At 62.6% G+C, this 57,124-nt stretch carries 57 protein-coding genes and 1 tRNA gene (2 of these 58 cut by a window edge); 41 read left to right on the forward strand and 17 right to left on the reverse strand.

Annotation, left to right across the window (positions count from 1 at the left end; genetic code table 11):
- The 28 genes from QRN04_RS01320 to QRN04_RS01455 all read left to right on the forward strand — a co-directional run.
- A protein-coding gene (locus tag QRN04_RS01320; protein ID WP_284974342.1) for a MarR family winged helix-turn-helix transcriptional regulator crosses the window boundary here: on the forward strand, window positions 1-199 show its 3' portion. Its footprint begins 236 nt before the window's first position; only the last 199 of its 435 coding nucleotides appear in the window; the start codon falls outside the window, past its left edge; the stop codon is at window positions 197-199.
- Between the two features lie 55 nt (window positions 200-254).
- Entirely contained in the window at window positions 255-686 is a 432-nt protein-coding gene (locus QRN04_RS01325; RefSeq protein ID WP_284974343.1) for an organic hydroperoxide resistance protein, read from the forward strand.
- Window positions 683-1,699: an NADP-dependent oxidoreductase gene (locus QRN04_RS01330; RefSeq protein WP_284974344.1), complete on the forward strand. Its 1,017-nt coding sequence runs from the start codon at window positions 683-685 to the stop codon at window positions 1,697-1,699. Before QRN04_RS01325 ends, QRN04_RS01330 begins: the two co-directional genes overlap by 4 nt.
- 233 nt (window positions 1,700-1,932) lie before the next feature.
- Window positions 1,933-3,039, forward strand: coding sequence for a BMP family lipoprotein (locus tag QRN04_RS01335; protein WP_284974345.1), 1,107 nt, complete (start codon window positions 1,933-1,935; stop codon window positions 3,037-3,039).
- A gap of 127 nt (window positions 3,040-3,166) precedes the next feature.
- Window positions 3,167-4,687: an ABC transporter ATP-binding protein gene (locus QRN04_RS01340; protein WP_284974346.1), complete on the forward strand. Its 1,521-nt coding sequence runs from the start codon at window positions 3,167-3,169 to the stop codon at window positions 4,685-4,687.
- Entirely contained in the window at window positions 4,677-6,014 is a 1,338-nt protein-coding gene (locus QRN04_RS01345; protein ID WP_284974347.1) for an ABC transporter permease, read from the forward strand. The genes QRN04_RS01340 and QRN04_RS01345 overlap by 11 nt, the downstream gene beginning before the upstream one ends.
- Entirely contained in the window at window positions 6,011-7,300 is a 1,290-nt protein-coding gene (locus tag QRN04_RS01350) for an ABC transporter permease (protein WP_284974348.1), read from the forward strand. Before QRN04_RS01345 ends, QRN04_RS01350 begins: the two co-directional genes overlap by 4 nt.
- Before the next feature lie 2 nt (window positions 7,301-7,302).
- Window positions 7,303-7,716 (forward strand): cytidine deaminase, encoded by a 414-nt coding sequence (locus QRN04_RS01355; RefSeq protein ID WP_284974349.1) that lies wholly within the window; start codon window positions 7,303-7,305, stop codon window positions 7,714-7,716.
- Window positions 7,713-9,023, forward strand: a complete 1,311-nt coding sequence (locus QRN04_RS01360) for a thymidine phosphorylase (RefSeq protein WP_284974350.1) — start codon at window positions 7,713-7,715, stop codon at window positions 9,021-9,023. Before QRN04_RS01355 ends, QRN04_RS01360 begins: the two co-directional genes overlap by 4 nt.
- An 11-nt stretch (window positions 9,024-9,034) precedes the next feature.
- Window positions 9,035-9,685 (forward strand): DedA family protein, encoded by a 651-nt coding sequence (locus tag QRN04_RS01365; protein WP_284974351.1) that lies wholly within the window; start codon window positions 9,035-9,037, stop codon window positions 9,683-9,685.
- 183 nt (window positions 9,686-9,868) lie between these two features.
- Window positions 9,869-10,627, forward strand: coding sequence for a DedA family protein (locus QRN04_RS01370; RefSeq protein ID WP_284974352.1), 759 nt, complete (start codon window positions 9,869-9,871; stop codon window positions 10,625-10,627).
- Between the two features lie 135 nt (window positions 10,628-10,762).
- Window positions 10,763-11,098 (forward strand): hypothetical protein, encoded by a 336-nt coding sequence (locus QRN04_RS01375; RefSeq protein WP_284974353.1) that lies wholly within the window; start codon window positions 10,763-10,765, stop codon window positions 11,096-11,098.
- Entirely contained in the window at window positions 11,095-11,907 is an 813-nt protein-coding gene (locus tag QRN04_RS01380; protein WP_284974354.1) for an RES domain-containing protein, read from the forward strand. Before QRN04_RS01375 ends, QRN04_RS01380 begins: the two co-directional genes overlap by 4 nt.
- Window positions 11,908-11,978: 71 nt before the next feature.
- Window positions 11,979-13,121: an adenosine deaminase gene (locus tag QRN04_RS01385; RefSeq protein WP_284974355.1), complete on the forward strand. Its 1,143-nt coding sequence runs from the start codon at window positions 11,979-11,981 to the stop codon at window positions 13,119-13,121.
- Window positions 13,099-13,794, forward strand: coding sequence for a MazG nucleotide pyrophosphohydrolase domain-containing protein (locus QRN04_RS01390; protein ID WP_284974356.1), 696 nt, complete (start codon window positions 13,099-13,101; stop codon window positions 13,792-13,794). Before QRN04_RS01385 ends, QRN04_RS01390 begins: the two co-directional genes overlap by 23 nt.
- A gap of 116 nt (window positions 13,795-13,910) precedes the next feature.
- Window positions 13,911-15,191, forward strand: coding sequence for a phosphopyruvate hydratase (gene eno / locus QRN04_RS01395; RefSeq protein WP_284974357.1), 1,281 nt, complete (start codon window positions 13,911-13,913; stop codon window positions 15,189-15,191).
- A gap of 180 nt (window positions 15,192-15,371) precedes the next feature.
- Window positions 15,372-16,079, forward strand: a complete 708-nt coding sequence (locus QRN04_RS18200) for an FtsB family cell division protein (RefSeq protein WP_284974358.1) — start codon at window positions 15,372-15,374, stop codon at window positions 16,077-16,079.
- Window positions 16,080-16,147: 68 nt separating this feature from the next.
- Window positions 16,148-16,831: a DUF501 domain-containing protein gene (locus tag QRN04_RS01405; RefSeq protein WP_284974359.1), complete on the forward strand. Its 684-nt coding sequence runs from the start codon at window positions 16,148-16,150 to the stop codon at window positions 16,829-16,831.
- Complete coding sequence (locus tag QRN04_RS01410; protein ID WP_284974360.1) at window positions 16,828-17,814, forward strand: Ppx/GppA phosphatase family protein; 987 nt, start codon at window positions 16,828-16,830, stop codon at window positions 17,812-17,814. The genes QRN04_RS01405 and QRN04_RS01410 overlap by 4 nt, the downstream gene beginning before the upstream one ends.
- A complete protein-coding gene (locus QRN04_RS01415; RefSeq protein ID WP_284974361.1) occupies window positions 17,811-19,193 on the forward strand; it encodes a S8 family serine peptidase in 1,383 nt (460 codons plus the stop codon). Before QRN04_RS01410 ends, QRN04_RS01415 begins: the two co-directional genes overlap by 4 nt.
- Window positions 19,194-19,231: 38 nt before the next feature.
- A complete protein-coding gene (locus QRN04_RS01420; RefSeq protein ID WP_284974362.1) occupies window positions 19,232-20,686 on the forward strand; it encodes an NAD(P)/FAD-dependent oxidoreductase in 1,455 nt (484 codons plus the stop codon).
- Between the two features lie 180 nt (window positions 20,687-20,866).
- Window positions 20,867-20,940: transfer RNA gene (locus tag QRN04_RS01425), tRNA-Leu, on the forward strand.
- Window positions 20,941-21,082: 142 nt separating this feature from the next.
- Window positions 21,083-22,312, forward strand: a complete 1,230-nt coding sequence (locus QRN04_RS01430) for a branched-chain amino acid ABC transporter substrate-binding protein (protein ID WP_284974363.1) — start codon at window positions 21,083-21,085, stop codon at window positions 22,310-22,312.
- 82 nt (window positions 22,313-22,394) lie between these two features.
- On the forward strand, window positions 22,395-23,414 hold the full coding sequence (locus tag QRN04_RS01435; protein ID WP_284974364.1) for a branched-chain amino acid ABC transporter permease: 1,020 nt from the start codon (window positions 22,395-22,397) through the stop codon (window positions 23,412-23,414).
- Window positions 23,411-24,613 carry a branched-chain amino acid ABC transporter permease gene (locus QRN04_RS01440; RefSeq protein ID WP_284974365.1) on the forward strand — a complete coding sequence of 401 codons (1,203 nt, stop codon included), beginning with the start codon at window positions 23,411-23,413 and terminating at the stop codon, window positions 24,611-24,613. The genes QRN04_RS01435 and QRN04_RS01440 overlap by 4 nt, the downstream gene beginning before the upstream one ends.
- A complete protein-coding gene (locus QRN04_RS01445; protein ID WP_284974366.1) occupies window positions 24,606-25,493 on the forward strand; it encodes an ABC transporter ATP-binding protein in 888 nt (295 codons plus the stop codon). The genes QRN04_RS01440 and QRN04_RS01445 overlap by 8 nt, the downstream gene beginning before the upstream one ends.
- Complete coding sequence (locus tag QRN04_RS01450; RefSeq protein ID WP_284974367.1) at window positions 25,480-26,193, forward strand: ABC transporter ATP-binding protein; 714 nt, start codon at window positions 25,480-25,482, stop codon at window positions 26,191-26,193. Before QRN04_RS01445 ends, QRN04_RS01450 begins: the two co-directional genes overlap by 14 nt.
- 175 nt (window positions 26,194-26,368) lie before the next feature.
- Window positions 26,369-27,280 carry a Bax inhibitor-1/YccA family protein gene (locus QRN04_RS01455; protein ID WP_284974368.1) on the forward strand — a complete coding sequence of 304 codons (912 nt, stop codon included), beginning with the start codon at window positions 26,369-26,371 and terminating at the stop codon, window positions 27,278-27,280.
- Here the strand turns inward: QRN04_RS01455 and QRN04_RS01460 are convergent.
- Genes QRN04_RS01460 through galT form a run of 3 tightly spaced genes read right to left on the reverse strand, consistent with a single transcriptional unit; the run spans window position 27,277 to window position 30,925 of the window.
- Window positions 27,277-28,515, reverse strand: a complete 1,239-nt coding sequence (locus QRN04_RS01460; protein ID WP_284974369.1) for an acetyl-CoA C-acetyltransferase — start codon at window positions 28,513-28,515, stop codon at window positions 27,277-27,279. The two genes, QRN04_RS01455 and QRN04_RS01460, sit on opposite strands and share 4 nt — an antisense overlap.
- Window positions 28,516-28,574: 59 nt before the next feature.
- A complete protein-coding gene (gene galK / locus QRN04_RS01465) occupies window positions 28,575-29,738 on the reverse strand; it encodes a galactokinase (RefSeq protein WP_284974370.1) in 1,164 nt (387 codons plus the stop codon).
- Window positions 29,735-30,925 carry a galactose-1-phosphate uridylyltransferase gene (gene galT / locus QRN04_RS01470; protein WP_284974371.1) on the reverse strand — a complete coding sequence of 397 codons (1,191 nt, stop codon included), beginning with the start codon at window positions 30,923-30,925 and terminating at the stop codon, window positions 29,735-29,737. Before galT ends, galK begins: the two co-directional genes overlap by 4 nt.
- Window positions 30,926-31,050: 125 nt before the next feature.
- Here galT and QRN04_RS01475 point away from each other — a divergent pair, with 125 nt between their 5' ends.
- Genes QRN04_RS01475 through QRN04_RS01490 form a run of 4 tightly spaced genes read left to right on the forward strand, consistent with a single transcriptional unit; the run spans window position 31,051 to window position 35,151 of the window.
- A complete protein-coding gene (locus tag QRN04_RS01475; RefSeq protein WP_284974372.1) occupies window positions 31,051-32,031 on the forward strand; it encodes an aldose 1-epimerase family protein in 981 nt (326 codons plus the stop codon).
- Window positions 32,032-32,075: 44 nt separating this feature from the next.
- On the forward strand, window positions 32,076-33,278 hold the full coding sequence (locus tag QRN04_RS01480) for an AI-2E family transporter (protein ID WP_284974373.1): 1,203 nt from the start codon (window positions 32,076-32,078) through the stop codon (window positions 33,276-33,278).
- 3 nt (window positions 33,279-33,281) lie between these two features.
- A complete protein-coding gene (ilvA, locus tag QRN04_RS01485; RefSeq protein WP_284974374.1) occupies window positions 33,282-34,520 on the forward strand; it encodes a threonine ammonia-lyase in 1,239 nt (412 codons plus the stop codon).
- Between the two features lie 13 nt (window positions 34,521-34,533).
- Window positions 34,534-35,151 (forward strand): rhomboid family intramembrane serine protease, encoded by a 618-nt coding sequence (locus tag QRN04_RS01490; protein ID WP_284974375.1) that lies wholly within the window; start codon window positions 34,534-34,536, stop codon window positions 35,149-35,151.
- Between the two features lie 126 nt (window positions 35,152-35,277).
- On the opposite strand, the gene greA is transcribed toward QRN04_RS01490, so the two are convergent.
- Entirely contained in the window at window positions 35,278-35,772 is a 495-nt protein-coding gene (gene greA, locus QRN04_RS01495; protein ID WP_284974376.1) for a transcription elongation factor GreA, read from the reverse strand.
- Window positions 35,773-35,925: 153 nt separating this feature from the next.
- Window positions 35,926-36,384: a DUF4307 domain-containing protein gene (locus QRN04_RS01500; protein ID WP_284974377.1), complete on the reverse strand. Its 459-nt coding sequence runs from the start codon at window positions 36,382-36,384 to the stop codon at window positions 35,926-35,928.
- 77 nt (window positions 36,385-36,461) lie between these two features.
- On the opposite strand from QRN04_RS01500, the gene mca reads away from it, so the two are divergent.
- From mca to QRN04_RS01515, 3 genes are all read left to right on the forward strand, one after another.
- Window positions 36,462-37,376: a mycothiol conjugate amidase Mca gene (gene mca / locus QRN04_RS01505; RefSeq protein WP_284974378.1), complete on the forward strand. Its 915-nt coding sequence runs from the start codon at window positions 36,462-36,464 to the stop codon at window positions 37,374-37,376.
- A 109-nt stretch (window positions 37,377-37,485) separates the two neighbouring features.
- A complete protein-coding gene (locus tag QRN04_RS01510) occupies window positions 37,486-37,779 on the forward strand; it encodes a hypothetical protein (protein WP_284974379.1) in 294 nt (97 codons plus the stop codon).
- Window positions 37,780-37,886: 107 nt separating this feature from the next.
- Window positions 37,887-40,079: a thioredoxin domain-containing protein gene (locus QRN04_RS01515; RefSeq protein ID WP_284974380.1), complete on the forward strand. Its 2,193-nt coding sequence runs from the start codon at window positions 37,887-37,889 to the stop codon at window positions 40,077-40,079.
- Window positions 40,080-40,095: 16 nt separating this feature from the next.
- Here QRN04_RS01515 and trhA read toward each other — a convergent pair whose 3' ends face one another.
- Window positions 40,096-40,737: a PAQR family membrane homeostasis protein TrhA gene (gene trhA / locus QRN04_RS01520; RefSeq protein ID WP_284974381.1), complete on the reverse strand. Its 642-nt coding sequence runs from the start codon at window positions 40,735-40,737 to the stop codon at window positions 40,096-40,098.
- 178 nt (window positions 40,738-40,915) lie between these two features.
- Here trhA and QRN04_RS01525 point away from each other — a divergent pair, with 178 nt between their 5' ends.
- The gene (locus tag QRN04_RS01525; RefSeq protein ID WP_284974382.1) at window positions 40,916-41,677 is read left to right on the forward strand and encodes an isoprenyl transferase; all 762 of its coding nucleotides are present in this window, start codon (window positions 40,916-40,918) and stop codon (window positions 41,675-41,677) included.
- 262 nt (window positions 41,678-41,939) lie between these two features.
- Window positions 41,940-43,319, forward strand: coding sequence for an RNA 5'-3' helicase PhoH2 (gene phoH2, locus QRN04_RS01530; protein ID WP_502868749.1), 1,380 nt, complete (start codon window positions 41,940-41,942; stop codon window positions 43,317-43,319).
- Between the two features lie 110 nt (window positions 43,320-43,429).
- On the opposite strand, the gene QRN04_RS01535 is transcribed toward phoH2, so the two are convergent.
- Complete coding sequence (locus QRN04_RS01535; protein WP_284974384.1) at window positions 43,430-44,074, reverse strand: GNAT family N-acetyltransferase; 645 nt, start codon at window positions 44,072-44,074, stop codon at window positions 43,430-43,432.
- Between the two features lie 99 nt (window positions 44,075-44,173).
- The gene (locus QRN04_RS01540; RefSeq protein WP_284974385.1) at window positions 44,174-44,953 is read right to left on the reverse strand and encodes a hypothetical protein; all 780 of its coding nucleotides are present in this window, start codon (window positions 44,951-44,953) and stop codon (window positions 44,174-44,176) included.
- Between the two features lie 60 nt (window positions 44,954-45,013).
- Here QRN04_RS01540 and QRN04_RS01545 point away from each other — a divergent pair, with 60 nt between their 5' ends.
- Window positions 45,014-45,565 (forward strand): prepilin peptidase, encoded by a 552-nt coding sequence (locus tag QRN04_RS01545; RefSeq protein WP_284974386.1) that lies wholly within the window; start codon window positions 45,014-45,016, stop codon window positions 45,563-45,565.
- Between the two features lie 66 nt (window positions 45,566-45,631).
- Window positions 45,632-46,108 (forward strand): NUDIX hydrolase, encoded by a 477-nt coding sequence (locus QRN04_RS01550; RefSeq protein ID WP_284974387.1) that lies wholly within the window; start codon window positions 45,632-45,634, stop codon window positions 46,106-46,108.
- A gap of 87 nt (window positions 46,109-46,195) precedes the next feature.
- Here QRN04_RS01550 and QRN04_RS01555 read toward each other — a convergent pair whose 3' ends face one another.
- The 3 genes from QRN04_RS01555 to QRN04_RS01565 all read right to left on the reverse strand — a co-directional run bounded on the left by QRN04_RS01555 (window position 46,196) and on the right by QRN04_RS01565 (window position 49,051).
- Window positions 46,196-47,617 (reverse strand): class II fumarate hydratase, encoded by a 1,422-nt coding sequence (locus tag QRN04_RS01555; RefSeq protein ID WP_284974388.1) that lies wholly within the window; start codon window positions 47,615-47,617, stop codon window positions 46,196-46,198.
- Window positions 47,618-47,703: 86 nt separating this feature from the next.
- Window positions 47,704-48,318 (reverse strand): carbonic anhydrase, encoded by a 615-nt coding sequence (locus QRN04_RS01560; RefSeq protein WP_284974389.1) that lies wholly within the window; start codon window positions 48,316-48,318, stop codon window positions 47,704-47,706.
- 49 nt (window positions 48,319-48,367) lie between these two features.
- Window positions 48,368-49,051 carry a DUF4245 domain-containing protein gene (locus QRN04_RS01565; protein ID WP_284974390.1) on the reverse strand — a complete coding sequence of 228 codons (684 nt, stop codon included), beginning with the start codon at window positions 49,049-49,051 and terminating at the stop codon, window positions 48,368-48,370.
- 199 nt (window positions 49,052-49,250) lie between these two features.
- On the opposite strand from QRN04_RS01565, the gene glpX reads away from it, so the two are divergent.
- The gene (gene glpX / locus QRN04_RS01570) at window positions 49,251-50,273 is read left to right on the forward strand and encodes a class II fructose-bisphosphatase (RefSeq protein ID WP_284974391.1); all 1,023 of its coding nucleotides are present in this window, start codon (window positions 49,251-49,253) and stop codon (window positions 50,271-50,273) included.
- Between the two features lie 148 nt (window positions 50,274-50,421).
- On the opposite strand, the gene QRN04_RS01575 is transcribed toward glpX, so the two are convergent.
- Genes QRN04_RS01575 through QRN04_RS01595 form a run of 5 tightly spaced genes read right to left on the reverse strand, consistent with a single transcriptional unit; the run spans window position 50,422 to window position 56,105 of the window.
- Window positions 50,422-51,360 (reverse strand): lipid II:glycine glycyltransferase FemX, encoded by a 939-nt coding sequence (locus QRN04_RS01575; RefSeq protein ID WP_284974392.1) that lies wholly within the window; start codon window positions 51,358-51,360, stop codon window positions 50,422-50,424.
- Window positions 51,361-51,362: 2 nt separating this feature from the next.
- The gene (gene manA / locus QRN04_RS01580; RefSeq protein WP_284974393.1) at window positions 51,363-52,613 is read right to left on the reverse strand and encodes a mannose-6-phosphate isomerase, class I; all 1,251 of its coding nucleotides are present in this window, start codon (window positions 52,611-52,613) and stop codon (window positions 51,363-51,365) included.
- Between the two features lie 53 nt (window positions 52,614-52,666).
- A complete protein-coding gene (locus QRN04_RS01585; protein ID WP_284974394.1) occupies window positions 52,667-54,346 on the reverse strand; it encodes an LCP family protein in 1,680 nt (559 codons plus the stop codon).
- A gap of 11 nt (window positions 54,347-54,357) precedes the next feature.
- Window positions 54,358-54,882, reverse strand: a complete 525-nt coding sequence (gene purE / locus QRN04_RS01590) for a 5-(carboxyamino)imidazole ribonucleotide mutase (protein ID WP_284974516.1) — start codon at window positions 54,880-54,882, stop codon at window positions 54,358-54,360.
- Window positions 54,883-54,917: 35 nt separating this feature from the next.
- The gene (locus tag QRN04_RS01595) at window positions 54,918-56,105 is read right to left on the reverse strand and encodes a 5-(carboxyamino)imidazole ribonucleotide synthase (protein WP_284974395.1); all 1,188 of its coding nucleotides are present in this window, start codon (window positions 56,103-56,105) and stop codon (window positions 54,918-54,920) included.
- Window positions 56,106-56,285: 180 nt separating this feature from the next.
- On the opposite strand from QRN04_RS01595, the gene QRN04_RS01600 reads away from it, so the two are divergent.
- Window positions 56,286-56,831: a GtrA family protein gene (locus tag QRN04_RS01600; RefSeq protein WP_284974396.1), complete on the forward strand. Its 546-nt coding sequence runs from the start codon at window positions 56,286-56,288 to the stop codon at window positions 56,829-56,831.
- Between the two features lie 46 nt (window positions 56,832-56,877).
- On the opposite strand, the gene QRN04_RS01605 is transcribed toward QRN04_RS01600, so the two are convergent.
- Window positions 56,878-57,124, reverse strand: the end of a protein-coding gene (locus QRN04_RS01605; RefSeq protein WP_284974397.1) for a TIGR03089 family protein. 446 nt of this gene lie beyond the right edge of the window; only the last 247 of its 693 coding nucleotides appear in the window; the start codon falls outside the window, past its right edge; it ends in the stop codon at window positions 56,878-56,880.

Consider the following 57,124-nt stretch of genomic DNA (forward strand, 5'->3'; position numbering starts at 1 on the left):
GCTGGTCCAGCGCCGCCGCTCAGCTGAAGACGAGAGGCGCGTCGACGTCGTTCTGACCGATGCCGGAACGGCCCTCAGCGCCCGGGCGGGGGCTGTGCCCCAGCGTCTCGCCGATGCCGCAGGCCTCTCCGCCGCGGAGATTGAGCAACTGCACAACACCTTGGGCAAACTGACCGCAGCCCTGAACAGCTCACTCTGAGAACTTCCCACCCAAGACACCCAAGACATCATTGTCAAAGAGAAACGGAAACACGATGAAGACTCTTTACACGGCTGAGGCACTTGCCTCCGGCGAAGGGCGCGACGGCAGCGCCCGCACCAATGACGGCAAGCTCGACGTCGCACTGGCAAGCCCGGTGGAACTGGGCGGCAACGGACAAGGCACCAACCCTGAGCAGTTGTTCGCCGCCGGCTATGCTGCCTGCTTCCACTCGGCACTCCGGATGGTGGGTCGCAAGGAACGCGTTGACCTCAGTGACTCCGCCGTTGCCGCCAAAATCCACTTCGGTGCGCTGCCTGACAGCGAAGGCTACGGACTGGCTGCCGAGCTCGAGATCGCCCTGCCGGCCCTTGACCGCGAAACGGCGGAGAAACTGATGGCCAAGGCCCACCAAGTCTGCCCATACTCCAACGCCACGCGCGGCAACATGGCCGTGGACCTCAAGCTCGTGGAGTTCGCAGCATGAGCGCCGTGACTCCCGTGGAAAGCCGCGAAATCCAGCTCGCTTCCCGGCCGGTTGGCCGCCCGACGCCGGAAAACTTCCGCTTGGCTGTCACACCGTTGCCGGAGTTGGCCGATGGGCAGCTCCTGGTGCGCAACCAGTTCATGTCCGTGGACCCGTACATGCGCGGCCGCATGAATGACGTCAAGTCCTACTCGGCGCCGTTCCAAGTCGATGCAGCGCTCGACGGCGGTGCGGTGGGCGAGGTGATCGCGTCACGTTCGGACGCGCACAAGGTGGGTGACGTCGTCGTGCATTCCCTGGGATGGCGCGAATATGCGGTGGTGGACGCTACGGCTACCACTCCGGTGCCGAGCGGGCTCGCTCCGACCTCCGCTTTCCTCGGTGCTTTGGGCATGACCGGGCTGACCGCCTATGCCGGCCTGTTGAAGGTCGCCGAATTCAAGGAAGGAGACGTTGTCTTCGTCTCTGGCGCCGCTGGTGCCGTCGGTTCGATGGTCGGGCAGATCGCCAAGGCCATGGGTGCCTCAAAGGTGATCGGCAGCGCCGGATCCGCGGAGAAGGTTGCCCGGCTCTTGGAGCTGGGCTTCGACTCGGCCTTCAACTACAACGATGCCCCGGTCCTAGACCAACTGCGTGAAGCAGCGGGGGAGCGCGGCATCGATGTCTACTTCGATAACGTCGGTGGCGATCACCTGGAAGCGGCGCTGGCCACACTCACTGTCGGTGGTCGGGTGGCCATGTGCGGTGCCATTTCGCAGTACAACTCCACCGAGCCGCCGGCCGCACCGCGAAACCTTGCGGTAGCCATTGGCAAGCAGCTGACGTTACGCGGTTTCCTGGTCGGTGGCCAGCGCCAGCACGCCGCCGAGTTTGCGCAGAAGATGGCCGGCTGGCTTGCCGACGGTTCAGTAAGCTACGACGAAACGATCGTGGACGGTCTTGAGAACGCGCCGCAGGCGTTCATCGACCTGCTCGACGGCGCCAACACCGGCAAGATGCTCGTGCGGCTCTAGCATGGTGGCACCTGGGCCCCCCGCCAAGGGTTGGTAACAAAAGGTCAACAATCTGCTTCTCCTCAGGGATTTGTGCTATCAGGGTGTGTTTCAGGCCACTAAAGTTGGTGTCATCAATGCGCCCTCGGCGCGGCTGCGAGCATCAGTGAAAACAGAATTTCTGCCTCAGGTTTAGGAAATGGACACTCATTGACCATCAGTCGTAGCGCCAATCACTTTTTCCTGGAGGAAAATTGAAGAAACCACTGCGTGCCACCCTGAAGCGCGGTTCTCTGGCCGGTGTCGCCACAGCAGGCGCAGCCGCCCTTTTGCTGACTGGCTGCGGGCAAGCGCCCGATTCCAACTCCAGCAGCAACAGCGCCAGTAACTACGTGGGTTGCATCGTCTCGGACTCCGGCGGATTCGATGACCAGTCCTTCAACCAGTCCTCCTACGATGGCCTGAAGAAGACCGAGAAGGACCTGGGCATCACCACCAAGTCCGCTGAGTCCAAGTCCAACAGCGACTTTGAGACCAACCTCAACGGCATGATGTCGGCCAACTGCAACTTGACCATCACAGTCGGCTTCCTGTTGGGAGATGCCACCAAGGCTGCTGCCCAGAAGAACACGGACAAGCACTTCGCCATCATTGACTACACGTACACGGACCCCATCGCCAACGTGAAGCCAGTGGTCTACGACACCGCCCAGGCGGCGTACTTGGCAGGCTACACGGCGGCGGCCACCACCAAGACCGGCAAGGTGGGAACCTTCGGCGGTATCAAGATTCCTACCGTGACCATCTTCATGGACGGTTTCTACGACGGCGTCCAGGCCTACAACAAAGCCAAGGGCAAGTCCGTGCAGGTTATTGGCTGGGACAAGACCACCCAGGACGGCTCCTTTACCGGTGACTTCGAAAAGCAGGACACCGGCAAGCAGGTCACCAAGAACCTCCTGGACCAGGGCGCGGACATCGTGATGCCCGTGGCCGGTCCGGTGGGCAAGGGTGCTGGCGCAGCCCTGAAGGAAGCGAAGGCAGCGGGCAAGGACGTCAAGCTCATCTGGGTTGACTCCGACGGCTACCTGACGGCCCCTGAATACAAGGACCTCATGCTGACTTCCGTGGTCAAGCAGATGGGTGACGCCGTTGAAACGGTGGTCAAGGACGACAAGGACGGAAAGTTCACTAACGCCGCTTACGTTGGCACGCTTGCCAACAACGGCGTGGCGATCGCCCCGTTCCACGATCTCGACTCGGCTGTTTCATCGGATACCAAGTCCGAGGTGAACGCGCTGAAGGCGGACATCGTTTCCGGCAAGTTGGTTGTGCAATCGGCGGCCAGCCCTAAGAAGTAGGCAATTCCTGGACGCGCCGCCAGTACCGAGCCCCGGTACTGGCGGCGTGTTTTTTGACTAGCATTGGCTCAAAGCCTCAGGCTGTTGGGCTGTTCGCCGTCCCTCGGACTCACAGAACGGTGGAGTTGTGAAACTCGAATTGAAGGGGATCTCGAAAGCTTTCGGGACCTTCTACGCCAACCAAGACATCGACCTCGTGGTCGAATCCGCCCAGATCCATTGCCTCCTCGGCGAGAATGGTGCGGGCAAATCAACACTCATGAACGTGCTGTATGGCCTGTACGAACCCACGGCCGGCCAGATCCTGGTGGACGACCGTCCGGTCAGCTTCCGGGGCCCCGCGGACGCCATGGCTGCAGGTATCGGCATGGTCCACCAGCACTTCATGCTGGTTCCCGTTTTCACGGTCGCCGAAAATGTGGCCCTCGGCGCGGAGCCTACCTCCTTCGGCGGGGTCCTCAGCATGGACGAGACCCGCACGAAGATCCGTGAAATCTCCAAAAAGTACGGGTTCGACGTCGATCCCGACGCTTTGGTGGAGGACCTACCGGTCGGCGTCCAGCAACGCGTCGAAATCATCAAGGCCCTGGTCCGTGAGGCCAAGGTGCTCATCCTGGACGAGCCGACGGCGGTCCTGACGCCTCAGGAAACGGACGAGCTCCTGGACATCATGAGGCAACTGAAGGCAGGGGGCACCTCCATCGTCTTCATCTCGCACAAGTTGCGCGAAGTCCAGGCCGTTTCTGACGTCATCACCGTGATCCGCCGCGGCAAGGTGGTAGGCGATGCGCCTCCTACGGCGTCGGCCACCGAATTGGCATCCATGATGGTCGGCCGTCCGGTGAGCCTTAGCCTCGACAAGGCCCCGGCGCAGCCCAAGGAGACCACGTTCGTCGTCGAAAACCTGACTGTCCGTGCAGCCAACGGCACCAACGTGGTGGACGGCATCAGCTTTGACATTGCCCAGGGCGAGATCCTCGCTGTTGCGGGCGTCCAAGGGAACGGCCAAACGGAACTGACCGAAGCCATCCTTGGCGTGCAGGAACACGTCACTGGTTCGGTCACCCTCGACGGCAAGCAACTGCTGGGCCTTCCGGTCAAGGAAGTCCTGCGCTCCGGCGTCGGCTTTGTTCCCGAAGACCGCACCGTTGACGGGTTGGTGGGGCCGTTCTCCGTCGCCGAGAACCTTGTCCTGGACCTGTATGACCAGGCTCCGTTCGCGAGCGGCATCAGCATGAAGCCGGCCAAAGTGGTGGAGAATGCCAAAGCCAAGATCGAGGAATTCGATATCCGAACCCCCTCGGCGGGATCTGCGGCCGGAACATTATCCGGCGGTAACCAACAAAAAGTGGTCATGGCCCGTGAGTTATCGCGGCCGCTGCGGTTGTTCATTGCCAGCCAGCCCACGCGTGGCGTGGATGTGGGCTCCATCGAGTTCCTGCACAAGCGCATTGTCGCCGAGCGCGACGTCGGAACACCGGTCATGATCGTCTCCACCGAACTCGATGAGGTGGTTGAGCTCGCAGACCGGATTGCGGTGCTCTATAAGGGCAAACTCGTGGGCATCGTGCCTGCGGACACACCCAGGGACACCCTTGGCTTGATGATGGCCGGCGTCGGCCCGGAAGGAGGCTCCGATGACAAGTAAGCACCGGTCCGATGAGACCCAGCCAGCTGAATCGACGTCGGAAGTACGCGCGGCGGATGTCGCTCTCGACACCGCCGGGGGAGCCCTGGCCCCGGCGATCGTGCCCGTTTCTTCGCAGAGCGGAGATCCCGGCCACGAGCAGGACAGCGTGATCCGGAAAATCGTGATGGGCAACGGTTTCGTGTCCGTTCTGGCCGTCATCGTGGCGCTGATTCTCGGTGGTCTGCTGATTGCCAGCACCGACGCCGCCGTGGCGAAAACTGCAGGCTACTTCTTTGCTCGACCAGGGGACTTCCTGTCGGCAGCGTGGAGTGCCATGACCAAGAGCTACATCGCGCTCTTCCAGGGCTCAGTGTTCAACCCGCGCCAAGGCTTGCAGCCGCTGTTGGAAACCATGACAGTGGCAACGCCGCTGATTTGCGCTGGCCTGGGCGTGGCTTTGGCCTTCCGGGCGGGCCTGTTTAACATCGGTGCGCAGGGGCAGATCATCATCAGCGCCACCCTCGGAGCTTATGTCGGGTTCGCTTGGCACCTCCCATTCGGCCTGCACCTGCTGGTGGTAGTGATCATGGGCGTCCTTGGCGGTGCTGCGTGGGGCGCGTTGGTTGGCGTCCTCAAGGCACGAACCGGCGCGCACGAGGTGATTGTCACCATCATGCTCAATTACGTTGCTTTGTTCCTGCTGGACTTCCTGTTGAATACCGCAGCCTTCCGCCGCGCTGGAGACAACAGCCCGATTTCGCCGCGCCTGGATGATTCCGCAACGTACCCGATCCTTATTCCAGGGTCCCGCCTCCACTTGGGCTTCCTGGTTGCAGTCCTGCTGACCTACGGTGTGTGGTGGATGCTGAACCGATCCACCATTGGCTTCGAATTCCGTGCCGTTGGCGCCAACCCCATCGCCGCGCGCACTGCCGGAGTCAAAGTATCCCGGGCAACGATCTTGGTAATGGCCCTTGCCGGAGCCCTTGCCGCTTTCGGCGGGGTTGCCCAAGTAGCCGGTACGGAGAAGGTGCTCACGGGCGGTATTGCAGCCCAGATAGGCTTCGACGCCATCACTGTTGCCCTGCTGGGGCGCAGCACCCCGTGGGGGACCTTCTTTGCAGGGTTGCTGTTCGGCGCTTTCCGCGCAGGAGCGGTGCAAATGCAGATCCAGACCGGAACACCGATCGACATCGTGCTGGTGGTGCAATCGCTCATCGTGCTGTTCATCGCTGCGCCACCCCTGATTCGGTCGATATTCCGGCTTGAACCCAAGAAGAAAAACAAGAAGACCAAGGCAGCCCCGAAAGCTGCCCTTGCACACGCCTCCGGAGGTGCCAAGTGAGCGCAACATCCACAGCTTCCGCCCCAGGGGCAACAGCCCTGCCTGCGTTCCGGCCTTCTATGAAGGTCCCCCTGACACTCGGCGTATTGGCCGTGATTGCACTGGTGTTCTTCGGCCTGCTGGGCCCTGGGCAGACTGCCGAGATGAAGATCAGCGATCCCGGTGACGCTGTAGCGGTCCCCGCGCTGTTGATTCCAGGCCAAGTGGGCGGCATCGTGCTCGGCATACTGCTGCTCGCGATGGCTGCGTACTCGATCTACCTCTGGACCCGGAACACCCGCTCGCCCAGGTGGCTGCCCATTGCGTTCTCCGTGGTCTTCGTTTTTGCGGTGCTCCTCTGGATCGTTGCCGGTGCCCGCCAGCCATCGATTTCCCTTGCCGGGCTGATCGCCGGTTCCGTGACCCTTGCCGTTCCCTTGGTCTTCGGTTCCCTCTCCGGTGTGCTGTGCGAGCGCGTCGGCGTCGTCAATATCGCCATTGAGGGCCAGTTGCTGGGTGGGGCCTTCACTGCGGCCTTGGTCGCGACAGTAACGGGCAGCCCGTACGTGGGCCTACTGGCCGCCGCAGGCGCCGGGGCTGCCGTCTCCATGGTGTTGGCGGTTTTCAGCATCAAGTATCTGGTCAACCAGATCATTGTGGGCGTGGTGCTGAACGTCCTGGTGTCCGGCCTCACCGGCTTCCTGTTCGGCACGGTCATGGCTCCGAATAAGGACCAGTTCAACACTCCGGGCCGCTTGGATATCCTGCCGATCCCGCTGCTTTCCGACATTCCGATCATCGGGCCCATCTTGTTCAAGCAGTCCGTTGCGGGTTACCTGATGTATGTGGCTGTTGCCGTGGTGTGGTTCGGCCTCTTCAAGACCCGTTGGGGGCTGCGCGTCCGCGCCGTCGGCGAACACCCGCAAGCGGCGGACACCATGGGGATCAACGTCAACGCCACCCGTTTTTGGAACGTGACCTTGGGCGGTGCCATCGCAGGCATCGGTGGTGCTGTGTTCACGTTGGTGACCATCGATTCCTTCACCAAGGAAATCTCAGGCGGCCGCGGCTTCATCGCCTTGGCAGCATTGATCTTTGGCCGTTGGAACCCGATCGGTGCGTTCCTGGCCTCGCTGCTGTTCGGCTTCGCCTACAACCTGCAGTCGATCCTTGGCATCATCGGAACGCCCGTGCCGAGCCAGTTCATGGCCATGCTGCCGTATTTGGTGACCATCTTCGCCGTCGCCGGTTTGGTGGGCAGGTCGCGGCCACCGGCTGCCAGCGGCATACCGTACGTGAAAGGTTGAGCATGGACACCGGTCACCAGCAGGACGTCGACTGGCCAGCCCTGGAACAGGCTGCCAAAGAGGCTATGGAGAGGGCCTATGCGCCGTATTCCAAGTTCCCGGTGGGAGCAGCAGCCCTCACCGAGGATGGCCGGATCGTGAGCGGCTGCAATGTGGAGAACGCCAGTTATGGCCTGACGCTGTGCGCCGAGTGCGCGTTGGTTGGGCAGCTCCACATGAGCGGCGGGGGGAGGCTCGCTGCGTTCTATTGCGTGGATGGCCAAGGAAACATCCTCATGCCGTGCGGGCGTTGCCGCCAACTGCTGTACGAATTCAGGGCACCCGGAATGCAGCTCATGACAACGCAGGGAATCAAATCCATGGACCAGGTGCTGCCGGATGCCTTCGGTCCCGAACATTTGGAGGAAACCACGTGAACAGCACCGAAGCGTTCGACGCCGTTCAGATCATTTCGATCAAGCGGGACAAGGGCACCCTCACTCCTGAACAGATCGATTGGACCATTGACGCGTACACCCGCGGCGTGATCGCCGAGGAGCAGATGGCGGCCCTGAATATGGCCATCCTGCTCAACGGGATGGACCGCGCCGAAATTTCGCGCTGGACGTCAGCGATGATCGCCTCGGGCGAGCGCATGGATTTCTCGTCACTGACAAGGCCCGACGGCGGCCGGAAGGCTACCAGCGACAAGCACTCCACCGGTGGCGTTGGTGACAAGATCACGCTGCCCCTGGCACCCTTGGTGGCTGTCTTCGGCGTCGCTGTTCCGCAGCTGTCGGGCCGCGGCCTGGGCCACACAGGCGGAACGTTGGACAAGCTGGAAGCCATTCCGGGTTGGCGGGCCAATCTGACCAATGACGAGATCATGAGGCAGTTGCAGGACGTGGGCGCGGTTATCTGCGCCGCCGGTTCAGGACTCGCGCCAGCGGACAAGAAGTTGTATGCATTGCGCGACGTCACTGGAACGGTGGAGGCCATCCCGCTGATTGCTTCCTCAATCATGAGCAAGAAAATTGCTGAAGGCACAGGTTCGTTGGTGCTGGACGTCAAGGTTGGCTCCGGCGCATTCATGAAGGACGAGGCGCGGGCCCGGGAACTTGCTGAGACCATGGTGGCCTTGGGAAAGGACGCCGGAGTCCATACGGTGGCGCTGATGACTGACATGTCCACGCCACTGGGCTTGACTGCGGGAAATGCGATTGAAGTTGAGGAGTCCGTGGAGGTCCTCGCCGGCGGCGGTCCGGAAGACGTCGTCGAACTTACCGTCCGGTTGGCGGAGGAAATGCTGGCCGGTGCCGGTATTCACGACGCCGATCCCGCTGCCGCGCTCAGGGACGGCCGGGCCATGGACGTGTGGAACCGGATGATCGAAGCGCAGGGCGGCGATCCCAGGGCGGCATTACCGGTAGCCAAGGAGTCCGAGGTCGTTTACGCGCCAGCGGACGGTGTGCTTGTGGAACTGGATGCCCTTTCGGTGGGTGTTGCTGCCTGGCGTCTGGGCGCGGGGCGTGCTCGCAAGGAGGATCAGGTGCAGGCAGGCGCAGGTGTTCGAATGCATGCCAAGCCGGGTGCGCTGGTCCGGGCGGGTGAGCCGTTGATGACCCTTTTGACGGACACTCCGGAAAAGTTCGCCCGGGCAGAGGAAGCCTTGGAGGGCGCCGTCGTCATAGCGCCGGAAGGTTCACGGCCGGCGCATCGGCTCATTATCGATCGGATCGCCTAGGTTTTAGTCCTGTGCAGGCTCTTAACGACTTCATCCTGGCGGCGGCAGAGCAGCCGTGGGTGTTGTTATTGGTGCTGGCATGCTGCCTGATCGATGGTTTCTTCCCACCCATTCCCAGCGAATCCGTTGTTGTCGGATTGGGCGCCGTCGCAGGTAGCAGTGGCTCGCCGAACCTATGGTCACTGGGCCTGATGGCGGCGCTTGGGGCGTTCTCCGGGGACAACATCGCCTACTTCATCGGCCGCGGTGTTGGTGTTCAGCGGTGGCGCTGGATGCGGACCCGGCGAATGCAGGGCGCCTTCGGCTGGGCGGGGAAGGAGCTACGACGGCGGCCCGCTTCCTTGATCATGGTGGCGCGGTTCATCCCGATCGGTCGTGTAGCGGTCAACCTCGCCGCGGGCGCCACCGGATTCAGCCACGGCAGGTTTGTTGCCTTCACCGCCGTGTCCGCCCTGTTGTGGTCCACCTACTCCGTGGTGCTCGGGTTCTTCTTCGGCAAGTGGTTCGAGCACAATCACCTCCTGGGCGCTGTGATCGCTATCGTGGCGGCAATTGCCCTCGGCGTGGTGATCGATCGCATCATCAGCAAGGTGCGTGGCTCGGTGCCGTTGGACATAAGCAACGTCCCAGCGGAGGACGTGTCTCCTCCGCCTACGGTATGACGCAGGGGCTGCCGGTGGTGGCAAACATCAGTCCGCCGGTGGACGCCCGGACTGCTCCGGGGCCGCTACCGTTGGAGTTGTGGTCCAAGGCCGGGACGTAGCGAACGACGCCCCGGCCATGGGACACTTAAGAGCGACTTCCGTCACAGTGTCAAGTCACATTCGCCTAGGAGCTACCCCCGCGTGGAGTATTTGAACCATTTGCTTGATCATGCAGCCGGGCAGCCCTTGGTATACCCGATCCTTTTGGTGTTCTTCTTCGTCGACGGATTCGCCACGATTCTCCCCAGCGAAATGGCCATTGTAGGACTCTCGGCACTTTCGCTTCGCAGTGGCGAGCCCAACCTCTGGATCTTGGGGGCAACGGCCCTGGTGGGGGCCATGGCGGGGGACAACATGGCGTACATGCTGGGCCGGAAAATCGGCATTGACCGCTGGAAGTGGATGCGCAGGCCCAAGATCCAGAAACTGTTTTCCTGGGCCCAGTATGAATTGGACAAGCGCGGGGCCGTGCTCATTTTCACAGCCCGCTACATCCCGTGGGGCCGGGTGGCCGTGAACTACGTCGCGGGCCAAACCGGGTTCAAGCACAGGACATTCTTCTTCCTGGACGCCTTCGCATGCCTCACCTGGGTCTGCTACTCCATCGGCATCGGCTTGCTTGCGGGCCAGTGGGTTCACCACAACCCGCTCTTGGGCGTCGGCATCGCAGTGGCATTCGCCGTCGTCCTTGGCTTCGTAGTTGACCATGCGCTCCGGTGGTGGCACAAATACTTGGAAAAGAAGGACGCGCGCCGCGGACACGCCGTCGGAAACGAAAGCTCCAAGGCCGGCGCTGACGGCGGCACTGCAGCTGGCGAACCATCCGGCACCCACGCCTCGGTCCCGGTGAAGCACGGTCCCGCCGTGGCCAAAGTCGACGTTTCCAAGCCTGCCGGATAGCCTTCCCGCACGGCGGCTACCACCGAATCGCCGTCGGTTGAATGTGGATTTCTTGTTGCTCTCATGTGGGTCTTCTGAGACTATGGGACGATGGAGGCATCGGTACGCAACGAAATTCATCAAGACACTACGCGGATGAATATCCACGACCTTGTTCGGGAACTCAATGAAAACGTTGGTGCTGTTGTCGTGCAGACGATGGCCGGGGTGAAAGACCGTACCTCCCCGTATAAATGGGCCCGCCCTGATGGCCCGGTTCCCCGGCAGGAGTTTGAAGATCGTCTGCGTCTTGGATACCGCGTGTGGAAGACGGTCTACATGGCCGATGGAAAGCATGTTGCGTTGGCTTGGTTGATGGGCGCTAACCCGCGTCTTGAAGAAAACCTTCCCGTCCTCTACATCCAGGAGCAGCGAAGTAGGGAAGTCATAGGCGCCGCTGAAGCGTTCGTGAACGATACCTACGCTGCGTGACGGCGGCTCTGGCGGAACGCCTCTGCGAGGCGACGGGCCTTCACCTGCTAGAGGCGCGCGGCGAGAGCGCGTTCCGCGTGGCAAAGGATCGCTACGGTGCGCTCTCGGTTCTACCGAATGCGGTAGTTGGTCCATTGCCGGTAGGAGCGGACCCCGGAGAGGGTGACCACCGCGGCCGATTCGATGCAAAAGGCCGGACCATCTATCTGGCTGATTCACGGGAATGCGCGTACGCGGAGGTGTTGGTCCAGTTCCGTCGCGAGCGGGCCAAGATCGCAAAGGTTGCAGAGTCCATCAACTGGGAAGTCAACGACTACATCAGCCAGGTTGCCGCTGAAGCCGAAAGCAACGGTGTCGACGTCCCATGGGCGATCTCTGTGGACTGGCAGATGGAGAGATCGGTTTATGAGATCCAGCTACCCCGGAATGGATGGTGGGTACAGATCGACCACGCCGAGACGCTCCTCGCTCTGGAAGGACTAGCTCCCAAAACGCCCGGTCTCACGGATCGTCTCCACCTTCTTACTTCGGACGCAGTTGAAGGCGAGGACCGCGATCTGACGACACTACTTGCGCACGTCCTGCGGGGAGTATCCCTCGACGACGGCTCCAGACCATTAGGAATTTCTTACCGGTCTAAGACGCTCAAGGGTCGGTGTTGGGCGTATTGGGATCGCCGCTCCGACGAAGGGCTGCCGCCGGTCAGCAACGATTTGCTGCAGGTGTCCTCCAAAAACGTCGGTCCCGACCCGGAATTTGTTAGGGTCGCACGCTTCTACAAACTTCCTATCCTCGGCGCCCGTCGATGAGGTCGGTGGCAGTCAGATGGCGCATCGGGACCGCTCTGAATTCTTGGGCCGTCATCATCTAGAGTTGGTACGTGACTGAGCCCATTCTTGATGCTGCCCCTGCCCTCGACTTCGACCTCAAGAGCCTGCCCAAGGTTTCCCTGCACGACCACTTGGATGGAGGGCTCCGGCCGGCCACCATCATCGAATTGGCCAGCGCCGTTGGCCACACCCTTCCGTCCACGGATCCCGTTGCGCTGGGTGAGTGGTTCCGCGAATCCGCCGACTCTGGTTCGCTGGTTCGCTACCTTGAAACGTTCGACCACACCATCGCCGTCATGCAGACCAAAGAAGGGCTGTTCCGGGTCGCCAAGGAGTTCGTGGAAGACCTTGCAGAGGACGGCGTGATTTACGGTGAAGTCCGCTGGGCGCCCGAGCAACACCTGCGTGAAGGCCTGTCCCTGGACGAAGTAGTGGAGGCAGTCCAGGCCGGTTTGGAAGCAGGCGTGGAATCAGCTGAAGAGCGCGGACACCAGATCCAGGTGGGCCAACTGATTACCGCCATGCGGCACGCCGATCGCGGGCAGGAAATCGCCGAACTTGCAGTCCGTCATCGGGCAAAGGGAGCTGTCGGCTTCGACATCGCAGGAGCGGAGGACGGATTCCTGCCGTCCCGCTTCAAGGACGCATTCACGTATCTCGCCGAGAACAACTTTCCGGCCACAGTCCACGCCGGTGAGGCTGCCGGCCTTGACAGCATCCAGTCTGCACTCGTTGATGGCCGTGCCCTGCGCCTGGGCCATGGCGTGCGGATCGCCGAGGACATCACCGTGGAGTTCGAGGACAACTCCGACGACGACGGCGAGGACACCATCGGCATGGTGACCCTCGGCGGCGTGGCCGCCTGGGTGCGCGACCGCGGAATTGCCTTGGAAGTATGCCCGTCGTCCAACCTGCAGACCGGTGCGATCGCCGGCTTCGGTGAAGGCATCGAAAGCCACCCGGTGGACATGCTGTTCCAGCTCGGTTTCAACGTCACCATCAACACCGATAACCGGTTGATGAGCGGCGTCACCCTCACAGATGAGTTCGAGTTGCTGGTTGAGACCTTCGACTACGATCTCGACGACTTGCTCGAGTTGACGCTCAACGCCGCCGAGGCTGCCTTCCTGCCGCTGGATGAGCGCGAAGCGTTGGTCGAGTACATCAACGATGCCTACGCCAACCTCGGCTAAGGGTTCCTCCGGGCTCACGGAGTTGCTGCGCACAGTGGCGGCACTCCGTGAGCACTGTCCCTGGATGGGCGCGCTGACCCACGAGTCCTTGGTGGAGTACCTCATCGAGGAATCCTATGAGGTTGTGGACTCCATTGAAGCCGGCGAATCCGCGGCGCGGGATGATGAACTCCGCGGTGAGTTAGGCGATGTCCTGCTTCAGGTGGTCCTTCATGCCCGGCTCGCCGAGGAGCGCGGAAGCTTCGATTTCGACGCCGTGGCGCGGGGCATCAATGCCAAGATGGTCAGGCGCAATCCCCATGTGTTCAGGGATGATGGATCCCTTCAAGACACTTTTCCGGCCACGGTGGAGGAAATCGTCCTGAAATGGGATGCTGTGAAGCGCGCGGAAAAGCCGGAGCGGGCCGATCCGTTCGAAGGGATTCCGCCCCACCTGCCGGCCCTGGCGGGTGCGCAGAAGTCGATCGACCGGGCGGTACGCGCCGGACAAGCGGTCGACGTCGGCAGCCGTGTTTCCGCCGTCGGGCTTAACGCAATCCCAGCCTCGGAAGAAGGGCTGGGGGAGTTGTTGTTGGCCGTCGTCGCAGGTGCGCGGGAGCAGGGGCTCGACGCCGAGCGGGCCCTTCGTGGCGCCGTCCGGGCGTTCCAAAAAACCCAAGCGCAGCCTTCATGACGTGAGGCTGTGGACGCCGTGCCGTAACCTAAGCCACTCTCGACTACGCTAGTAGCGACGAGGACGTTGAGAATTTCCCTCCACATTCCTGTAATTCGCCCATAAGGAGCACATCCATGGCGCTTATCGATGCCATCCACGCACGCGAGATCCTTGATTCCCGCGGAAACCCGACCGTAGAAGTTGAGGTCCTGCTCTCCGACGGCCAGATCGGCCGCGCAGCTGTTCCCTCCGGTGCCTCCACCGGTGAGCACGAAGCTGTTGAACTTCGCGACGGCGACAAGGGCCGTTACCTTGGCAAGGGTGTCCAGAAGGCCGTAGACGCCGTCATCGACGAGATCGCCCCGGCACTCATTGGCTTCGACGCCACTGACCAGCGCAGCATCGACCAGGCCATGATCGACCTCGACGGCACCCCGAACAAGGGCAAGCTCGGCGCCAACGCCATCCTGGGTGTTTCCCTGGCCGTTGCCAACGCAGCCGCAGCTTCCTCGGACCTGCCGTTGTACAAGTACCTGGGCGGACCCAATGCCCACGTCCTGCCGGTTCCGCTGATGAACATCCTCAACGGTGGATCGCACGCAGACTCCGACGTCGACATCCAGGAATTCATGATCGCCCCCATCGGCGCCGAGACCTTCTCCGAAGGCCTGCGCTGGGGCGTTGAGGTCTACCACAACCTCAAGTCCGTCCTGCAGCAGAAGGGCCTCTCCACGGGCCTCGGCGACGAGGGCGGCTTCGCCCCCAACCTGCCGTCCAACCGCGCAGCACTGGACCTGATCCAGGAAGCCATCAAGAACGCCGGATACACCCCGGGCACGGACATCGCCCTGGCGCTGGACGTCGCCTCCTCCGAGTTCTACAAGGACGGCGCTTACCAGTTCGAAGGCAAGGCACTCTCCGCCACCGAGATGAGCGCCTACTACGCCGAGCTCGTTGCCGACTACCCGCTGGTCTCCATCGAAGACCCGCTGGACGAGAACGACTGGGAAGGCTGGAAGACCCTCACCGACACCATCGGTGACAAAGTCCAGCTGGTGGGCGATGACCTGTTCGTCACCAACCCGGTCCGCCTGCAGCAGGGCATCGAGACGGCCACGGCCAACTCCCTGCTGGTCAAGGTTAACCAGATCGGTTCCCTGACCGAGACGCTCGACGCCGTTTCCCTCGCCCAGCGCGCCGGTTACACCACCATCACCTCGCACCGCTCCGGCGAAACCGAGGACACCACCATTGCTGACATTGCGGTCGCCACCAACGCCGGTCAGATCAAGACCGGTGCCCCGGCCCGCTCAGAGCGCGTTGCTAAGTACAACCAGCTGCTGCGCATCGAAGAAGAGCTCGACGATGCCGCACGCTACGCCGGCCGCAGCGCATTCCCGCGTTTCAAGGGCTAGCATTCCGCAAAAACGGCTGACCGGTGGCTATGGTGGAAAGACCATGGCCACCGGTTCTGTTTAACGCCTTGGGTGCGGAACCGGGCATGGCTGGACGGAAGGCATTGCCCGGCGTCCAAGCAGATCAGAGATAACCAGCACAGCAACCGCCAGGCAAGCACCGGGCATTACAGGAGTGTCATGGCCACCCGTCGTCCCAAAGTCCCCAGGGCGGACGCCCTCGACGGGCAGAGCATCGGCACCAAGGCCGCTTCTCCTACAGCCTCTCCCGCAGCCACTTCTCCTAAGGCCGGAACGAGGGCTCCGGCAGCGCCGCAGCAGTCGGCCAAATCCGGGAGTGCCGCATCGTCCGCGGCCAGCGCATCGTCCGCGGCGAGGCCAGCCTCAAGTGCATCCGGGGGTAGGAAGCCCACCGCGGACCCGGCTCCCTTCAAGGGCGCTCGCGGCTCCTCCAGCCGTTCACGCGGCTCCTCCAGCACAGCCCGCGATGACGCGCCGGTTCCGGCCAAGGCGTTCTCCGGCCGGTTGTTGGCATTGGCCGTGGTGATGATCGCCATCACCATCATGTTGACCCCAACGGTGAAGATCTTCCTGGAAAAACGGGCGGAGATCTCCGACCTCCAGGCACAGATTTCCAGTCGCCAAGCGGAGCAGGCAGACCTGACCAAGCAGCTTTCCCGCTGGCAGGACCCCAACTATGTCAAACAGCAGGCTCGGGATCGCATTAACATGGTTATGCCGGGTGAAACGGACTACTGGGTGTTTGGCGGGAATGATGCCGCTGGCACACCGGGTGGCCGCACCGGCTCCGGATCATCTGCGAACCCTGCAAATCTGCCATGGGTGGATGCGTTGTGGGAGTCCATCAGACGATCGGCAACAGACTAGACGCGGTGCCCGCCGCCGTCGTGTCCCAAGGGGCTCGGCACCAACGGGCAGGAAGGGTGGCAGCGCAAGTGGAAGAGAACACGGCAGCCGTGCCGCAGGAAACCCGCCAGCCATCAGCACACGATCTCGAGGTCCTGAGCCGGCAACTTGGCCGTCCCGTCCGCGACGTCGTGGAGATCCCCGCACGGTGCGTGTGCGGCAATCCACTGGTCGCGGCAACAGCGCCCCGCCTCAGCAACGGAACCCCTTTTCCCACCACGTTCTACCTCACGCATCCCGTGATCACTTCCGCAGTGTCGCGGCTTGAAGCGGGCGGGCTGATGGGCGCAATGAATGAGCGGTTGGCCGCCGACCCGGAACTGGCCCAGGCCTACCGCGGGGCCCATGACGCCTACCTGGATGCCCGCAACCACATCGCGGAACGCTCCGGAACCGGGGCCGTTCCCGAGATCGACGGCGTTTCAGCCGGGGGGATGCCCAGCCGCGTGAAATGCCTTCACGTCTTGGTAGGCCACTCGCTGGCAGCGGGTCCCGGAGTGAATCCCTTGGGCGATGAGGCGCTGGAAGCCATCGCGGAATGGTGGACAAGGGACAGGTGCTATTGCGACGGCGCTTGGGACACTGCCGGTGAAGCCCCTTCCCGCGACCTGAGCCGGCACGGTCCACAGGGCCTGCCGGACATTGTCGGACGGCCCGCCCCCACGCGGAAAGCCAAGACCGATCTCCCGAGCGAACAGGACAACCCCGCATGAGCCGAGTGGCAGCCATCGACTGTGGAACCAACTCCATCCGCCTCCTGATCGCAGATACCGCTGATACCACCACTGGTACAGCACACACAGCCGGCGCTGGCCCCACATCCGGTCCACTGGTCGACGTCGTGCGCGAAATGCGCGTGGTGCGCTTGGGCCAAGGCGTGGATGCCACCGGTGAGCTCGCGCCGGAAGCATTGGAGCGCACGTTCGCCGCTGCCCGGGACTATGCGGCCATCATCAAGGAACACGGCGTCAGTAGTGTGCGTTTCGTCGCGACGTCAGCCACACGGGACGCCCGTAACCGCCAGGTTTTCGTGGACGGCGTCAGGGATCTGCTCGGTGTGGAGCCGGAGGTCATTTCCGGTGACGAGGAGGCCGCGTTGTCCTTTTCCGGCGCAAGTAGCGTCTTACCGGCGGGGGAGGACCTGATCCTGGTGGTCGATCTCGGTGGTGGCAGCACCGAGTTTGTCGCGGGTGATTCCGGCGGCGTCATCGCTGCCAGGTCCGTGGACATCGGCTGCGTGCGGTTGACCGAACGCCACCTCCACAGCGATCCGCCCACTGCGGCTGAAATCAGCGCGGCAGAGGCCGACGTCGATGCCGCCCTTGACCTTGCCGGCCAAGAAGTGCCGCTGGACCGTGCCACGGCTGTGGTGGGTGTCGCCGGTTCGATCACCACCATCACGGCGCACGCGCTCGGGCTGCCGGAATATCAGCCGGGCCGGATCCACGGCGCCGAACTCGACCTGGAAACCATAACCAAGGCGGCAACGAGCCTGTTGGAAATGACGCGTGAGGAACGCGCAGCGCTGCCGTACATGCACCCCGGGCGGGTCGATGTGATCGGTGCTGGCGCCCTGGTCTGGCGCCGGATCCTGACACGGTTGGCCACGGTCAGCAACGGGAAGATCAGAATGGCTGTTTCCAGTGAGCACGACATCCTTGACGGCATCGCCCTGAGCATACGGGCTGCCGGGTGACTTCGAGGCGTCGCCGAGCCTTTTCCGCCGGGGTGGCAACTGTGCTGGCCGGGGGTCTCTTTGCCGGGATGTTGGCAACAGCTCCGGCAGCCACTGCAGACGCGTGGCGCGACAAGGAGTATTGGCTCGCCGATTCCGGCGTCGTCAATGCCTGGCAGATATCCAAGGGCGCCGGGGTCACGGTGGCTGTTATCGACTCCGGCATCGATGGAAGCCACCCCGATCTTGCAGGCGCGGTGGTCGGAGGTGCCGACGCGTCAGGGGCCGGGGCGCCGAACGGCCAGAAGAGCATCGGCGCCAAGCCCGAGCACGGCACGCTCGTGGCCACGATGTTGGCCGGTCGCGGTCACGCCGCTCCTGCGCCGACTCCGGCCGCCGGATCGGCGTCGCCAACTCCCACGCCACCTCCGGTGGTGCCACCGGACGGAATCATCGGCGTCGCCCCCGAGGCTGACATCCTGTCCGTTTCCACCTGGCTTGGCTCGCCAAACCCCGGCGGAAAGACAGACCAGGAACAGATACCCGATGCCGTGCGCTGGGCTGTGGACAACGGGGCCAAGGTCATCAACATTTCCTTGGGCAGTACATCGCCTGACTGGCCACAAAGCTGGGATGCCGCGTTCTTGTACGCCGAGCAAAAGGACGTAGTCATTGTTGCCGCTGCCGGGAACCGGGTGGGCGGAAACATCCAAGTGGGCGCCCCTGCCACCATCCCGGGTGTGCTCACGGTCGCAGGGCTCGATGCCAACGGACACGCCAGCATCGATGCCTCTTCCCAAGGCATCAGCATCGGGGTAGCCGCGCCGGCTGAGAACCTGGTGGGCGGAATCCCCGGCGCCGGATACGCAGAGTGGGCCGGAACGTCGGGGGCTGCACCCATTGTGTCCGGAGTGGCAGCGTTGATCCGGTCCAAATGGCCGGACATGAGCGCCAAGCAAGTCATCAACCGGATTGTCAGCACGGCCAAGGACGCAGGTGCACCGGGCAAGGATCCCCTTTATGGTTACGGCATCCTCAACGCCGAGGCCGCGCTGAAGAACGACGTTCCGGAGACGCGGTCCAACCCGCTGGGGTCCATCGCCGATTGGATCAGGGTGCATCGTCGGGGGGACCTCACCACGCCGTCGCAGGCCCCGGTGGCCAGCCCGACCAGCGCACCACCAACCTTGGCGGACCCCACCGTTCCGGTAGCCAAAGCTCCGGCCGGCATGGACGATTCGCTTCCTGCCGCCGTGGTCATCGGGTTCGGAGGGTTGTTTATCGCGCTCGTGGTTGGCGCGGCACTTCACTTGCGACGAGTGTCAAAGCGCACCAAGGGTGCCTCCGAGGAGACAGAAACAGGAGCCGTGGATGCGGTTGACCCACCTTCCCGACCATAGTTAGTGAAGATTTTCACAAACTGTTGTATTCTGGAGCCATGGCAACCACCCCAGAGCTCATTGACCGTCCTCGGGTCCTCGTCGTCGGCGGCGGTTACGTCGGCCTGTACGTGGCACTCAAACTGCAGAAGAAGATCGCGAACGCCGGTGGTATCGTCACCGTCGTCGATCCACTGCCGTACATGACCTACCAGCCCTTCCTCCCCGAGGTTGCAGGCGGCAACATCGAGGCACGCCACGCGGTGGTCTCGCACCGTCAGCACCTCAAGCAGACCGAGCTCATCCAGGGCCGCGTCACCAGCATCGATCACGCCAACCGCACGGCAGTTGTGGCGCCGTCAGATGGTGACGCACCGTTCGAGGTTCCTTACTTCGACGTCGTGATCGCCGCTGGCGCCATCACCCGTACCTTCCCCATCAAGGGTCTCGCAGACGCCGGCATCGGCCTGAAGACCATCGAAGAAGCCGTGGCGCTGCGCAACAAGGTGCTTGACCGCATCGAGGCAGCATCCACCATGACGGATCCCGCAGAGCGTGCCAAGGCCCTCACATTCGTGGTGGTTGGTGGCGGCTTTGCCGGCATCGAGTGCCTCACTGAGATGGAAGACCTTGCCCGCGCCGCTGTCCGGAACAACCCCCGCATCCGCCAGGAGGAAGTCCGCTTCATTCTCGTCGAAGCCATGGGCCGCATCATGCCGGAGGTCACCGCTTCACAGGCCGAGTGGGTCGTGGAGCACCTCCGCAGCCGTGGCATCGAGGTCTTGTTGAACACGTCGCTGGACAACGCTGAAGGAACCCTGAAGCTCATCAACCTCCCGGACAAGACCCCCGCGCAGGAAGTTGAAGCGGACACCCTGGTGTGGGCTGCCGGCGTGCAGGCCAACCCGATGATCCGTTCCACCGACTTCCCGCTGGAACCCCGTGGCCGCGTCCGCGTGCTCCCGGACCTGCGCATCGCCGGTGATGAAGGCATTATCGAAAATGCTTGGGCTGCCGGCGACATCGCCGCTGTTCCGGACCTCACCGGCAAGGGCCTGCCGGACGGTACCTGTGTCCCCAACGCCCAGCACGCTCTGCGCCAGGCCAAGAAGCTCGCCAAGAACCTGTGGGCTTCCCGCTGGGACAAGCCGCTGGAGGACTACAAGCACAAGAACCTTGGTGCAGTAGCCGGCTTCGGCGAGTGGAAGGGCGTTGCGAACATCAACCTCTTTGGCCGCATCGGCCTCAAGGGCGGCCCCGCCTGGCTGGCACACCGTGGATACCACGGTCTGGCCATGCCCACGGTGGAGCGCAAGTTCCGGGTGATCTCCGGTTGGGTCCTGACCTTCTTCGCAGGCCGCGACACCACCCAGCTGATTGATCTCGATAACCCGCGCGGTGCCTTCGTGGCCGCAGCAACTCCGGCTCCCAAGCCCGTTGCCGCACCCGCCCCGGCGGAATCAAAGCCTGCTGCGGACGATTCCAAAACCCCGGTGACGGCAGACGCCAAGTAGCCACCCTCGCCTGGACTGTACCTGGTTCAGGAAACGCTCGACGGCGGTCGCTCCCCAAAGGGGGAGGGGCCGCCGTCGAGCGTTTTAAGCTGCGCGTTTGCCCCTCGGATGCCACCTTTTGGGGCCTTGCGCGTGTGCGTCACCGGGAACTATCCGTAGCTGGGATACCATGGTCCGGGCGCCCCAGTAGCCCAATTGGCAGAGGCAGCGGACTTAAAATCCGCGTGTTGTGGGTTCGAGTCCCACCTGGGGCACAAACTATTCAAGCCGTTACCATATCCTGACCAGCGAAAATGTGTCATAGAGCACATCTTGGTAGTAGTCTCTTGCTCATGTTCGAAGTGATCGCAGCTTCGGGACAATGACCACACAACAGATGGTTCGCGGAGGCTATTCATGTACAAAAAAAGAGTCATTACGGCGATTGCGGCAGCTGCCACGCTCGGCATGCTGGTGACAGGTTGCGCTAATCAATCAGGCCCAAGCACATCGGACTCTTCTGGGGCAAGCAACAAGGTCAACATTCCCGCAATTTCCAAGGTCGACGTTCCTTCCGGAGCCGTTCTTCCCAAGGGTGATGGCAAGGCTACCTGCCCGTCCACCACCACGCTGGCCTATGGCGGTGCCGAGACCGGCCCCAACGCCCAGCTTGGTATCAACATCTTCAATGGCATCCAACTCGCCATCAACCAGCACAACCAGGCAAACCCGGGCTGCCAGGTGCAGTTCAAGAAGTTCGATACTGAAGGCGATCCGAACAAGGCCACCGGCCCGGTGACCCAGATGGTTTCCGAGTCGGACATCGTCGGCGTCGTCGGCCTCCCGTTCTCCGGTGAGTCCAAGGCCACTGGCAACATCTTCGAGCAGAAGGGCCTCGTTCACATCACGCCGTCGGCTACCAACCCCGGCCTGACCAAGAACGGCTGGACCACCTTCTACCGCGCCCTCGGCAACGACGCCGTTCAGGGCCCGGCTGCAGCGAAGTTCCTGACGGACAAGCTGCAGGCAAAGAAGGTTTACCTCGTCCAGGATGACTCTGACTACGGAATCGGCCTCGGTACCCAGACGTCCCAGGCACTTGGCGGAGCACTCGCTGGTTCCGACAAGGTCATCACCGGCCAGAAGGACTTCTCGGCAGTGATCTCCAAGATCATGAACACCAAGGCGGACACCGTTTACTACGCCGGTTACTACGCTGAAGGTGCCCCGTTCGACCAGCAGCTCGTTGCCAAGGGCTTCACGGGATCATTCGTCGGCCCTGATGGCGTGAAGGATGACCAGTTCATCAAGCAGGCAGGGGACGCCTCGTCCAACGCCTACTTCACTTGCCCCTGCATCCCCGGTGAGCTCATCCCCGACTTTGCTTCGGCATACAAGGCAATCGCCAACGCTGATCCCGGAACGTACTCAATCGAAGGATACGACGCCGCAACCGTCCTCCTTTCCGGTATCGACAAGGGCAAGCAGACCAGGGCGGACCTCCTGTCATGGGTCAAGTCCTACGACGCAGACGGCCTGTCCAAGCACTACAAGTGGGACAGCACCGGCGAGCTGGCAACGCCTGATGTTTACGGTTACAAGGTTGAGAACGGCAAGATCGTTCCCATCGGCGTCATCGGTAAGTAATAGTCGACAGCACATGTGAATGCTGGGGGTAGGCATTTATGCAAACCCCCAGCATTTCTCTTGACCGCATCAGGAAGCATCCATGATCACTGAAGTTATCCCTAGTTTGATCAGAACCGTCAGTACCGATGACACGTGGATTACATTCGACGTGAATTCGCTGGCCCAGAACTTTTGGAGTTCCACTTTTGATGGATTGACCTTCGGGGCAATCTACGCGCTGGTGGCGCTCGGTTATACGCTCGTTTATGGCGTGCTCAACCTCATCAACTTTGCCCACTCCGAAGTTTTCATCACTGGATGTTACGGAGTGTTTTTCACCCTGAGTGCCCTCAACTTCGGCCCGTCGGCTCCGAAGCTCGCTTTTTGGGCCATTGTAGGGAACCTCGTACTCGCCTTGGTTGTTGCCATCGTGGCTTCCGCGCTCATGGCGGTCATTGTGGAGCGGGTCGCCTATAAACCCCTGCGACAACGCAAGGCTCCACGCTTGGCATTCCTGATTACCGCCATCGGTGTCTCCTTCGCCATCCAGTACACGATCTACTGGTGGCGTGGTCCCAGCCCCGAAGCTGCGCTGACCATGTTCCGCCCGACGCCTCTGTTCGATGTCTTCGGAACCATCATCGATTCCCAGCAGGTTGTCATCATCGTGGCAGCAGTAATCCTCATGGTTGCCACGGACCAATTCATCCGGCGTTCCCGGACAGGTCGCGGTATCCGAGCCGTGGCGCAGGACCCGGATACGGCCACCTTGATGGGCGTCAACAAGGAAAAGATCATTGTGACCACGTTCATCATCGGTGGAGTCCTCGCCGGCGCAGCCGCCTTGTTCTACGTCATGAAGATCCCTTCCGGTGTCCAGTACAGCGGTGGCTTCATTCTGGGCGTCAAGGCATTCGCGGCAGCTGTCCTCGGTGGCATCGGCAACGTTCGCGGTGCATTGCTCGGCGGCCTGCTGATCGGCCTGATCGGCAACTACGGCCAGGTTCTCCTGGGCAGCTCACAATGGACTGACGTTGTTGCCTTCGTTGTCCTGGTTTTGGTATTGATTGTGCGGCCTGAAGGTATCTTGGGCAGCTCGCTAGGAAAGAGCAAAGCATGAGCACTACAGAAGGACCTACCCTCATTCCGGACGATGCTGCTGCTCAGGCCATGATGGACCGGGAAGCCAAGATGAAGCCTCGAAAGGGGTGGTTTCCGGGGCTTGGCGAGAAGTGGAATACCCTCTCCCGCCAAAAGCAATGGTTGATCCTCATTGTGGTGGTGGTGATTGCCTACCTGCTTCCCATCCTCAACCCGCCGTTGATCACCACCGAGCCCGGCAATAACTGGCAGATCGCCCTGGCGCAGATGTCTGTTTATGCCTTGGTGGCGGTAGGCCTGAATGTCGTCGTGGGTTATGCGGGCCTCTTGGACCTCGGGTACGTGGCGTTCTTCGCCGTCGGTTCCTATACCGCAGCGATGTTCACCAGTCCGGACTCGCCCTATGTGCACATTCCGTACCTGTGGACGCTGCCGTTGGCGATGGCCATCACCATGTTCTTCGGGGTCATGCTGGGTGTGCCTACACTACGATTGCGCGGTGACTATCTGGCAATCGTGACTCTTGGCTTCGGTGAGATTGTGCGAATCCTGGCCACGATCATCCCGGCCATGAAAGGCCAAGTGGGTTTCCAGAACGTGGGTCACCCGCCGGGAACGGACTCAGGCGGGCAGCCCATCTTCCTGAACTCCAACGGAACTCCCTGGTATTGGCTGACGCTGACCATCATCATCCTCGTTCTCCTGGCCGCCGGAAACTTGGAACGCAGCCGGGTTGGACGGGCCTGGATTGCCATCCGCGAGGACGAGGACGCGGCCGAAATCATGGGCGTTCCCACCTTCAAGTACAAGGTGTGGGCGTTCGCCATTGGAGCCTCGGTCGGCGGCCTCTCCGGGGCCTTGTTCGCAGGCCAGGTGGGGTTCGTGAACAATCAGAAGTTTGATATCGCAACCTCCATCCTGTTCCTCGCTGCCGTGGTCATGGGAGGCACCGGCAACAAGGTAGGCGCCATCCTGGGCGGCTCCTTGGTGGCGTACATTCCGCTCAGGTTCACCGCAATTGCCGAATTCAAATACCTCATCTTCGGCGCCGCGCTGGTGCTCATCATGATCTTCCGCCCGGGAGGCATCTTGCCGGCACGTCAGAGCCTGCTCGCGTACGGGCGGATCGCGTACAACAAAGTCAAAGCCTTGGCCATGAAGAAGCCGGGTACCGGGCAGTTGACTACAAGCACAGGAAAGGGGGCCGGCGATGAGTGAGGCAATTGAACCGGACATCGACGTCGAGGCCCTTAAGGAACAAGGTGTCGATCTCGAAGTTGCTGAGAAGGTTGCTCCGGAGCGCGAAATTGCAGTCAGCGTGGGCGATGCCCTGGTGCAGGTCCAGAACCTCACCATCAAGTTCGGCGGACTCACTGCGTTGGATAACGTGTCCTTCGATATCAACCGTGGCGAGATCCTGGGCCTGATTGGACCGAACGGCGCAGGCAAAACCACCTGCTTCAACGCGATGACCGGTGTCTACAAACCGACATCCGGGAAGGTGCTGCTGGAGGGGCGGGCCCTCAACGGCTTGGCCCAACACAAGATCACCCGGCGCGGGCTTGCGAGGACATTCCAGAACATCCGCCTCTTCGGTGAGATGACGGCTCTGGAGAATGTGGTGGTGGGCTTGGACGCCCGGCACAGGACCAGCGTCGGTGGGGCCCTGCTGCGTTTGCCCACGCACACGCGGGAGGAAAAGTCCGCCGTCGAGCGTGGCATGGCCCTCTTGGAGTTCGTCGGCATCGCTGATCACGCGCATTTCCTGTCCCGCCACCTGCCTTATGGTTACCAGCGGCGCTTGGAGATTGCCCGGGCGCTCGCTACGGACCCTAAGGTTCTCTGCTTGGACGAGCCTGCTGCCGGCTTTAACCCGGCGGAAAAAGAAGAACTGATGGCGCTCATCCGCACCATTAGGGATGACGGCTACACCGTGCTCCTCATTGAGCACGACATGAAGCTTGTCATGGGAGTCACTGACCGGATCGTTGTGCTTGAGTTTGGCAAAAAAATCGCCGACGCCGAGCCCAAGGTGATTCGCGATGATCCCAAAGTTATTTCCGCCTATCTCGGGGAGCCTGAAGATGACGTTGCTTGAGCTCAAGAACGTTTCCGTCCACTACGGCCGGATTCAAGCCATTCATGACATGTCCTTCAAAGTCGATGAAGGGGAAATTGTTTCGCTGATTGGCGCAAATGGTGCTGGGAAGACCACCACCATGAGGACTGTTTCCGGGCTTTTGAACCCGTCGTCGGGATCGATCACGTTTGCGGGGCAGGACATAACGCGAATGAAGGCCCATATCCGTGTGATTCGCGGGATATCGCAGGCACCGGAAGGCCGGGGCATCTTCCCGGGGATGACCGTCATGGAGAACTTGGACATGGGTTCCTACGGTAGGAAAGACAGGTCCGTGGTCGCCAATGACCTTGAGCGGGTGTTCGACCTGTTTCCTCGCCTTAAAGAGCGCGCCAAGCAGTTCGGCGGAACCATGAGTGGTGGCGAGCAGCAGATGTTGGCGATCGGGCGGGCATTGATGTCCAATCCGAAGTTGCTGTTGCTCGATGAGCCTTCCATGGGGCTGGCTCCGCAGTTCATCCGGCAGATCTTCAAGATCATCACCGAGATCAACAAACAAGGAACAACCGTTCTCCTCGTCGAACAGAACGCGAACCAGGCCTTGGCCCGCGCACACCGGGCCTTCGTCCTGGAGACGGGGGAGATTACGCATAGCGGCACCGGAAAGGACTTGCTGGCCAATCCGGCCATCAAGGAGGCCTATCTCGGCGTTGGGTAGTTCCCGGCGGCGCCCGTTCCTGGACGGGTGCCGCCGTCGTCGGTTGTTGGGTCCGCCGCTAGTTTTAGGGTCACAGTTGCGCTTCTTCATGTGAACAAGGGAACTAACCCAACGGGGCAGCCGTGGTAATTGGTACCGTGAATTATCACTCAGCCCTTTCAGGAGGACATCCCCCATGGCACTAGGCGGCAACCCCATCTTCAACGGAAAGAACTTCCGTCGAGCCACGCAGGCCCCGCCTGTTTCGCAAAATCCCTACGGCCAGCCGTTCAACCAAGGTCCTGGCCGGGTCCAGGGACAGGTCATGGACGGCCAGGCGGCTTGGTCCGCCCAGCAGCAGAACATGACCAACGAACAGCTCCAACACCTCTACAACCAGCCATCAGCCAGCCCCGCGGACACGGGGCGCATGACGTTTGACGACGTCATCATGAAGACCGTTGCCTGCCTTGTGGCATTGGTGGTTGGCGCCGGGATTACGCTCTTCGTTGCCCCGGGCCTGTCCAGCGGACTCATGATTCTGGGTGCTTTGGGCGGATTCGTGCTGGCATTGGTCAACACCTTCAAGAAGCAGCCATCACCGGCGCTGATCCTGGCTTATGCCGGACTCGAGGGCCTGTTCCTTGGTGGTCTCACGCGCGTTTTGGACAACATGTACCCGGGTGTCGGAATGCAGGCCGTCATTGGGACTTTGGCAGTTTTTGCCGTGACGCTGGTGCTTTTCAGGAGCGGCAAGGTCCGCGCCACGCCTAAGATGGTCCGCTTCTTCATGATCGCCACCATCGGCTACGCAGTGTTTGCCGTCATCAACCTGGTCATGATGTGGACCGGCGCCGTCCAGGAACCCTTCGGTCTTAGGAGCAGCATCCACATTGCCGGGATTCCGCTGGGCGTCTTCATCGGCATCCTGGCCATCGGGCTAGCTGCGTTCTCGCTGATCATGGACTTCACCAACATTGAGTACGGCGTCCGTGCCGGTGCGCCTGAGCGTTACTCGTGGACCGCCGCGTTCGGCCTGACTGTGACCCTGGTGTGGCTCTACGTTGAGATCATCCGCCTGCTCGCGATCCTGCGGGGCGACGACTAGCTCAAGCGCTCCAAAACCACGGCCATCCCTTGGCCGCCCCCGACGCACAGCGTCGCCAGGCCAAGGGTGGCATCGCGCTCCTTCAACCCGTTCAGGAGCGTGGTGGTCATCCTCGCTCCGGTCATACCGAACGGGTGCCCGAGCGCGATCGCGCCGCCGTGGACGTTGAGTTTGCCTGGATCGATGCTGAGCTCGCGGGCACTGGCGATCACTTGCACCGCGAAGGCTTCGTTGAGTTCCACGAGGTCGATGTCATCCATGGTCAAGCCAGCCAGTTCCAGCGCCCTCCGCGATGCCTCCACCGGACCCATGCCCATCAGTTCGGGGGAGAGGGCGCTAACACCTGTAGAGACCACCCGGGCCAAGGGTTGTAATCCCAGTTCCCGCGCCCGGGAGTGGCTCATGACCACTATTGCTGCGGCGCCGTCGTTCAGGGGACAGGCGTTGCCGGCCGTAACCGTGCCCTCGGCACGAAATACTGGCTGGAGCGCGGACACAGCGTCCATGGTGACTCCCGGCCTGGGGGAGTCATCGCGGTCCACCACGGACCCGTCCTTCCGCGTATAGGGAGTGATCTCCCGGAAATAGAACCCGGATGCGATAGCCGTCTCCGCCCGGTTCTGGCTTAGAACGCCCCACTCGTCCTGTTCCATTCGCCCGATTCCATAAGTGGTGGCGACGTTTTCCGCCGTTTGCCCCATGGAGATGTAGATGTCGGGGAGCCGGCCACCCAGCCGGGGATCGGTCCACGGAGTATTCGACGCCGTCCGGGCGGCAGTGCGTTGGGCCGCGGCGGAAAAGCGGGGATTGTGGGTTGAGGTATCTGTCTCACCGGCGCCCACCCAGTTCTGGTACTTGGACACGCTTTCCACTCCGGCGGCGATGACGGCGTTGGCCTCTCCTGATCGGATCGCGTGGAAGGCCATCCGCAGGGCCTGGAGGCTCGACGCGCAAAAACGGTTGACAGTCGCTGCCGGAACCCGGTCCAGTCCGGCCAGCACGGCAACTACCCGCGCCATGTTGGAGCCGGCCTCCCCGCTCGGTTCCGCACAGCCCAGCAGAAGATCATCCAGCCCTTGGCCATCCCCGTTGCCGGGCTCGAACGCAGGAATTTTTGCCAATGCTGCCTCCACCATGGCAGTGGCGAGATCATCCGGACGCTCATCCTTCAGGGCACCTTTGAAGGCTCGGCCAATGGGACTTCTGGCGGTAGAAACAATGACAGCCTCAGTCATGGCCCCAGCATACGCCCGGCCACGGCAACCAGACTCCCGTGGCCTGTCCGGTCAATGCTTTACGCGAGCCGGCGTGCTCCTGCTGCGGGAGTAACAGTAAAGATATCCGGTGCGGTGAAGGCCGCCTGGGCAAAGGCATGTACGACGGCGTCACGCACCTGTTGCTCCTGGGCCACTGGAGTCAACGCGATCGCCGAGCCGCCGAAACCACCTCCGGTCATGCGGGCCCCAATGGCACCGCTCGCTCGCGCAGTTTCAACAGCGAGGTCGAGCTCGGCGCAGGAGATCTCGAAGTCGTCACGCATGGAGGCATGGCTCGCGTCCAATAACCTGCCGATGTGGGCCGGACCCTGGCGGGCCAGAACGTCCACGGTTTGGAGGACACGATCGTTTTCCGTGACCACATGCCGGACCCGTCGCAACGTGGTGTCGTCCAGGAGCGTCGCGGCTTCAACCAAATCAGCCACGCCGACGTCGCGCAGGGCTTTGACGCCTAATGTCTTGGCACCCAATTCGCAGGAAGCGCGGCGCGAGGCGTAGCCGCCGTCGGCGTGGGAGTGTGAGACCTTGGTGTCGATGACCAGCAGGACCAGGCCCGACGCTTCAGCGTCGAACGGGACGAGGTCCACGTGCTGGTCGCGGCAGTCCAAGAAGACGGCCCGCCCTTTCGCGCCTCGGAGGGAGGCCGACTGGTCCATGATTCCGGTGGGCGCGCCAACGAAGGCATTCTCGGCCCGTTGGGTTGCCAGTACCAATTCCTCTGCGGCCAAACCCGCACCGGTGAGCTCGTTTAGTGCAGTGATAACGGCGCACTCGATCGCGTGGGAGGAGGACAGCCCGGCCCCGAGAGGCACGTCTGAGTCGAGAAGGAGGTCGAATCCGGGTACCTGCACGCCGCGTTCTTTCAGGGCCCAAGCAACCCCCAGTGGGTACCGCGACCAGCCACGGCCGGACCCGGGCTCCAGCCCTGCGAGATCGTCCTGAACCAAGCCATGGCCACCGAAGGTGGAAAGAAGGCGCACAGTGGAATCGCTGCGCAGCCGCAAAGCCACTTTTGCGGTCTTGTCGATCGCGAAAGGCAGCACGAATCCCTCGTTGTAATCGGTGTGCTCACCAATAAGGTTCACCCGTCCTGGTGCCTGCCAGACGCCGTCGGGAGTTGCGCCGAACGTCTCCTCGAAGCGGGAGGTGAGCATGCCGGTGCGGGAATCGGTGGTCCTCATGCGGACGAGCCCTCCAAGGTGGTGGATATGGTCTGTGTCGGGGCGGCACTGCCGGGCGCCGCACTGCCGGGCGCCACACTGCCGGGCGCCACACTGCGCAGCCGCTCCGCTACTGCTTCCGGTGTGGTGTCGTTGATGAATGCCCCCATGGCAGCTTCCGAACCGGCCAGATACTTCAGCTTATCGGCGGCTCGCCGGGGTGAGGTCAATTGCAGGTGGAGCTGACCTGCCGGTCGAAGCGCCGGATCCAGAGGGGCTTGGTACCAGGCGGAAATGTAGGGCATGGGCGTGGGATAGAGGGCATCCAAGCGATTGAGCAGGTCCAAGTAGACGGTTGCCAGCTCATCCCGTTCCTCGCCTGTCAGCCCGGCCAAATCGGGGACACTGCGGTGCGGGACCAGATGCACTTCCAACGGCCAGCGAGCGGCAAAAGGAACGTAAGCGCTGAAGTGGTTGCCCTCGAGGATCATGCGGCTGCCGTCTTCCCGTTCAGCCTTCAACAGCGACGCCGCGAGCGTCTCTTTCGCGTCGACGTCGTCGTAATACTTCCGCGCCACCGCACCCAATTGCGCTGCGCGGGGCGCGAGGTACGGGTACGCGTAAATCTGCCCGTGGGGGTGGTGCAGGGTGACGCCGATGTCCGCGCCACGGTTCTCGAAGGGGAACACCTGTTGGACGCCGGGCAGCCCGCTGAGTGCTTCGGTTCGCTGAGCCCACGCCTCGATGACCGTACGGGCACGCGTTTCACTGAGCTTGGCAAAAGCGCCGGTGTGTTCCGGCGTGAACGCGATGACTTCACATCGTCCGTGTGCAGCGCCTTTGATGCCATGTCGGTGCACAGTGGGCAGTTCCGGGACCTCTCCGGCCGTGGGCCCGAGGGAAGGGAAGCGGTTCTCGAACACCACGACGTCGTAGTCGGGAGCCGGAATTTCCGAGGGGTTCGCGGCAGTGGTGGGGCACAGCGGACATTGATCCGCTGGCGGCAGGTGCGTGCGGGACTGCCGATGTGCGGCCACGGCAACCCAGTCGCCGGAGAGGGCGTCGTACCGAACCTCACCCGGTTCACCCCGCGATGGAAGGGGCCGGTGGTCAACCAAGGACCCCGGCTCCCGGACAGGTGTGGCGGGGTCATCGAAGTAGATAAGTTCCCGGCTGTCCGCAAGGCGCGTGCTGGTGATTCGGCTCATGATTTGATTATTCCATAAGCAACCAAAAGCGCATAGAAGCGCACATTAGTTAACATTTGCCTGGAATGGTCCAGGCAGGCCAGTGCAAAAAGCCCGCGCTCCGGGAGATGCAGTACGGTATTGCCATGCATGCTTCCGAGCCTTCCGTGGCCGCCGTTGCACCGGCCCTACCTGCCGAAGAAACAGCAGCGTCGTACCGTTCCCGACGCTTTGCCACCGGGCGGCAGTTCGAGCTCCGTCGCGGCGACGCGCTGGCCGTCGTCGTCGAACTTGCCGCTGGCCTGCGCCTCTATTCCCGAGGCGGTGTGCAGTTGACCGAGAGCTACGCGGATGATCAGATACCGCCGGGAGCAGCAGGGATCACCCTTGCGCCGTGGGCCAACCGGATTGCGGACGGCCTGTGGCACCTCGACGGCAAGAAGCAGCAACTGGACATCACCGAAGTATCCCGGAACAACGCCAGCCACGGACTGTTGCGGAACACCGGTTACGCACTGGTGGATGAATCCGAGTTCTCCGTGACCCTGGAAGCGACCGTCTTTCCCCAGCACGGCTACCCGTTCCTGGTCCGGCATCGAGTGCGCTACGAACTCGATGCGAACCTTGACCTCAGGGTGGCCCAAACACTGGTGAATGACTCCACCGCGAAGGCGCCGTTTGTCCTGGGTGCCCATCCGTATCTCCGCATTGGTGAGGTTCGGCCGGAGGATCTGGTCCTGACCGTAGCCGCTGCCACCCGCTTGGTGACGGACGAACAATTGATTCCACGCAGCTCGGAACCCGTGGACGGCGATTCCGATTTCCGGACGGGAGTCACCGTGGGTGATCGCCTCGTGGATGTGGCACTGACGGATTTGGCGTTCGACGACGGCGTGGCCAGGCACACTCTGACGGCGCCGGATGGCCGGAGCGTGAGTCTTGAACACGGAGAGGCTTGCCAGTATGTGCAGGTCTTCATCACGGACACGTTCCCCGGACGATCCCGTGCCGTAGCGATTGAACCCATGACGGGGCCGGCCAACGCCTTCAACAGCGGCACCGGCTTGCGCTGGCTCGAACCTGGGGAGGAATTTACCTCCCGCTGGGCCATCACCGCGTCCCTCTAGGGGCCCGGTTTCCGTTACGGGACGGGCTACGGAATTATGGGGTCATGACGCCACAACCTGACGCCAAACCCCGCACCGACCGTCAAATCGCCGAGGACATCCCGTATGGGGTCCGCATTGCCGCAGCGTGGTCGTGGCGCGTGGGTTTGATACTGCTCATGATCGGCGTCCTGGTTTGGCTGCTCAGCCAAGTCAGTTTCCTCATGATCCCCTTGATGGTCGCTGCACTCCTGGCTGGTTTGTTGTATCCCGTTGTCGCGTTGCTCCGCGACCGGAAAGTACCCAACGGCGTCGCAGTCGCTATCACCGTACTCGGCTTCATCGGCGTTATTGGCGGGGCGCTCGCATTGGTGGGCAGGCAGCTCATTTCCGGAATTGGAGAGCTATGGCAGGAAGCGCTGGTTGGAATTCAACAGGTCCAAGGGTGGTTGGCAGACGGACCGCTGCACCTGACCGCGGACCAGATCGACCGGTACATTTCCGACGGCGTCAACGCCCTCCAGAACAACAGCAGCAGCATCGTGAGCGGTGCAGTGTCCGTTGGCAGCACCGCAGGCCATTTCGCCGCCGGGCTCGTGTTGTCGCTCTTCATCCTGATTTTCTTCCTGTTGGAAGGCAGCCGCATCTGGTCGTTCCTTGTCCGCCTGATGCCCAAAGCCGCCCGCAGTGCCACCGATGGTGCCGGCCGCCGCGGCTGGACATCCATGGTCAGTTACGTGCGGATCCAGATGTTCGTAGCTTTCGTCGACGCGGTGGGCATAGGCGTCGGCGCCGCCATCATCCAGGTGCCCTTGGCCCTGCCCTTGGCGGTCCTGGTATTCATCGGCTCCTTCATCCCGGTGGTAGGGGCCCTGGTGACCGGCGCCATCGCGGTGCTGCTCGCCCTCGTGGCCAATGGACCGATCAACGCGCTCATCATGCTGGCAATCGTGTTGCTGGTGCAGCAGCTCGAAAGCCATATCCTCCAGCCTTTGGTCATGGGCAAGGCAGTGTCCTTGCATCCAGTGGCCGTGATCTTGTCCGTGGCAGCCGGTTCCTACCTTGCAGGCATCCCGGGAGCGTTGTTCGCCGTTCCGTTGCTTGCCGTAGTAAACACGGCAGTTCGCTACATCGCGGGCCGGACATGGGAACATAATGAAGGGCTTGGCACGCCCGACGTCGGAGCTGATCATGGCACCGACAGCAAGACCCTTGCATCGGGGGACCCCTCCGAGGACCCTGCGGCCGCCACCAACAAAGGAGAATAGTCAGTGAATACCCTCGAAACCCTGCCCGTCACCCTGGACGATGTCCTTAAGGCGCAGGAGCTGCTCGAGGGGATTATTACTAAGACTCCGGTGGAAACGTCCCGCGCGTTGGGCACCCTCGTGGGTGGCAACGTCTATTTCAAGTGCGAAAATCTCCAACGCGCAGGCTCCTTCAAAGTCAGGGGCGCCTACGTTCGCATGGCCCGGCTCACCGATGAGGAAAAGAAGCGCGGCGTCGTAGCTGCTTCCGCCGGTAACCATGCGCAGGGTGTCGCCGTCGCAGCAAAGAGCCTCGGAATCAACGCCCGCATCTACATGCCCCTTGGCGTGGCACTGCCGAAGCTCGCCGCCACGCGCAGTCACGGCGCTGAAGTGATCCTGCATGGCCACAACGTGGACGAGGCCTTGGCGGAAGCGCAGCGCTATGCCAACGAAACCGGCGCCGTTTTTGTCCACCCCTTTGACAACGTGGATGTTGTTGCAGGCCAAGGGACCATTGGGCTGGAAATCCTTGAGCAAATCCCCAACGTGGACACCATCCTCATGGGCGTCGGCGGTGGCGGGCTGTTGGCCGGCGTCGCCGTCGCCATCAAGGAGCGGGCCAAGGAGCTGGGCCGTGAGATCCGCGTCATAGGTGTGCAGGCGGAGAACGCCGCAGCTTACCCGCCATCCTTGGCTGCTGATGCGCTGGTGCCGCTGAAGAAGGTGTCCACCATGGCTGATGGCATCGCGGTGGGGCGGCCAGGCCAGCTTCCGTTCAGTATCATCCGCGAACTGGTGGACGACGTCGTCACCGTCAGCGAAGACTCACTGGCGCGGGCCCTCATTTTCCTGCTGGAACGGGCCAAGATGGTTGTGGAGCCCGCTGGAGCGGTGGGAGTAGCCGCGCTGATGGACGGCAAAATCGAGAACCCGGGGAACACCGTCGTCGTGCTTTCCGGCGGAAATATCGATCCCATGCTCATGCTGAAAGTGATCCAGCGCGGCCTCTCTGCGGCAGGGCGTTTCATGACTGTTCGCATGATGCTCGATGATCGCCCCGGCTCGCTGGCCACGATTGCCCGCATCATCGCCGAAAACGATGCGAACGTAACCGGCTTGGACCACACCCGGTTGGGCGGTGCCATCAGCATGGGTGACGTCTCGATCACCATCAACCTGGAAACCAAGGGCCATGAGCACGGCGAGCAAGTCCTTGGCGCGCTGCGGGCCGAGGGCTTCCAGCCGATCGTGGTGCACTAGCAAGGAAGTGCCCATGGTCATCGACAAGCCCAATGGGTCCGACGCCGCCAAGGAAACATTGGCCGGCCGGGCCAAGGGCGGGTTGCTGTTCATGGGCGGCTTCGTGATCCTGCTCTACGGAATCGAGTTCCTCAACACATTCCTGGCGCACAGGCTCAACGCGGACTTCGGGCTGAGGCCGCGGAACGTTGCTGGAATCTTGGACATAGCGACCTTTCCGTTGTTGCACGCCAACTTCAACCATCTGCTCTCCAACACGCTGCCGTTGACCATCTTCGGGTTCCTGGCGTTCCTCTCCGGCTTCCGCGTCTTCATCACTGCGCTGGCCTTCAGCTGGTTAGGATCCGGACTCACGGTGTGGTTGATTGGCGAGGGAGGGGTCACGGTGGGGGCCTCAGGGCTCGTCTTTGGGCTGTTCGCGTTCTTGTTGGTACGCGGGTTTTTCAACCGAAGCTGGTGGCAGATCTTACTGTCGGTGGTGCTCTTCCTCGCCTACGGAAGCATTCTTTTTGGCGTCCTGCCTACGGTGATGGGATACGTTTCTTGGCAGGCCCATCTTGGCGGGGCAGTCGGCGGGATTATTGCAGCCGTTCTCCTCCGTCCCAAAGGGCATTCCTACCGGCGCGCCTGAGCCGACGTGAAAAGGCCGGGACGCGAAAACGCCGGCCCGCGAACAACCCGGGACGCAAAAACGCCGGCCCGCCCAAGAAAGGGGGGGACCGGCGTCGTGCGTTGCTTGGGCCCTGCGAGCTGCTGGTTAGGCGACGTACGGCTTCGCGGAAACGATTTCCACGGGAATCTCTTTGCCGTTCGGGGCGACGTAGCTCAATTTCTCGCCCTCCTTGTGGCCGATGATGGCCGCGCCGAGCGGGGATTTTTCGCTGAAGACATTCAGGTCTGAGTCGCCTGCGATTTCGCGGGAACCAAGCAGGAATTTCTCTTCGTCGCCGGCGATGCGGGCAACCACGAGCATTCCGGGTTCGACGATTCCATCATCTGCCGGAGCCTCGCCCACCTGGGCGTCACGCAGCAGGACGGTCAGCTGGCGGATGCGAGCCTCGATCTTGCCCTGCTCTTCCTTTGCCGCGTGGTAGCCGCCGTTTTCCTTGAGGTCGCCTTCCTGGCGTGCCGCTTCGATCTTCTGGACGATATCCGCCCGGCCAGCGCCGGAAAGGTGGTCCAGCTCAGCCTTCAAGCGATCGAAAGCTTCCTGGGTAAGCCAAGCTGCTGTGGCGCTGTTGGTGGTAGACACGGATTTCTCCTCTTGATCTGACAATGCAAAAAAGCCCCGCCTAGGTGGCCACTCGTGGAACTCAGTAACCAACTTAACGGGGTGAAGGTTTCATCCATTGTAGTAAATCCTTTGGACGAACCCAAACCGGATGAGGGGCAGGTCACACGATTGTTATTTACCCTTGTCCACGATCCAACAACTGTCCACGACGCCGGAAACCGCGGGGGACTCGGTCCGGAGGACCGCCCGTTGGCTGGTGGTGCTGCCACCGTCCGCACCCTGACGGGGATCGTTGGGCCCTATTTCCTCCACCTTCCAGCCCACCACCGCGAACTTTGAATCCAGGGCCTTGACCGCGCACTTTGCTGTGGCCGAAGGGTTCTTGGTGACTTGGTAGTCCACCTCAGCTTGGGTTCCATCGACGGCGCTGTAGCCGATGTCCTTCGACGTGACCGGTGCTTGCGTGGAGCTGGTGGCAAGCCAGACCGCGAAGGCGATGCCGACTATGAGTGCGGCGATGACGATGATCCGCTTGGCCGCTCGAGTCAGGCCACGCTTTTTACCGCCGTAGCGATTGGCTAGGCTGTTATCTGCTGGCACGCCGGTGGCCGAAAGATCCTTTGAAGTCACCTGTCCAGTTTAGTGCGGCCATTGCTAGCTGCCGCACTGCCCGGGAATTGTTCGATCCATGAAAGAGGAGCCGTCACGTGACAGCGTCCAGCAGTTCCGACCAGCAGCTCCGGCTGTTGGCCGTCCACGCCCACCCTGACGACGAGTCAAGCAAGGGTGCAGCGACCATGGCAATGTACGCCGCTGCGGGAGTCGATGTCATGGTCGCTACCTGCACCGACGGTTCCCGGGGGGACATCCAGAATCCCGCTATGGAGGACGCTCCGCACCCCAAACGGGACATGGCCGGAGCCCGCCGCCTCGAAATGGCCAATGCGGCGGCAGTTCTTGGCATCCGCCAGCGTTGGCTCGGATTTGTCGACTCCGGACTTCCGGAAGGGGATCCACTCCCGCCACTGCCGCCCGGATGCTTCGCACTGCAACCGCTGGAACGGGCCTCTGCGCCGCTGGTCCATCTGGTGAGGGACTTCAAGCCGCACGTCATGATCAGCTACGACGAAAACGGCGGCTATCCGCATCCGGACCACATCATGGCGCACAAGGTGGCCGTCGAAGCTTTCGAAGCGGCGGGCGATCCCACCCGTTACACCGACATGGGCGAGCCGTGGGCGCCGAGCAAGCTCTACTACGACCGTGCCTTCAGCCCCGATCGTTTCCGGGCACTGCACTTTGCGCTCGAAGAAGCCGGCCTTCAGTCTCCTTACGCTGAACGGCTCGCCAAGTGGTTGGAGGCCGACGCCGAAGGCCACACCCCGCCGGAACCGGCGCACAAAACCACAACGCAGGTGGATTGCGGTGCCTTCTTTGAGGCGCGGGATGATGCGCTCCGTGCCCACCGCACGCAGATCGATCCGCTTGGCTTTTTCTTTGCGGTCTCGCCTGAGTTGCAACGCAAGGTCTGGCCGTGGGAGGACTTCACCTTGATCCATTCCACAGTGTCCTCCGAGCTACCGGAGAAGGACCTCTTCGCTGGTATCAGATTCGCGGCATAAGATAGGTAGCGGCGGTTTCTATGGTTTGTAGAAATCGCCGGGTGGCCGTCCAGTTCCGGCCACGTACTGATTCCTCCGGCACGCACCGGCGCCCACAGAAGGTTTGAACGTGCACCACTTGATTCTCGCCCTGACCGTCAGCCCGTCGCCTGATCCGACACTGCCCGGTTTGCGGCCCGGCCTATCGGAGGACCAGGTGACGCCGGGTACTTGGGGCTTTGTCCTTACGGCCTTCATCGTCGTTCTCACGACCCTCCTGATTGTGGACATGGTCCGACGCATCCGCCGCGTCCGCTACCGGGCGCAGGTTGAAGAATCTCGCCTGGCGGCCGAGTCGGACGGCTCCGTGAACGGTGGCGACCGGGCGGACAACAACGGCGATACCGGTTCCTCAGCCCGCTGACCGGAGCGCGGCTGACTCCAGCGGGCAAGAGGCGCTACGCATTCCTGCCGGAGCTCGCCGCCGGGAGGCTCTGAGGCTTTGGCCAATCCGTAGGCATCACGAGGTCAATGGGTCGCGCTCGCGGAGCTCTGGGCGATGATGGAACTGTGAACCGACTTGCCAGCGCCTACAGCCGATACCTCCTCCAGCACAAGGACAACCCGGTGGATTGGTTTCCGTTCGGGGATGAAGCCTTTGCCGAAGCAACGCGTCGTGACGTACCGGTGTTTTTGAGCATCGGGTATGCGGCCTGTCATTGGTGCCACGTCATGGCGCACGAGTCCTTCGAGGACACCGAGACAGCCGAGTATCTAAACGCCCATTTCGTGTCGGTGAAAGTGGACCGTGAGGAACGGCCCGACGTTGACTCGATCTACATGGCGGCCACGCAGGCCATCAGCGGCGAGGGCGGATGGCCCATGTCCGTCTTCCTGACCCCGGACGGCTTGGCTTTCCACGCCGGGACGTATTTCCCGCCCATTCCTTTGCCGGGCAGGCCGTCGTTCCGCAGTGTGCTTGAGGCAGTGCATGAGGCTTGGGTGGAGCGCAGGGATGCGGTGGAACAGAACGCACGGGGACTGGCAGCGAACATGGCCTCTGCGCAGTCGGCCGGCGTAGTGCGGCTTGACGGGCCGCCCGAGCTGCTCGATGCCGGGCTCCTTCCAGAAGCCGTCAGCGTCCTGGCCCGCTCGGAAGACGCAGACGCCGGTGGGTTCGGCGGCGCCCCTAAGTTCCCGCCGTCGGCGGTTCTGGAATTCCTGATCCGCCATGCCGCTGTCCCCGACGACGGGGATGGCACCGCTAAGACGGCAGCCGACATGGCCGGCCGCGCATTGGCCGGCATGGCCCGCTCCGCTTTACGCGACCAGCTCGACGGCGGATTCGACCGGTATTCAGTCACGGCCAATTGGTCCGTGCCGCACTTCGAAAAAATGCTGTACGACAATGCCCAGTTGCTCCGTGTCTACTCCCACTGGGCGCGCTTGGGCGGCAACGGGGTGTTCGGGGCCGAAGAAGCGGCACGTGTGGCATCAGCGTGCGCGGACTGGTTGCTCGGGTCCCTCCAGCTGCCCGGGGGCGCCTTGGCCTCGTCGCTCGACGCCGACACGGTGGTCGATGGCGTCCACGAAGAGGGCGCAACCTATCTTTGGACGCCCGGCCAAGTGGAAGACGTGCTCGGGCCGGAGTTGGGCGGGGCCGTGTGCGCCATGATGAACGTGGGCGCAAAGGGGACCGTCTCGGAGCTGGGGTCCCCGCTGCACCCTGCACGGCAGCTGTCTCCGGATGAGCAAGAGCTCTGGAACCGGGCCCAACCCGCACTTCTGGCTGCCCGTACCCGCCGGGATCAGCCGGCCCGGGATGAGAAGGTGGTCGTCGGATGGAATGGAATCGCCGTCGGGGCCCTCGCGGAAGCCGGCGCCATCTTGGACCGCCCCGAGCTGGTCGAGGCCGCTGAGGCCGTTGCGCGTTACCTGCACGACGTCCACTGGGCGGACGATGAGCAGCTCCTGATTCGGGTCTCGCACGACTCCCGGGCCCGAGGCATCGGTGGGTTGCTGGAGGATTACGCGTTCTGCGCCGATGGACTTTTTGCCCTGTTCGCCGTGACCGGCAGAAAACGGTGGTACCGGCTCGCTGAACAACTCATCGAGGCTGCATGCACGCGTTTTGCCAGCAACGGCCAGCTGGCCGACTCCGCCGCGGAATCCGCGCAGGTCTTCAACGCGCAGGGGCAGCACGCGGCCCTGGACCCATTCGACAACGCAACCCCCAGCGGCGCGGCCGCTTTCGCGGGAGCATTGCTGACGTACGCGGCGTACTCGGGGTCGCAGGAGCACAGGCTCATGGCGGGCAACATCCTTGGCCTGCTGCCGCCGCTTGCGGCCCGGGCCCCGCGGGTTGCCGGCTGGCTTCTGGCCACCGCGGAAGCGGCGCTGCAAGGTCCGGTGGAGGCCGCCGTCGCCGGGCCTGACACGCCTCAACGGCGCGAACTGCATGCGCTGCTGTTGAAGTCGGCCCACCCCGGCCTGGTGGTCGCCGTGCAGGGCCCCGACGACGACGACGGCCCCGGCAACGCTTCCGCTCCCGCCTCCGAAAGGGAATTGAACCCGGAAGCTGAGGTTCCGCTGCTGCTCAACAGATCCGGAGGGCCCGACGGCTCCGCGCAGGTGTACCTATGTCGCGGCATGGTCTGCGAGCGACCACTGGAGGATCCGGTCGCCGTTCAAGCGAGGTTGGAAGCGATGGCGTCGGAGCGATGATCCGTAAGCTGTTGAGCTAGCTGAGTACGGCCATCATGATGGCCGTGAAGTGCGCAGCGAAAGCGAGAACGGTGAAGGCGTGGAAGAGCTCGTGGAAACCGAAGTGCTGCACACTGAAGTTCGGTTTCTTTGTCGCGTAGAACACGGCGCCGGCGATGTAGAGAGCGCCACCAACGCAGATAAGGATCGCAGCGGCCGGGTTGGCCGCGAAGAACTGCGGAAGGTAGAACAAGGCACCGCACCCCAGGGCGATATACACGGGCACGTAGAGCCACCGCGGAGCATGCGTCCATAGGATCCTGAACAGCACCCCGATGATCGCACCGGACCACACGAGCCACAACAGGGTCACCGCTTGGGACCGCTCGAGCAAGGACCAAGCCAGCGGCGTGTAGCTGCCCGCAATGACCAGCATGATGTTGGTGTGGTCCAGCCGTTTAAGGACCAACCGGGTCTTGGGTGCCCAGTTGCCTCGATGGTAGACGGCGCTCACGCCGAAGAGCATCACGCCCGTGAGGGCATAGATGGCCGACGTTATTTTCCGGTCCCCGGTGGGGGCCACTGACACGAGTATGATCCCTGCCGCCAGGGCGAAAGGAGCAGCGACCGCGTGGATCCATCCGCGCCACAGGGGCTTGGTTTCAAGAATCTCGGCCATGGTTCAAGAATAACCTGAGCCTCGGTAAGTTACTTGCGGGTAACCCAGTCGCTTGCGCTCGGTAACCCAGGCGCTTGCGCCGTCTGCACCGGCTATTCAGCTCGGGAAGGTAGCCTTGGATGTGCGTCGTCGTACACGCAGGGAAGTCGTACAAGTAAGGAAGTCAGGTGAGAGTCCGGTGGAACTGCCCGGTTTCCTCTATGGCTTCTATGAGCGCAAACTCCTGCGTTCACTCAAGCAGGACAAGATTCCGCGCCACATCGGCGTCATGGTGGACGGCAACCGCAGGTGGGCCAGGCAATTCAATGCTCCCACCAGCGAGGGACACCAGGCGGGCGCCGACAAGATCCACGAATTCCTGGGCTGGTGCCAAGAGCTCGGCGTCGAGGTCGTAACCCTGTACATGCTCTCCACGGACAACATGAACCGTTCAGGGGAAGAGCTGGACCTGCTCATGGGCATCATTGCCAACACCATGGATCGCCTGGACGAAGACGATGCCGTATCAGTTCATGCCATGGGCGCCCCCGAGATCCTGCCCGACTATTTGGCCGAACGCCTCAACAAGCTGACGTCCCGAACGCCCGCCCACGAGAAAATCCATGTCAACGTCGCGGTCGGCTACGGCGGACGCCGCGAAATCGTCGACGCCGTCCGGGAACTTCTGCATGAGGCGGCCGCCAACGGACGCACGATGTCCGACGTCGCCGATGAACTTTCCGTGGATGACATATCACGGTTCCTTTACACCAGGGGCCAGCCGGATCCCGACCTGGTGATCCGCACCTCCGGGGAACAGCGGCTTTCAGGATTCCTCATGTGGCAAAGCGCCTACAGCGAGTTTTATTTCTGCGAGGCACTCTGGCCTGCCTTCCGTAAGGTCGACTTCCTGCGGGCACTGCGGGACTATGCCGGCCGGCAACGCCGCTTCGGGTCCTAGGCTTTCCGGTTAATCCGGAATTCTCCTTCCAGACATCCGACTTGCCGATGACGGATGGCGGAAATTCCTGTGAGTGGGATTACGTTAATCCCATCAGCAGGCAAAACCGCCCGCTGATCGGGGAGGCCAGTACATGGAGCGAACTTTCGCACCAGTTACATGGGAGGCCACGCCCGGCCTTCCGGCCGAGCCGCTTCACCATTAGGCCGGGCGACCGCCCGGGGCTGGAGTCGATGTGGCTATTTCAGAGCAACTGCCCGTGATGGATTCCGACGCGGAAGGCGCAGCTCCCTCCCGCGCCAAGCGGACCTCAGGCAAAGCGCGGAGCACAACACCGACCGCGACGCCGGCCGCAGGACGCAGCTATGTGATCGACACATCAGTCCTCCTCTCGGACCCGCACGCTCTCCTGCGTTTCGCCGAGCACGAAGTCATCGTTCCGATCGTGGTCATTACCGAACTCGAAGGGAAACGCCACGACCCCGAACTCGGCTATTTCGCCAGGAAGGCCCTCAGGCTCCTGGACGATCTCAGGATCGAACATGGTGGACTCGACCACGCCATACCGATCGGAACGGCCGGGGGACTCCTCCGGGTGGAAATGAACCACATCTCTCCGGAGGTCCTGCCAGCAGGGTTCCGCGGCGGAGATAACGACAGCCGTATCTTGGCTGTAGCCAAGAACCTGGCCAACGAAGGCCACAACGTCACGGTGGTTTCCAAGGATCTTCCTATGCGGGTCAAGGCCTCCGCCATGGGATTGCAAGCCGACGAGTACCGGAACGAACTTGTCAAAGACTCAGGCTGGACAGGCATGGCCGAGGTTGAGGCCACCGAGGAAGAAATCACCACCCTTTACGGCCACGAACCCGCCTTCATCCCCGCAGCGGCCGAGCTCCCGGTCAACACTGGCCTCGTCCTCCTCTCCAACCGCGGCTCCGCCCTCGGACGGGTAGGGACGGATAAGCAAGTCCGCCTGGTCAAGGGCGATCGGGATGTGTTTGGGCTCCATGGCCGCTCGGCAGAACAACGGCTCGCCATTGACCTGCTCATGGACCCGTCGGTGGGCATCGTCTCCATTGGCGGCAGGGCTGGAACCGGCAAGTCCGCGCTGGCCCTGTGTGCCGGCCTTGAAGCCGTGCTGGAGCGCCGCGAACACCGCAAGGTAGTGGTCTTCCGGCCCCTCTACGCCGTGGGCGGCCAGGAACTCGGCTACCTCCCGGGGTCCGAGTCGGAAAAGATGAACCCGTGGGCGCAGGCCGTTTTCGACACCCTGGGTGCGTTGGTCAGCCAAGAGGTCGTTGAAGAAGTCATGGACCGGGGCATGCTTGAGGTCCTTCCCCTGACCCATATCCGCGGGCGGTCACTCCACGATGCCTTCGTGATTGTCGATGAGGCCCAGTCACTTGAGAAGAACGTCCTGTTGACGGTGATGAGCCGTATTGGACAGAACTCCAAGATCGTCCTCACCCACGACGTCGCACAGCGCGACAACCTCCGTGTGGGACGGCACGACGGCGTTGCCGCCGTCGTCGAGACTCTCAAGGGGCATCCGCTGTTCGGCCACATCACACTGACCCGCTCCGAGCGGTCGCCGATTGCGGCCCTGGTGACGGAGCTGCTCGAAGGGGCTGAAATCTAACGTCGCTGCCAGCCGTCCGCGGTCCGGCGAAGGCCAGGCATCCTCTGCGTGCTAGCTCGTTCCTCGCTTTGACGCACGCTGCCGGATGCCTGGCCTTCGCGATGCCGCGGTCAGAGCTTCAGGTAGTTCTTCAGCTCTTCGTGGCCTTGGACTTTTAGGGTCCACTGCGGGCGGTTGAAGGTGTCCGGGGTCAGCCGAACCCGTTGCACCTCTTGGACTTTGCCGCCCCAATCGTCGCGGAAGATGCCATTGGGCCTGTAGCCGAGGCTCGCCGAAACGCCCAAAGACTGCTCGTTCCATGCAGCTGCCTCAGATTCCGCCGCTTCAGCGTTCAGGGAATCGAAGGCATAGCTCACGACGGCGGCACGCATCTCCTTGCCGAAGCCGCGTCCCTGCGCGGACTGCTTGAGCCAGGAGCCCGTGCCAACGGTTTTGAGGGATGCGAAGTTGTTCGCGGCGATGTCCTGGACACCGAGGAATTCGTCATGGTGCCAGATGCCCAGAAGTAGCGTCCAGGACGCAGGCGTGAAGTTCGCGCGGCAACGCCAGTACCACTGGGCCATGTTGGGTGCCAATTCGTGGCTTGGAAGGTCCGCCCAAGGGGTACTGAAGGGGCTTTTGCCGGGCTGGTGGACACCCGAGCGGGCAGCAGCGACGGCGGCAGGGATGTCTTCGTCAAGGATCGGGCGGAGGCTAAGCCTCGGCGTCGTCAGGGTGAGTCCGAAGGGGGGCCAGAGTTCTGCCAGCGAGGTCATCGCCGTAGCCTAGCCCGTGGCGCGGCCCCGTGCGAGTCATGCGCCTGCCCACGCTGTGCTGGAATGCCGGGTCACGCTTCCTGGATGAGGCTACCGGGATCAAGCCGCCGGACCGATGTCCCAAGGGATGTGGCGGCGGACATCGGTGAGGTTCATGGACTCGGCCAAGAACAGGTCATCCAACATGTATTCATCGACGCCGAGGATGTTCAGCCGGTGCCCCTTGCCCGCGGAATCGCCGTCCAAGCTCTCGCTGGCTACGCAGACTCCCGTGCCGACGTCGACCCTTATCAGGGTCCGGCCGGGATGGACCAAAGGTTCCGCAGGGTCCGATGGGACGTACGTCCGGCTGGGAGTGACCACAGTTTCGAGTGCGGGACGGCCTTCATGGTCCACCTCGCGGGGCTGTTCCAGGAAGACCCGGTTGGTGTCCGGAAATTCGATGGGCACGGGTGCATTGCCGGTGAGTTCCACGGGATCCAGCGCGGCCGCGAGCCTACCGTTCCCAAAGGAGGGCTCGCCATAGGCCGCCTCCGGACGACGCCGGACCAGCCCGGCGTCGTCGTACACGGGTGTCACCAAGTGCGCGGGAAGCAACCAGGAGCGGCGGGTGGCGCTGACATAAAGATCATCCCGGGAGTCGTTGATGCCGGTGGTGCTGTGAAGCAACTGGCCATCGGGCGTTTCGAGCCGGAGAGCTCCAGGCCTCCTGAGCCAAGCACGCACCATGATGGAGACGTTCCCGGGCCGCTCCTGGTTTCCGGGCCGCTCAAGGTACTCGAACCTGAGGGTGGTCCATCTCCACGGCGAAGATCGGCAAAGGTTTCGGAATGTGGAGGATAAGTCGAAAGCCGGTCCGCCTGCACCATATTGGCCCATATCCACAGTTTACCTAGGGTCGAACTCGGCGAAGAAGGCACATAGGGATAGCATCCAAAGGTGATCCGACGACTCTCCGACCTCTGGGATGCCAGCCCGCTGGGCTTCTGGCTCGTGGCTGCCGCGTGCCTGTACTTCGTAGTGATGGCTGTCCGGCTCACGGTGATCGATGTTCGGAGCCATCTGCTGCCCAACCGCATCGTGTTCCCCGCTTACGCCGTGGCGGGAGCGCTCCTGCTCGCGGCCGCAGTGGTTGGATTCTTTGGCGGTACGGACGGAACGAGCAGACTGGGTGTGGCGTTGTTCGGCGTTCCCGGGCTTCGGATTTTGGCCGGGGGCGCAGCGTTGTGGCTCTTCTACTTCGTCCTCAGGGTCATCCATCCACCAGGCATGGGCTTTGGCGATGTCAAGCTTGCCGGCGTCCTGGGCCTCTACTTGGGCTACCTCGGGTGGAACCACATGATGGCGGCTACATTCGCTGCTTTCCTGCTCGGTGGCCTCTGGAGCTTGGCGATACTTGCCGCCCGGCGTGGCACCCTGCGTTCAGCCATTCCTTTCGGCCCGTTCATGCTCGCGGGAGCCGCCCTCGCCATGGTGGTGCTCCCGGCGTAGGGATAGCCTGTCTGCAAGGGCAGGCCTGCCCTGCGACGGGACTTCGGCCATAAGGAAACTGACACCATGGGTGCACCGGAATTTGTGCTCAAGCTGCGGGAAAAGATCGGTCACGACCCGCTATGGCTGCCGGCCGTGCGGGGCGTCGTTTTCGACGACGACGGCAGGGTGCTGCTTGGCCAGCGTGCGGACAACGGGCACTGGGCACTTATCACCGGCATGCTCGAGCCGGGCGAACACCCCGCGCCGGGTTTGGTGCGGGAGATCTTCGAGGAAACGGCCGTGGTGGCGGAAACCGAACGGATCATCGCCATCGGGGTGGTTGGCCCGGTAACCTTCCCCAACGGCGACGTGTGCGACTTCCTCGATATCACGTTCCGCTGCCGATACGTCTCCGGAGACGCCCGGGTGAACGACGACGAGTCCCTCGCCGTGGGGTGGTTCGAGCTGAACGACCTTCCGGACATGAGCGCCGGCAACCTTGAAGCCATAAGGCTTGCCACGGAGCCCGAAGGCCCCGTGGCATACCAGACACAAGACTGAACCTGCGTGGCGCCCGCGTTTGGACGTTCCGTGCCGCGGCCGTCGTCCGGCTTTACGGCACGAACCTTACGGCACCAGCGGCGCTTTCTAGGCCTTGTGTGCCGGGCGCGTCATGGTGGTGACATCCAGCGCCTTATCCAGCTGCTCCTCGGTCAGTTCGCCGCGCTCGAGGTAACCGAGGGAGACCACTGCCTCACGGACGGTGAGACCTTCCGCTACGGCCTTCTTGGCGATCTTTGCCGCGGCCTCGTACCCGATGAACTTGTTCAACGGCGTCACGATGGATGGCGAAGCCTCAGCCAGGAAGCGGGCGCGCTCCACGTTCGCGGTGATGCCGTCGATCATCTTGTCAGCCATGACGCGGCTGGTGTTGGCCAGCAGGCGGATGGATTCAAGCAGGTTCGCGGCCATGACGGGGATGCCGACGTTCAGTTCGAACGCACCGTTGGTGCCGGACCAGGCAATGGCGGTGTCGTTGCCGATGACCTGGGCGCAGACCATGATGGATGCTTCGCAGATGACCGGGTTGACCTTGCCGGGCATGATGGACGAGCCGGGCTGCAGGTCCGGGATGGCGATTTCGCCGAGGCCGGTGTTGGGGCCCGAGCCCATCCAGCGGAGGTCATTGTTGATCTTCATCAAGGAGATCGCGATGTTGCGCAGCTGGCTGGAGCCTTCGATCAGGCCGTCGCGGTTGGCCTGTGCCTCAAAGTGGTCGCGTGCTTCGGTCAGGGGGAGCCCGGTATCGGCCGCCAGCAACTCGATGACGCGCTCCGGGAATCCTGCCGGGGTGTTGATGCCTGTGCCAACTGCCGTGCCGCCGAGGGGAACTTCAGCGACGCGGGGGAGCGCAGCGTTGATGCGCTCGATGCCGTAGCGGACCTGGGCGGCATAGCCACCGAACTCCTGGCCCAACATGACAGGAGTCGCGTCCATGAGGTGGGTGCGGCCGGACTTGACGACGTCCTTGAACTCTTCAGCCTTACGGTCCAGTGACGCGGCGAGGTGCTCCAAGGCCGGAATCAGGTCGTTGATCAAGGCCGACGTGGCGGCAACGTGGACCGACGTCGGGAAAACGTCGTTGGAGGACTGGGACGCGTTCACGTGATCGTTCGGGTGGACAACTTTGTCGCTCCCGGCCGCCGAGAGCGCGCGTGACGCGAGCTCGGCGATGACCTCGTTGGTGTTCATGTTGGAGGAAGTGCCGGAGCCGGTCTGGAAGACGTCGATGGGAAAGTCGCCGTCGTACTTGCCGGCAGCGACCTCATCGGCCGCTGCAGCGATCGCCTCGGCGAGCTCACCGTCGAGCACCCCCAGCTCGGCGTTGGCCAGCGCGGCAGCTTTCTTGACCCGGGCAAGGGCCTCGATGTGGGCGCGCTCAAGGGTCTTGCCGGAGATCGGGAAGTTCTCCACGGCGCGCTGCGTCTGGGCGCGGTACAGGGCATTCACGGGCACGCGAACCTCGCCCATGGTGTCGTGTTCAATACGGAACTCAGTGGTGGAAGTCATGGGGCTAGCTTATGGCGATTGGACGCTTCACTGAAAACCCGAAAGGAGTGCTACGTGCTCCGGCACGGAGACCGGAGCACGTCCTCCTAAAACTCGCCGATCCCTGAAACCAGGTCTGCACGGCCCTCACGGAGCTTGTAGGACAGGCCCACCACGGCCACGCGTCCGTCCTGGATGGCGTCGGAAATCACACGTGAACTGTCGGCCAACCGGGCAGCCGTCTGCTTGACGTTTTCCACCACCATGTCATTGACCTCCGTTTGGTCATTGCGAAGGGCGGTCAGTACAGAGGGCGTAATGCGTTCCACCAGGTCCCGGATGAAGCCACCGGGCATCTGGCCGGTTTCGACTGCGGCTTTGGTGGCTGTCACGGCTCCACAGTTGTCGTGGCCGAGAATCACGATCAGCGGCACACTGAGCTCGCTGATGCTGTATTCGAGGGAGCCGAGGACAGCATCGTCTATCACTTGGCCGGCCGTGCGAACGACGAAGGCGTCACCAAGGCCGAGATCGAAAATGATCTCGGCGGCGAGGCGGGAGTCCGAGCAGCCGAAGATGACGGCGAATGGATTCTGGCCCTCCACCAACGAGGTTCGATGGGAGGAATTCTGGTTGGGGTGCAGGGATTCACCGGAAACAAAACGTTCGTTGCCCTCACGGAGACGGCGCCACGCCAGGGCTGGGGTCAGATTAGTAGGCATGAGCCTTACTTTACGGCGCCGCCCCGGCAGAGAGTGAAACTGTTGCGCCTTATTTGGCTGACGCCGTGGGCGACGGCCGGGGGGAGGCGATCGGCGCTTGGTCCGCGGACTTAACGACGGCGGCGGCGAGCGTTGCGAATTCATCAAGGCTTGCCGTGCCGTTCAAGATCAGCGTGGTGCCGCGATAATCCAGGACCATGCTGCGCGTACCTTTGCCCGAGTCCCGTAGTACCCAGTCCTGGCCGCCGGCGTTCCGTGTCCCTGTGACTGGAAGGTTTCCGGCCTGCTGCAATACCCAAGTCGGGTTGGCCTGGTTGGTTTGCGTCAGGCCGATGAAGGCCGTCTTCGGAGTCACGAAGCCGATCTCCCAGGTGGGCACACCGGTGCCGCTGCCGGAGTCCCAGCGAGCGTAGTTCGGCTTGAATGTGTCGCCGGTGTTCGGCGTTACCGGTGTGAATCCGGCCACATCTGCGGCGTCATGGGCAATGACTGCGACATCTACAGGGGGCCGGAAGTTGTCACCTCTGGGTGCCGGGTTCATCAACACCACAGGGAGGAAAGCGAGCACGCACAGCAGCAGGGCAATGATCATGCCGATGACGGAGGCGTTGGCCCGCTTGGCTGCCTTTGCTGCAATCACGGGCTTGTAGGGGGCCTCCGGGGTGTTGCCCTGGCCATTACCGGCGACGGGCGGTTCACTCCCTGCCACGGACTTGTCCTGCGTTTCGTTCACCCTTCCATGATCCCTTATCGCGGACCGGAACACACAACCGCGCCTGTCCGGACCCACGGCCCAGCTCGTGGTCATCCAATGACCGGCAAGGCAGGCGGCGACTATGATCGTTGGTAGAGGACCCCCGGGTTGCTACGAGCAACCATGTCCGGTCCCTGCATCGTCACTCGAAGAAGAGGTTCATGTGTCTCCTGCGCCAATGACCCAGCAGTATTCCACGATTTCGCCGTCGCTTGCCGTCGGCATCGACGAACCCGACCGCAACCTTGCGCTGGAACTCGTCCGCGTTACCGAAGCCGCAGCCATTGCCGGTGGGCACTGGGTAGGTTTCGGCGATAAGAACAAGGCAGACGGCGCCGCCGTCGATGCCATGCGTTCATTCCTTCAGACCGTCCACTTCAATGGCGTCGTGGTCATCGGTGAAGGCGAAAAAGATGAAGCCCCCATGCTGTTCAACGGCGAGCAGGTTGGTGACGGCACCGGTCCCGAGTGCGACGTCGCCGTCGATCCCATTGACGGAACCCGCCTGACCGCACTGGGCATCAACAACGCCCTCGCGGTCCTGGCGGTCGCTGAGCGCGGCTCCATGTTTGATCCTTCAGCTGTGTTCTACATGGAAAAGCTGGTCACCGGTCCCGAGGCCGCCGACATGGTGGACCTTCGGCTTCCGGTCAAGCAGAACCTGCACTTGATCGCCAAAGCCAAGGGCGTCAAGGTCAACCAGCTCAATGTCATGATCCTCGATCGTGATCGCCACCGCCCGCTTGTAGAGGAAATCCGCGAAGCAGGTGCGCGCACCAAGTTCATCATGGACGGCGACGTTGCCGGCGCCATTGCTGCAGCCCGTTCAGGCACCGGCGTCGACGCTTTGATGGGCATCGGCGGCACCCCGGAGGGCATCGTGACGGCGTGCGCCATCAAGTCCCTGGGCGGCGTGATCCAGGGCCGCCTGTGGCCGACCTCCGACGATGAAAAGCAAAAAGCGATCGACGCCGGACACGACCTCGACAGGGTCCTCTCCACCAACGACCTCGTCACCTCCGACAACTGCTACTTCGCGGCGACCGGCATTACCGACGGCGACCTCCTGCGTGGCGTGCGCTACCAGAAGGACCGTGTCCTGACGCAGTCGATCGTGATGCGTTCGAAGTCCGGCACCGTGCGCTTCGTCGACGCCGAGCACCACGCGTCCAAGTGGGAGACGTACGCACGCAAGGCGTAATCCTTCCCTGCTACAGAAGGACGGCGGGCATCGCTCGGCGGCTATCTCCTCGTTCCTCGTCGATTTGATGCCGCTGTCGCGATACACGCCGTCCTTCTCCGTGTCAGGGCGGTTACGGCTTGGTGCGATTTTGGGGAGGGGAGGGGAATCAGCGGCGGAGCTTGTCCCGGAGGGCTCTTGCAAGTTGGTAGGCGCCGTAGCGGAGTTTGTTCACTGGAAGGTCCCAGGTGCCCGGGTAGGAGACTTCGCGGCCGCCGAAGGACTTCTTGAAAGCAGTGAAGCCCGCCCATTTGTGGTCCGGCTGGTCTTCCGGCGCCACGCCCCAAAGATCCACGTGCTTGAGGCCCTTCTCCTTGGCGTCGGCCATCAGGGTGACCAGGAGCGGGATTCCGGCGCTGAGCTTCCGATGGGTGTCATCCAGCGCCGCATGGGCGTAAACCCTGGTGTCAGCGGAATCGTAGGCAAACGCAGCGGCAATAGGTTTGCCTTCCAACTCGGCGATGAAAAGCGTCCCAGCCCCGGCCGGCAGCAACGAAGCTGCCACTTGGGTGAGGTACTCATCGCTTTGGGGCTTGAAGCCGTTGCGGGCAGCCGTCAGGTGCAGGAAGTGCAGGAGCACTGAGATCTCGGCCGGGTCTTGGGACGCCCGGAAGGTAACACCCTTTTTGTGGATGTTCCTGTAGAGGTTCCGGTTGGTTGGCTTCATCCCGGCCAGGACATCCTTGAAGTCACCTTCCAGGTCCACGATCCAGCTGAGCTCGGGTTGCTGGTTGACCGGCGCGGGCCGCATGCCACGCCCGCGCAGGATCGGCCCGGCGTCGGCCGCCGTAAAGCCGGCTTGGACAGGCTCCATGCGGATAAAGACGGCGTGCTCGGCTTTCGCCAACCGGACCAAGGCGGCGGTGGCGGCGTCGAAAGCCTCCAAAGACTCGGCAACGGGACCGTAGGGTGCATAGATGACCTTGCCCGCGGGATTCTTCTCTTCAATGGCGAGGAAACTCCAGCCAGGGCCTGATTGCTCGTGGACACGGCGGCCCAGTGAACGCTGGACGGCGGCCCACGCAGGCGTTTGCAGGAAAAATTCCATGGTCAGTTCCCCAAACCTGTGGTCACGGCGAAGGCGATGCTGGTCTCGGTCGCGCCCTGCACCGGGTGGACATTGACGGGAGCCTCGATGTCCGGGATGAACGCGGCGGCGCCGCGTTCCAGCCTGAGATCGCTCTTGGGCGAATCGAGGACCATGGAGCCGGCAACAACCACGACGACGGCCGGCCCGTTTTGTGCCAACGGCACCGGCACTGCGCCTGGCTCCAGTTCGATGCGCTGGAGCTGGAATTCCTTGAAGGGCGGACGGTACAGTTCCTGCCCGAATTCGGTCCCGCTGACGTCCACGCGCGGTACGCCGAGGGCCTCGAAGCGGACTGTCTTGAGGAGTTCCGGAACGTCAACGTGTTTCGGCGTGAGCCCGCCGCGCAGCACATTGTCAGAGGAGGCCATGACCTCCACGCCCAAGCCACGGAGGTAGGCGTGGACGTTCCCGGCCGGCAGGTAGACCACCTCGCCGGGTTGCAGGCTGACGTGGTTCAGGAGCAGTGAGACAAGGACGCCGGGGTCACCGGGAAACGCTTGGTTGATCTTCAGCATTGCCGTCAACGTATCCGCGTGCGGTTCCTGCGGTGCCCCGGAGGAGAGGATTGCAACGATCTCCTGGATGGGCTGGGCGGCGTTGGGACCTGCTTGGAGCAGCCGCTGGAACGCGGCCCTCAAGGCTGCCGACTCGTCCGGCTGGCCAAGATCGGCAATGACCTCGGTGAGGATGTCCGGAACTGTTGCGGCGGCGGAATCAAGGACCTGTGCCAAGTGCTCAAATGTGGCCTTGGATTCGGCTGGCGGCCGGAAGCCACACAACGCCTCGAAAGGGGTCAGCGCGAAGATCATCTCCGGCTTGTGGTTGTCATCGCGGTAATTGCGGTGGGCGGCGTCGGCAGCAATGCCCTCTGCGTTCTCCCGTGCGAAACCTTCCCTGGCCTGCTCAAGGCTCGGGTGGACTTGCAAGGACAGCGGCTGTTCGGCGGCCAGGAGCTTGGTCAGGAAGGGCAGGCGTGGGCCGAACTCCGCCAGGCTTTCGGGCCCAAGGAAATGTACGGGGTCCGAGGCGATGAGAGCGTCGAGCGGTTGTGTGACACCGTTCGGGTGGATGGCTGTGGAGGGGGAGTCAGGGTGTGCTCCGATCCACAATTCGGCCTCCGGATTACCCGAGGCCGGCCGACCCAGCAACCCGGCGATCGCCGTCGTCGAACCCCATGCGTAGGGGCGCAAAACATTTTCGATCTGATACACGACAGAGGGTCCTTATCGTTTGCGGTGAACGGCGGGAAAGAGGGACTTAACCGCTACAGCGGGGCGCATTGTCCGTTGGTGGCCACGAGGTTTCGGATGCCCTGCTCGTCGCCTTGGGCTTTGAGTCCGTTGAGCAGCTCCACCGTAATGGGCGTCCCATCGGGCGTGGTGGTCACCGGGGTGAAATCCGATGCCACTTGCTTGGGCGCTGCCTGCTTGTGCGCATTTGCCGGAGTGTTTGCCGGAGCGTTTGACAGTGCGACCCGTAGCGTCTGGGGAGACGCAACAGACACAGGAGACGCAACAGACGCAGTGACGGCGTCACCGGTCTGAGGGTTGGCTGCGGCCTGAGGGGCGGCGCCTGCGGAGCCCAGCAGGTCGTGGACCTTGGAGTGAATCACGTCGAAGTCCGGCGTCGTCGAGAAGGCGGCATCGAAGTCGGGAGGGCCGATGGTCATGCGCTTCACCGCCTGGTTCTTCGATTTCAATGCCAGGTCCACGAAGCTTCCGAGCTGGCCGGAAGAAATGTTGGACTCAACCACCTTGGTACCCGCGTTGGCTATGTCCTCGAATTTGGTCAGCAACGTGGCAGGGTCCAGCTGCTTGAGCATGGCTTGCTGGACGCACTGCTGCCGGGAAATGCGGGCGTAGTCGTCAACGAATTCGCGGGAACGCCCGTACCAGAGGGCCTGGAACCCGTTGAGGTGCTGGTCCCCGGCGGCGATCCAGCCGTCAGGCATTCCGTGGATCCCGTTGGCCTCGTCAATGGTGGGGCCGCTGATGGGAACCCAGCCGCCGGCTTTGATGCGGATTCCGCCCATGGCATCGATGAGTTTGGCGAAACCGTCCATGTCCACCAATACGTATGCTTGCACGCTGATGTCCAAGGTGCCCGACACAGCTTCGAGGGTGGCTTGGGCGCCCGGATCAGCAACTCCGGGGTAGAGGTCTTGGTATTTGTTGGTGACCTCGGTGTTGACAGCGTTGATAAGGCATTCGTCACCGCAGTTGTAGCCGTCAGGGTAGATCTTGCGCATGGGCGATTGCTCGCTGAACTGGGCGTTCTGGAGGTTGCGCGGTACTGAGATGATGGCGCTGGCGCCAGTTTTCGCGTCGACGCTGATGACGGACAGGCTGTCAGGCCGCCGACCGGTTCGATCACTTCCTGCATCACCACCCATCATGAGGAAGTTGTAGCGCCCATTCACCGGAGCCATTGCCGGACCGGCGTCGAAAATGCTGCCAATTGCGTTGCGGCTTACGTTCAGGACGTACGCCATGTACCCCAGCGACCCGCTGGCAAGGACCGTTGCGCACACTACGACGACGGCGACGATGGGCCGCATGCCCGGCGCGAGCAGGGTGGGCCTGATGATGCGCAAAGTGTTCAGGAACAGCACACCCCAGCCCACGGCCAACGCCACCAAGACCACGATGACCACAAGGGAGGCGAGCGGGTGCGTAACAATGCTGAGCACCGTGGATCGATCCACCAAAGCCAGGAAGATCGTAAGTACGGCCACAGCCCAAACCGCCAGAGTGACGCGCAGTGCCAGCCGGCCGAGCTGGCGGTTACCGGCGACTATCTGCGCGCTTCCGGGTATGAAGAGTGTGAGGAGGACCAGCACGAAGGCCCGCTTTGTCCGAACCGGGGCGCTAGCCCCGGAAGGAAAGCGAAGCGGATCAGTCAGCTTGGGGGCAGACCGATCCGAGGTCTTGTGCACCGTAGTCATCCTCTGCCTTCCTAGGCGGAACTCCGCGCAGATCCGTTGGCGGGGGAGAAGACCTCCGCGACTTTTTGGCGCAGGTTTCCACCCTTCTTCGTTGCCACGTCATTGAGTTCCTGCGCGAAGGCGAGCAGGTCAGTGCGGAGTTTCTCCGCGAGCTCGTCCGTGCCGGAGGCCAGCATACGGACGGCAAGGAGTCCGGCGTTCCGCGCGCCGCCGATGGAAACGGTAGCCACCGGAACACCCGCGGGCATCTGAACAATGGACAACAAGGAATCCATGCCGTCCAAAGTCTTCAGAGGCACGGGAACACCGATGACGGGAAGGGGAGTCACTGACGCCAGCATTCCGGGGAGGTGCGCGGCGCCACCGGCGCCGGCAATGATCACCCGCAGCCCACGTTCGTGGGCCGTCTGGCCGTACCGGATCATCTCCGTTGGCATGCGGTGGGCTGAGACCACGTCCGCTTCGAAAGGGATGCCGAATTCCGCAAGGGCTTCGGCTGCCGCTTCCATGACGGGCCAGTCCGAGTCCGATCCCATCACCAAGCCGACGAGAGGTGCTGTCTGATCAGATGTCACAATGTCTCCTCAGGGGACGCTTGGGCCGGCATATGGCCGTTGCGGATAATGTTGGCCACTGCGGTGGCGCGTTCCCGGACGGAATCGACGTCGGCGACCGAAGTGCCCACCAAGTTGACGTGCCCGATCTTGCGGCCAGGGCGGACCGACTTGCCGTAGCAGTGGACCTTGGCCGCAGGCTCAAACGCCAGGGCCATGGGGAAAGCTCCGAACAGGTCCTGGTTGTCGCCACCGAGGAAGTTCTTCATGACGGTCACCGGAGCCAAGGCATCCGTTGCGCCGAGGGGGAGGTCCAGGACCGCACGGAGGTGCTGTTCGAACTGGCTGGTGACGGAACCGTCCTGGGTCCAGTGCCCGGTATTGTGCGGACGCATGGCCAACTCGTTGATGAGGAAGCCTGCCCCGACGCCCGGCGTCTCGAACAACTCCGCGGCCATGACGCCAGTGACACCGAGGTCGTTTGCGATGCGCAAGGCCGCCTCTTCGGCCGCGGCAGCCACTTCAACCGGGATGTTTTGGGCCGGTGCAATGACTTCATCGCAGACCCCGTCAACCTGGATAGTGTGAACCACGGGCCACGCTCGGGACTCTCCACCGGGAGTGCGGGCAACGAGGGCTGAGAGCTCGCGGCTGAAATCCACTTTGGCTTCGGCCAGCAGGGGGCTCATGGCGTCGAACCAGGCGGCGCTGTCCGCGGCGTCGTCGGCGTTGTCGATGATCCTGACACCCTTGCCGTCGTATCCGCCTCGGGGTGTCTTCAGAACCACGGGCCAGCCGATCCTGTTGCCGAACTCCACCAGCTCATCAACGGTGTGGACCGCGGACCACTCCGGGTTGGGCAACCCCAGGCGATCTATGGCCGCCCGCATGACCAGCTTGTCCTGCGCGTTAACCAAAGCATCAGGGCCGGGCTGAACGTTCACCCCTGCTTCGATGAGGGCACGCAGGTGCTCGGTGGGGACGTGTTCGTGGTCGAACGTGAGAACATCCACCCCCTTGGAGAACTCGAGGAGCGCATCAAGGTTTTTGTAGTCACCAACAGGGGCAGTGGCCACGGCCGCGACCGCTGAAACGTCCTCGCCCTCAGCCAATACCCGGAGTTCGAAGCCCAATGCGGTAGCGGGGGGAGCCATCATTCGTGCGAGCTGGCCGCCGCCAACTACGCCAATTACTGGAAAAGTCACAAGGTTCAGCCTACCGAACGCGCGGCAGGATCCCTGATTCTGCCGCCCCGGTGACACCGTTTATCCGCCCGGGACCGCCCCGTATCGGGCTTCTCACAGTCCACTCCCGGGTAGCTCTTGGAAATGGGCGCTAAAATGGGTGTGGCCCATCGGCCCACTTTTCAACGGCCATGGAGGGTCATGATCACCACACTTGCAGATCGCATCCGCGGACTGGCTTCGCTTTTTTGGCGCGAAGTCGCGAAGTTCGGCGCCGTTGGCGGTGTTGCTTTTGTCATTGACTCGGCCATCTACATCTGGCTCTTTTCCGGTCCGATGCACGGCAGCGAAGTATGGGCCAAGGCCATTGCGACGATCGTGGCAAGTGTGTTCTCCTGGGTGGCCAACCGGTTCTGGACCTTCCGCCACCGCAAGCAAGCCAACGTGATGCGTGAGGCGGTGTTGTTCGCCGTCATGAACCTTGTCGGTTTGTTCATTGCCTCCGGCTGCGTGTGGGTTGCCAAGTACATCCTGAACTTGAACGACAAGCCTTCGCTCTTCATCGCAGGAAGCGTAGTGGGCCTCATCCTGGGCACCATTTTCCGCTTCTTCGCCTACCGCTTCTGGGTGTTCAACGAGGAGTTGGATTCCGAGCCCGAGTTCTCCAAGGACCACGAACTCATCGACCTGCACCACAAAACGGGCAACCCCGCCACGGGTGAAGTGCCCTCCGTCGAGAAACGCTAAGGACCGCAGGCCCCAGGGTCAGGAGCGGCTGGTCAGGAGCGGCTGGTCAGGAGCGGGTGACGCGCTCGTTCGCAATCAGGTGGTCTGTGACATCCGTCCCCGGGTGGACGAGCACGACCGAACCATTCACAGTCCATGCCCCAAGGGACGCTGCGAGCCCTGATTCCAAGCCCTCGGAGGCCCGGACCAGGAGCCGCACTCCGGGTTCGTCCACGGTGGCGAAGTCCGTCAGTAGGCCGTTGTGTAAGTGGCTTGCCGTTCCGCGCACTGCCGGCAGGTCGGGCGTCGGCTCG

The sequence above is a fragment of the Arthrobacter sp. efr-133-TYG-104 genome (assembly GCF_030208915.1).
GTDB lineage: Bacteria > Actinomycetota > Actinomycetes > Actinomycetales > Micrococcaceae > Arthrobacter.

What these genes read in the sequence shown, in the direction of transcription:
- QRN04_RS01420 (WP_284974362.1), top strand. Translation starts at nt 19,232, where the DNA reads ATGGCAACCACCCCAGAGCTCATTGACCGTCCTCGGGTCCTCGTCGTC.
- QRN04_RS01585 (WP_284974394.1), bottom strand. Translation starts at nt 54,346, where the DNA reads ATGACTACGGTGCACAAGACCTCGGATCGGTCTGCCCCCAAGCTGACT.
- QRN04_RS01430 (WP_284974363.1), top strand. Translation starts at nt 21,083, where the DNA reads ATGTACAAAAAAAGAGTCATTACGGCGATTGCGGCAGCTGCCACGCTC.
- QRN04_RS01555 (WP_284974388.1), bottom strand. Translation starts at nt 47,617, where the DNA reads ATGACTTCCACCACTGAGTTCCGTATTGAACACGACACCATGGGCGAG.
- QRN04_RS18200 (WP_284974358.1), top strand. Translation starts at nt 15,372, where the DNA reads ATGGCCACCCGTCGTCCCAAAGTCCCCAGGGCGGACGCCCTCGACGGG.
- QRN04_RS01345 (WP_284974347.1), top strand. Translation starts at nt 4,677, where the DNA reads ATGACAAGTAAGCACCGGTCCGATGAGACCCAGCCAGCTGAATCGACG.
- QRN04_RS01375 (WP_284974353.1), top strand. Translation starts at nt 10,763, where the DNA reads ATGAATATCCACGACCTTGTTCGGGAACTCAATGAAAACGTTGGTGCT.
- QRN04_RS01560 (WP_284974389.1), bottom strand. Translation starts at nt 48,318, where the DNA reads ATGCCTACTAATCTGACCCCAGCCCTGGCGTGGCGCCGTCTCCGTGAG.
- glpX (WP_284974391.1), top strand. Translation starts at nt 49,251, where the DNA reads ATGACCCAGCAGTATTCCACGATTTCGCCGTCGCTTGCCGTCGGCATC.
- QRN04_RS01480 (WP_284974373.1), top strand. Translation starts at nt 32,076, where the DNA reads ATGACGCCACAACCTGACGCCAAACCCCGCACCGACCGTCAAATCGCC.
- QRN04_RS01445 (WP_284974366.1), top strand. Translation starts at nt 24,606, where the DNA reads ATGAGTGAGGCAATTGAACCGGACATCGACGTCGAGGCCCTTAAGGAA.
- QRN04_RS01600 (WP_284974396.1), top strand. Translation starts at nt 56,286, where the DNA reads ATGATCACCACACTTGCAGATCGCATCCGCGGACTGGCTTCGCTTTTT.
- trhA (WP_284974381.1), bottom strand. Translation starts at nt 40,737, where the DNA reads ATGGCCGAGATTCTTGAAACCAAGCCCCTGTGGCGCGGATGGATCCAC.
- purE (WP_284974516.1), bottom strand. Translation starts at nt 54,882, where the DNA reads ATGGGATCGGACTCGGACTGGCCCGTCATGGAAGCGGCAGCCGAAGCC.
- QRN04_RS01440 (WP_284974365.1), top strand. Translation starts at nt 23,411, where the DNA reads ATGAGCACTACAGAAGGACCTACCCTCATTCCGGACGATGCTGCTGCT.
- QRN04_RS01325 (WP_284974343.1), top strand. Translation starts at nt 255, where the DNA reads ATGAAGACTCTTTACACGGCTGAGGCACTTGCCTCCGGCGAAGGGCGC.
- QRN04_RS01535 (WP_284974384.1), bottom strand. Translation starts at nt 44,074, where the DNA reads ATGACCTCGCTGGCAGAACTCTGGCCCCCCTTCGGACTCACCCTGACG.
- QRN04_RS01490 (WP_284974375.1), top strand. Translation starts at nt 34,534, where the DNA reads ATGGTCATCGACAAGCCCAATGGGTCCGACGCCGCCAAGGAAACATTG.
- QRN04_RS01390 (WP_284974356.1), top strand. Translation starts at nt 13,099, where the DNA reads ATGCCTACGCCAACCTCGGCTAAGGGTTCCTCCGGGCTCACGGAGTTG.
- QRN04_RS01455 (WP_284974368.1), top strand. Translation starts at nt 26,369, where the DNA reads ATGGCACTAGGCGGCAACCCCATCTTCAACGGAAAGAACTTCCGTCGA.
- phoH2 (WP_502868749.1), top strand. Translation starts at nt 41,940, where the DNA reads ATGGATTCCGACGCGGAAGGCGCAGCTCCCTCCCGCGCCAAGCGGACC.
- QRN04_RS01450 (WP_284974367.1), top strand. Translation starts at nt 25,480, where the DNA reads ATGACGTTGCTTGAGCTCAAGAACGTTTCCGTCCACTACGGCCGGATT.
- QRN04_RS01460 (WP_284974369.1), bottom strand. Translation starts at nt 28,515, where the DNA reads ATGACTGAGGCTGTCATTGTTTCTACCGCCAGAAGTCCCATTGGCCGA.
- QRN04_RS01515 (WP_284974380.1), top strand. Translation starts at nt 37,887, where the DNA reads ATGGGTCGCGCTCGCGGAGCTCTGGGCGATGATGGAACTGTGAACCGA.
- galK (WP_284974370.1), bottom strand. Translation starts at nt 29,738, where the DNA reads ATGAGGACCACCGATTCCCGCACCGGCATGCTCACCTCCCGCTTCGAG.
- QRN04_RS01475 (WP_284974372.1), top strand. Translation starts at nt 31,051, where the DNA reads ATGCATGCTTCCGAGCCTTCCGTGGCCGCCGTTGCACCGGCCCTACCT.
- QRN04_RS01355 (WP_284974349.1), top strand. Translation starts at nt 7,303, where the DNA reads ATGGACACCGGTCACCAGCAGGACGTCGACTGGCCAGCCCTGGAACAG.
- QRN04_RS01330 (WP_284974344.1), top strand. Translation starts at nt 683, where the DNA reads ATGAGCGCCGTGACTCCCGTGGAAAGCCGCGAAATCCAGCTCGCTTCC.
- QRN04_RS01435 (WP_284974364.1), top strand. Translation starts at nt 22,395, where the DNA reads ATGATCACTGAAGTTATCCCTAGTTTGATCAGAACCGTCAGTACCGAT.
- QRN04_RS01575 (WP_284974392.1), bottom strand. Translation starts at nt 51,360, where the DNA reads ATGGAATTTTTCCTGCAAACGCCTGCGTGGGCCGCCGTCCAGCGTTCA.
- galT (WP_284974371.1), bottom strand. Translation starts at nt 30,925, where the DNA reads ATGAGCCGAATCACCAGCACGCGCCTTGCGGACAGCCGGGAACTTATC.
- QRN04_RS01540 (WP_284974385.1), bottom strand. Translation starts at nt 44,953, where the DNA reads ATGGGCCAATATGGTGCAGGCGGACCGGCTTTCGACTTATCCTCCACA.
- eno (WP_284974357.1), top strand. Translation starts at nt 13,911, where the DNA reads ATGGCGCTTATCGATGCCATCCACGCACGCGAGATCCTTGATTCCCGC.
- QRN04_RS01410 (WP_284974360.1), top strand. Translation starts at nt 16,828, where the DNA reads ATGAGCCGAGTGGCAGCCATCGACTGTGGAACCAACTCCATCCGCCTC.
- QRN04_RS01550 (WP_284974387.1), top strand. Translation starts at nt 45,632, where the DNA reads ATGGGTGCACCGGAATTTGTGCTCAAGCTGCGGGAAAAGATCGGTCAC.